The sequence below is a fragment of the Paraburkholderia diazotrophica genome, assembly GCF_900108945.1.
GTDB classification, from domain to species: domain Bacteria; phylum Pseudomonadota; class Gammaproteobacteria; order Burkholderiales; family Burkholderiaceae; genus Paraburkholderia; species Paraburkholderia diazotrophica.
Genome location: NZ_FNYE01000041.1, coordinates 1 through 57,671, shown reverse-complemented (window position 1 = coordinate 57,671; position 57,671 = coordinate 1). Strand labels below are relative to the sequence as shown.

Here is a 57,671-nt window from a genome sequence, read left to right as displayed (position 1 = left end):
ATACCCGTAAGCGAGCTTCAGCGGATGAATGCCGATGCCTTCGGGCTCATGCAGTGCGCCCGCCGCTTCGGCATCGTTCACGTACTCGCGGCGAAAAGCTTCTGCGCTCATCAGCTCGGACGGATAGCCGAACACGTCCTTCCAGACCTTCGCTTCTGCCGCGAGCTTTTCCATGATCCGCGGCCGATGCGCGATCAGAAAATGCCCGCCCGGCTGTGGATCGCAATCGATCATCGCGACCAGCGACTTGAACGTCTCGAAGCCCTGCGCAATTTCATCGTGCATCTTGAGCGCGACGTCCTTGCCCCAGCGCTCAATCCATTGCGAGCGCGACAGACGCCCTGACGCGTTCTGCCCCTGCCCTCCATTGCGGCTACTGCATCCCCAGCTGACGCGGTTCGCTTCGAGCACGACGGCCTTGATGCCGTGCTCGCGCGCCAGAAATAACGCCGTGCACAGGCCCGTGTAACCGCCGCCGATAATCGCCACGTCGACGTCCATGTCCTGCGCGACGGGACCGTCGTCGGGCGGCGCCGTCCCCGCCGTCGCGGCCCAGTACGTCGGCGCGTACTGCTTGCCCTGGCCGGGACCCGGTGAAACGAGCGGATCGTAAGTCGGGTCGTAACGGGTGTCGTTGCCGTTCGTGCGCTCGAACGCGGAATCCGCGCCCTCAAGATGAATCACACCGTGTTTCATGCGACTCTCCTCATCGGCATCACGCGACCTGCTTCGGACGTTCCTTGCGGAACGCGCGCTTGACTGCGATCAGTCCGTCACGGAACTCGAAAAGATCGCAGCCTTCGGCCTCGATGCGCCAGCCCTCAAGATGCGTGCCGCTGAACACCCATTCGGATACCCCGCGCTCGCCCGAGACGTAGTGTCTGCCATGGCCCCAATGCGCATCGGGGAAGGTCCTGAAGACGGCTTCGAAGGCCGCGCGCACGGCGTCTTTTCCGACGAAGCGCGTGCCGTAGACTTCGTTCCCGCCGGCGGCATCGAAGACGCAATCGCCCGTCATGAACTCCATCAGCGCGTCGGCGTCGTGGCGGTTGAATGCGTCGGAAAAGGCAGCGAGCGTGTCCGCGCTGACGGACGCTGTCTTGAGCGTGTCTGACATACCGTGTCTCCTGTTAGATGACTTCTTGGGCCACGCGACGCCTTATCGCGCATGTGGCATCCTTAGTCGACACGGTAGATAACGTCCGCCTCGCGCGGTAGTTCCAGTTGGTGGCTTTCGCCTGGGCCAGCAAAGTGGAAGCGGCCACGTCGATGCCGGCGCAATGCCGGCATTAGCTGATGCGTGCGTTCAGGCACGCGCCCGCGGCTTTTGCTCGCGAATGACGCGCGCCAGCGCCTGCACGCCGGCGTCGATCTTCTCCGTCTTGATCGCTGAAAAGCCCATGCGAAAGCACTGCTGCCGCTCGAGCCCTGTCATGAAGAACACATTGCCGGGCTCGATCAGAACGCCATGTGTCTGCGCGTCGTCGGCAAGCCGCGTCGCGTCGAGCCAGGGTTCGCCTTCGACCCAACACGATGCGCCGCCCGTGACGGGCACGTAGTGCGCTTCAGGAATGTGCGCATCGATTGAGGCCATCAGCAATTGCGCACGCTCGCGATACGCGTGCGCGAGCTTGCGCAGCAGCGTGTCGTGATGCCCGAGCGCGAGGAAATTTGCAAACGCCCGCTGGATATACGCGGCGGGATGGCGAACCATCAGACGCCGCAACGCGCGCAGTTCGCGAACCAGATCGCGCGGCCCGACCACATAGCCCAGGCGCAAGCCGGGTGCAAAGGTCTTCGTCAGGCTACCGATGTAGATCACGCGGTCCATCGTATCGAGGCTCTTCAATGCCGGATGCGGCGCGCCCGCGAAATTGTTTTCGCTCTCGTAGTCGTCTTCGATCACGACGAAATCGTGCTGCTGCGCGAGATGGAGCAGCGCCTGGCGCCGTTCAAGCGGCATCGTCGCAGTCGTCGGACATTGGTGGCTTGGCGTCACGTACACGTAGTCGCACTGCGCGAGCACGTCGCGGTCCTGGTCTGTGCGAACGCCGCCAGCATCGATAGGCAGCGGCAACAGCCGTGCATTGCGGTTCAGCAGGATATTGCGCGCATCCGGATAGCCGGGGTTCTCGAACCCGACCGTGGTCCGCTCATTCGCGAGCAGATCCGCAACGAGATACAGCGCCTGTTGGGCGCCAATCGTCACGACGATCTCATCGGGCTTCGCGAACACGCCGCGCCTGGGAAGCACGCGCGTGCAGATCTGCTGGATCAGCGTCTCGTCGTCGCGTTCGATCAGATCAGGCGCCCAGTTGCGAATCTCCATCACGGACAGCGCCTTGATGCAGCACTCGCGCCAATCGTTGGTCGGAAAAAGTGTCTGGTCGAACTGTCCGTAGATGAACGGGAACTGATAGCTCTGCCAGTTGCCGGGCTTCACGATGTTGCGCTGCATCGACGGCGGACGCGACACGCGCTGACGCCAGTCGGGATGCGCGATATCGGCGACGCTCGGCGCGTTCGCGGCCTGTATCGACACGAAGTCGTGTTGCCCTTCAAGCATCGCCGGATTCACGAAATGGCCGCTGCGCTCACGCGAAATCAGATAGCCCTCTTCGACAAGTTGCTGATACGCGAGCACGACCGTATTGCGCGCAACACCGAGCTGATCGGCCAGTTCACGGCTCGACGGCAACGCACTGTCGGGCATCAACTGGCCGTCGAGAATCGCGGCGACGAGCATCTGGCGAATCTGCCCTTGCAGGCTCATGGTTGACTCGGTCGACCGCTGGAAACGTTGGGTCCAGAGCGCCGGCGAGGTCCGGCTGGGCATGTCTTCTCCTAACTAATGAGCGGCGCGTGGTGCACGCGGTGCGAGGGACGCCCCGACTGCACGCTTCCACCAGATTGGCACCGGACGACAGCGGCTCCTGAACTGAGAACCAGTCGCCGGACTGCGGGAAAACCCGCTAGGCCATCTCATGTCAACGTGGACTCAACGATCGGCATCGCCAGGGCTCCAGCTGCTACCTGTTTAATGACGATACTCGAATCAACCCATTTCAGGCGATTGGGACAAGCCCCGTTGATAAGAACAGGATTTGCGTGCCACGCGCGTAACCGCCTGAAGACATGCATGGAACGCCTTTGTATCCTGCGTTCCAGACGTACTGCATTTCCGCAGCAATGCCTGTGACCCTCGCATTACAGCCTGCTCGCGCGTACACCAAGCCGGCCGGTCCGTTAGCGTTTCGCGATTCGCCAGAAATCCGCAGGCATCCAAAGTCAAGACAATACGACACCCCTACAATGCGCGTTGCAACGTATATGAGATGACTTGTTCGTCCGCCGTTTTTGCGCGACGATAGTGAACGGCACCTACCGTAAATTTCGATCGGCCCCGACTAATTGCGTATGCGCACGTTTATCTTCAAAGATCGCGCGGCTCATGTGATCATCATCGAGATTGACGACGACGGGAATCGCGCGGTGGCATCGCACCGCGCTGAGCCGGTCGGCTGGATCGAGTTCGAACATTGCTCGAGCTCCGCCGAGGCGCCGGTCGCGTTGCTTGATGCCTATGTCGTGCCTGAGTATAGAAGAAACGGAATCGCGCATACGTTGATCGCCTATGTGAGCCGTGAAATGGGCGGGCCGATCCAGGTCCGCATTCCCTCACACTCCCGCAGCGCTGGGTTCGACACGTTGTGCAGCAATCTGATGCACGAGGGATTGCTCGTTCGTTAAAGCGTGTGAACACAATGCGATGTCGTTCTCTTCCAGGTGGCAACGCTACCGACACTCCACCGCTCCAGCACCTCATCACGCAACGTAGTGTCCCGGCTGTCATCGAGAAGGCCTTCTGAGACGAGTTGCCACGAGTAGTAGTTCAGTACACCGCGCTCAACCTCATATGTCACAATATGACGTATGTTGAACAACAGGCGCTTCGCCGGGTTGGTGTGGAGGAAATCGCGGACCAGGCCGATTTTCGACCGATAGGTATGGCGTATGCTGCCTCCAACAGCGTCGAGTCGAACTGCCCGGGCAAGATCGAAAAACGCCGTTCATTCTTTCTTCTATACATGTAGGAATCCATATCATGCCAATCTCACGCCGACGTTTCATGATATTTGCCGCATCCGTCGCATCGACGACGGCCCTCTCCACTGAGTCACGAGCCGACGCCCCCGTGCTTGCCGAGAACGATCCGACTGCACAGGCACTCGGCTACAAGACGGACGCTGCGAAAGTAGACAAGACCAGGTTCCCCCATTATCAGACAGGGCAAACTTGCGCCAATTGCCAGCTTTATCAGGGCAAGCCCGGCTCGGCGATGGGCCCCTGTCCGACGTATGGCGGCAAGCTGGTCGATGCAAAGGGATGGTGTAACGCTTACGTGAAAAAGACGTGAATCCGGCGCGGCGATGCCTGACCTAATGCGGTCGTATGAATCCGCGTCAATCCTTGCGACGGGAGTTTCCGCCCACCGCCTTCGCAATGATCATGGCGACGGGCATCGTCTCGATCGTCGATCACGGAGCGGCCCGGGTTGACCCGGTCAACGGCAACGGCTCGTAGCGAGACCACCACGCCCGATCGAGCGGCCCTGAACCCACGGTCGTTGTTTCCGATTACTAAAGTCGAGTCCTTCGCGGCGGGCGGCAAGCACTTATGCTGCCGACGTAGCCGGCTACGTGCCATGATCACGACACGGCGTCTGCCTCGATGTCCTTCTGCGCGTGCACCACGAGTACTGCGCACGACAGACGGTCAAGCAACCGTGTGTCATCGCGCCCGTCCCACCAACGCGCAAACATCCCCCTGCGATGATGCCCAAGCACGACCAGATCGGGTTTCAGTTCGTCGCAGCAACGGGCGATTTCATCGATCGGATTTCCGACGACGAAGTGTCCAGTCACCTTGACACCGAGCTCTGCCAGGCGGCCCACGCTTTCATCCAGTATTTCCTTCGCTGCCTGCTCTGTCGATCCGAGCGGCACGGCCGGGATAACGTCTGCGCCGTACGCCAGATCCAACCGGTCCAGCACGGCGAGCAAATGCGTTTCCGCCCCGGATTGCCGCGCCAGTTCCGCTCCTTCGCACAGCGCCCGGCGCCCCTCACGGGTAGCGTCGTAGCACAGCAGCACTCTCTTGAACGAGGCCATTGCCACTCCCCTTTCTCACACGCCGGCCAACCGCGTCTTTGCTACGCGATGCGATGGACCTGAACCTGGCTCGTATGCAGGGACGTATCGAAACGCAGAATGATCCACTTATATCCATTATAGACAATATGTCACGCTATGATGTATCTATGTCATCAAAGATATGCAGAATAATCAGTCATGCAAATCGATGTAATGGCGATGACTTGCAATTCGCTTTATTGCCGACGCGTGGTTCTCCATGCGCGACCGACAAATCGAACGTTTCGCCCGTAACTAAAAACACGTCAGCATATGGCAATCGGCGTCGATCGCTGCACGGGGCTAGACTATCCGCGTTGGAATCTCGCGAGAGGTGCCCATCATGGCAATCGATGTCAAGAATCCGAACTATGGGCTCGGCCGGAACTCAGCATATGTCACCGTCAACGGCGCCTGGTTTGCGATCGTGTGCGCGGACGCCTGGTCCGGCCAGAGCGGGTCGCGGAACGCCCCTGCCTCACATGACAATTCGCTGTCGGTCCTGCTTGGGAATCTGATCAAGGGTAGCGGGAAATATTACGGCGTGGAGACGGTCAAGCTCACCCTCAAACGGCATCATCCTCCTGTCTGTCACTCAATGGTGCACAGGGCTATTTACTATCCTGACAATCAGGTGACGCTCGCCGCCGCCTCCAGGAAGAAACCACGCTCTTGCAATCCTGCGCCTCGCAAAACCGGGCGTGGCAAAGTTGGCGTGGGCGGCATGCGAGCGAGGTCGCATAACTGACGGCGCACGTATCGAGACGCAGCTTGTCTGTTCGAGGAACTAGCGCGACGCGTCCCGCTTTGATTTGCTTGCCCTCGCCCTGTCCTTCCGCCAAGTCAGGAAGCTGATGACGGCAGCCGCGATGAACGTGACGATAGTGGAGGTCGACGACGCGATGAGTGTCTTTTCCTCAGCATCTCGCGAAGGCGTTGTCGACGACGGGTGTTGCGCAGCAGATGAAAGTGGGACGGCGGAAGCGCCTCCCGACAAGGCTTGCGATGCGCTTTTCGACTGCACGACGGTGACTTGCGGCGACTGGTCCGCCGATATGATGTAACGCGAGAAAAGGGCAGCAGTTACGCAGAAAAAACCCACAAATAAACCGAGGAATAACCGACACAACAGATCGAGCCGAGGGAAGTTTGCCACGCCTGCCTCCACCTTCGACGACGGTTGCAGCACACTCATATTGCGCCAGAATCTCGCTGAATTGATATCTCCGTCGATATCTCCGGCGTCGAAAATGGAGTCCCCTTTGGCAGGGTTTCCGTCATCGGGAGCCATTGACGCGCGTGGCGAAACGGCGTGACAAGGCGATCACCGCGCTGACCGCGCAGATGCAGGAGACGCTGCGCGAGCCAGGCATTTGCAGCCGCCCGACCCCTGGCTGGCACGAATCATTGCGATGTCGGTGCCAAGGCCAAGCGGCGAGCCGCAAGCGCGATGAAAGGAGGCGCGCGCGCAGATCACAGTGGGATATTTTATTGAAGGCATTCCCGAAAATGGCCGACAGTGAGCGACGCTTTCTCATAGACGCGCAGCCGCGTACTGCGAGCGCTGTGCGATTTTCCCCTTCCCCGATCGTCTTTTCTCTGCGGACAAGTCGTCTGGCGCCGCCTGTCCTTCGCGACGATGCTCGTGTGATACCCGAACATCGCGATCTTTTGCAGACCGCGTCATTCGTATCGAAGTTGAAGGTTTGCCTGCCTAGACTTCGATGGCCAGTTACACGGTCTTGCATCCGTAACGAGGCGCACCCTGACATCTACGAGGAGGGGTCATCATGAGATCATTCGCGATTGCAGTTGCCGCTGCGTCGGCGCTTTCATTGCCGCTCGCCGCGTTCTCGCAAAACGATGCGACACCGACGCGCGCCCAGGTTCGCGCCGAGTTGCAGCAGCTCGAACAGGCAGGCTATGACCCCGCCAAAGGCGAAGACCCGAATTATCCAGCAGACATCCAGGCGGCCGAGGCGCGCGCGTGGATGCAGGGCGGAGCAACCGCCTACGGTGGCGTGATGCCCGGTTCATCGGGATCGGGTTCACGCGCAACCGCGCAACCCGCTTCTTTGGACGAGATGAAGCAGCTCTACTTCGGCGGTCAATAGCCGCCTGTGTATCCGCGCGTGGCCCGGATTTACCGACGACGCGCGGATTCCATTTCCGGGAACGCAGTTGCGCCGGACCATGTGGTCCAATGCGCGTATGTCACTGACGCGCTTACATGACATTGCAAGAACGGGCGGTATCAATGGATCGCCGCCCAATCGAATCTCAGTCCGTTGCCTGCGAGAAGATCTCCGAAATCGCCTGCGCAGCCGTGCCAACGTTTTTCTCGTTCAGCGCCGCCACGCACATGCGGCCAGACCGGATCAGGTAGACGCCGTGCCGCTCACGCAGCAGGTCGACCTGCTCCGCCGACAATCCCGTGTAAGTGAACATCCCACGCTGCTCCAGGTATCGCGCGAGGAGCGCGTCCGGCACGTTGCCGCGCAAACGATCATGGATTGCGCCGCGCATGCGGACGATGCGCCTGCACATCGTCGCGAGCTCGTCTTCCCACGATTGCCGCAGCGCGGGTGTCGTGAGCACCCGGGCAACGATCTTCGCGCCGTGCGTCGGCGGGTTGCTGTAGTTCGCGCGCACAGCGCTCGTCAACTGCCCCAACACGCGCCCTGCGACGTCCCGCGACTCGCAGATGACCGACAGACCGCCACAGCGCTCGCCGTACAGCGAGAAGTTCTTCGAGAACGAGTTGGCGACGAACGCGGGCACGTTCTGGCGTGCGAGCTCGCGAATCGCGAATGCATCGGCATCGATGCCCGCGCCGAAACCCTGATAGGCCATGTCGATAAAAGGCAGCAAGTTGCGCTTCTTGAGAACCTCGATCAAGGTCGTCCATTGCAACTCGCTCAGGTCCACGCCGGTCGGATTGTGGCAGCATGCGTGCAACAGCACGACACTGCGCGCGGGCAGTGCGTCGATGGCCGAGAGCATCGCTTCGAATTTCAACCCGCCGCTGTTTTCGTCGTAGTACGGATACGTGCCGACGCTGAATCCGGCGCGCTCGAAAATGAAGCGGTGATTTTCCCACGTCGGATCGCTCACCCAGACCTGTGAGCCTGGGAAGTAGCGCTTGATGAAATCCGCGCCGACCTTGAGCGCCCCCGAGCCCCCCAACGTCTGCACAGTCGCGATGCGTCCGTCGGCACGCGCCGGCGAGTCGTCGCCGAATACCAGCGACTGCACTGCGTCGCGATACTGCGCAAAACCTGCCATCGGCAAGTACGGCTTTGGACCGGGTTCCGCGAGCAGTTGCGTTTCGGCCTCGTGCACGGCTCGCATGACGGGCAAACGGCCTTCCTCGTCGTAATAGATGCCGATGCTCAGGTTGACCTTGTTGTCCCGGGGGTCCTTCGCGAAGTTCTCGTTCAGCGTGAGGATCGGGTCGCCGGGATAAGCATCGATGTGTTCGAACATGACAGTTCCTGGGAATGACAAAGAGATGGCAAGGAGATTGTGAGAGCGCGGGAGATTCAACGAGCGCGGTCGACTCGCCGCAATACAGTTCGACCGTGGAACAGCCGTTGTCGCCGTCCCACGGCCGGTCGCGTGCCTAGCGCAGCGGCACGCCCTCAGGCACCGGAGCGTCCGCGCGCCGGTTGCGCAGGCGGTAGCCGATACCCAGCACAGCGAGCCAGACGGGGATCAGATAAACCGAAATGCGCAGGTCCGGAATCAGGCACATCACAACGAGAATGCCGCCGAGAAATGCGAGGCACAGATAGTTGGTGAGCGGATAGCCGAGGCTGCGGAACACGGTCGTTTCGCTTGTGCGTGCTTTGGCACGGCGGAATTGCAGATGAATGATGCTGATCATCGCCCAGTTGATGATGAGCGCGGACACGACGAGGCCCATCAGCAACTCGAACGCCTTGCCCGGCATCACATAGTTGATCACCACACAGGCGGCCGTCGCGAGTGCGGAGACACCGAGCGCAACGAGCGGAATGCCGCGGGCGTTGACCTTGAGCAGCGCGCGCGGCGCATTGCCCTGACCCGCGAGGCCGTAGAGCATGCGGCTGTTGCAGTACACACCGCTGTTGTAGACCGACAGCGCGGCCGTGAGCACCACGGCATTGAGTACGTTGGCCACGAAGTTGCTGTTCATCGCGTGGAAGATCAGCACGAACGGGCTGCCTCCCGTAACCACTTTTTCCCACGGATACAGTGAGAGCAGCACACCGAGTGCGCCAACGTAGAAGATCAGGATGCGGTAGATCACCTGGTTGGTCGCGCGCGGGATGGTGTGCGACGGATCATCCGCCTCGGCGGCGGTGATGCCGACAAGCTCGAGTCCACCGAACGAGAACATGATGACGGCCATCGCCATCACGAGCCCCGAGACGCCGTTCGGGAAGAACCCGCCATGACGCCAGAGGTTGGACACGCCCGCGTCAGGCCCGGCGTTGCCCGAAACGAGCAGATAGCCGCCGAACCCGATCATGCCGACGATCGCCGCGACCTTGACGATCGAGAACCAGAATTCGAGTTCGCCATACGATTTCACGCTCGTGAGGTTGATCGCATTGATCACGCAGAAACACACGAGCGCCGAGATCCATGTCGGCAGACCCGGCCACCAGTATTGCATGTAGATGCCGACGGCCGACAACTCCGCCATCGACACGAGAATATAGAGCACCCAATAGTTCCAGCCCGACACGAAGCCCGCGTATTGTCCGCAGTACTTGCCCGCGAAATAGCTGAACGAACCGGCGACGGGTTCGTCGACCACCATCTCCCCAAGTTGCCGCATGATAAAAAAAGCGACGATGCCTGCAATCGCATAACCGAGCAGTACCGACGGTCCTGCCGATTTGATGGTCTGTGCGATGCCGAGAAACAGTCCCGTCCCTATCGCGCCCCCGAGCGCAATCAGTTGAATGTGACGATTCTTCAGGCCGCGTTTGAGCGTGCCCTGCCCTTTGTCTGCCACGATGTCTTCTCCTGTGTCCTGCGGTTGATTTCGGACGCCACGCCTCGCGGTTCGCCTGCCCTGGTGAGGCAAGCGACAGGTGCGAAGTCGTCACGGCCGGCGCTTGTGACGCCGGCGCCGTATCCTGCTGGGATCTGTGTTATTGAACCGGCCCATGAGCCGGGTTGCGAGCACGTCAGACCTTGAGCGTGCCCCGCTCGATCTGGTCGCGTTCGAGCGACTCGAAGAGCGCCTTGAAATTGCCTTCGCCGAAGCCTTCGTCGCCCTTGCGCTGGATGAATTCGAAGAACACCGGGCCAAGGAGAGGTTTTGAAAAGATCTGCAGCAACAGCCGAGGCGCGCCGTCCGCGGTGGTGCCGTCAAGGAGGATGCCTCGCGACTGCAGCTCGCCAACGGGCTGGCCGTGACCCGGCAGGCGCGTATCGAGTGCCTCGTAGTAGTAGTTGTTTGGTCCCGTCATCAGCGGCACGCCTGCCATTTGCAGGTTGTCGATGATCCGGATCAGATCGTCCGTGAGGAACGCGATGTGCTGAATGCCTTCCCCGTTGAATGCCATCAGGAATTCCTCGATCTGGCCGCTGCCCTTGCCCGACTCCTCGTTCAGCGGGATGCGGATCTTGCCGTCGGGCGCCGTCATCGCCTTCGACGTCAGGCCCGTGTATTCGCCCTCGATATCGAAGTAGCGCAATTCGCGAAAGTTGAACAGCTTCTCGTAGAAGTTCGCCCAGTACGTCATGCGGCCACGATAGACGTTGTGCGTGAGATGGTCGACGACGCGCAGGCCGTGACCGGCGGGCCGGCGTTCGACACCTTCGATGAACTCGAAATCGATGTCATAGATCGACTTGCCGTCTTCGAAGCGATCGATCAGGTAAAGCGGCGCACCGCCAATGCCCTTGATCGCGGGCAAGCGCAACTCCATCGGTCCGGTGGCGATCTCGATCGGCTGGGCACCCAGCGCCAATGCGCGAGCATAAGCCTTATGCGAATCCTTCACGCGAAACGCCATCCCGCATGCGCTCGGACCGTGCTCGGCAGCGAAGTACGCGGCTTCGCTGTTCGGTTCGCGGTTGACGATGAAGTTGATTTCGCCCTGGCGGTACAGCAGCACGTCCTTCGATCGGTGACGTGCCACCAGCGTGAAGCCCATCTGCTCGAACAGAGGTTCGAGTACGTTCGGCGTGGGCGAGGCGAATTCCACGAATTCGAAGCCCATCAGTTGCATCGGATTGTCAAACAGGTCGGCCATGTTCGTTTCGCGTTTGGCGGAGAGTGGATGATTCGCTGGAGGTGCAATGCACGGCATATCAGGTGCGGTGTCGTATGCCGGATGTCGCTGCACGAGTGGGCGTGCCGCAACTGCCCGACAGCACGCCCTGTGCGCATGCATCGCAGCAATTTCGGGAATCAGTGTAATTTCCCTTCGACGCAATAGGATTTCCTAACGGACGCAGACAAACCCTAGTTTGCCCATTAAAATTTCTTCCCAGTTGTTACGGGAGAAAGAAAAGTGCAGACCCTTGAGATTGACCGTATCGACATGCGCTTACTGGGGATCCTGCAGACCCGGGGACGCATCTCCAATCTCGAACTGGCGGAGGCAATCAGGTTATCGCCTGCGCAGACGCTGAGACGTCATCGTCGGCTCGAGGAGATGGGGGTGATCCGGGGCTACGAGACCCGCCTCGACGCGCAGGCGCTGGGCTTCGGCGTGGTGGCCTTCATCCAGGTGACGATGGAGCGTGGTCATGTCCGCGACCTGGCGAAGTTCAAGGGCATGATCGCGGAACTCACGGAGATCCAGGAGTGCTTCGCCGTCACGGGCGATATCGACTATATGCTGAAGGTGGTGGCACGCGACCTGAAAGCGCTGTCGGAATTCCTGCTCGATACGTTGATGCGCATCCCTGGCGTGAGCGGAGTCAAATCCAGCGTTTGTCTCGACGAACTCAAGTGCTCCGGCGCGGTGCCACTGACGACCTAGGCCCATTGGTATCAAAGCGCGCACTGTTTGCTGGCGAGCGAGCCATGCTGAGCGCCCAGTCTAGCCATGCCAGGAGCAGCGACGGCGCCGGGAGCCGGCCGACGGCGCGGCCGAAGAGCGCACGAGCGTAGCGATCAAACAGCACGGTAGCGGCATCAATGGATAGCCCAGCGCGACCTCGCTTGACACGACGATCGCGCACCTGGGACCGGGGATCACTCTGAGCCATAGTCATCCTTGACTGTACGGTCGTAACCAGCTTGACCAATCGCAGCATGCGCTGAGCCTGCCCGGCCCCCCGATCCCGTCTTCATCGCTCTATTGCGAGGGTGGAGATGGCCGTTTTCACGACTTCGTTAGCGTCACCGGGTCGCTAGTGCATATACAGGCCACCATTCAATGAGAAGTCTGCTCCCGTCGCGAACGCCGCTTCGTCACTGGCCAGCCAGGAAACAATCGAGGCAATCTCCGAAGCCTCTCGAGACGACGAACCGGAATGCTCTGAACATCGCGTCGCAGATGGAAGGCGGCAAGCAGATCAAGCAATGGTTTAAAGGCACAGGCGACTTTCTTGAGTCGCCCAAATATCGTTAACGCGCATGACCTATGTTGCTTAGGTCGTGTTAAATCCCTCCTCTCTCACGTTCGCCAAAGGGTGGCGGATCTCAATACATCAGGGCTTAAAAATGGCATCAGGTACTGTCAAGTGGTTCAACGATGCGAAGGGTTTTGGTTTCATCACACCGGATGACGGGGGTGAGGACCTGTTCGCACACTTACCGAGTACTGCCAGTTTTTCCCGCTATGTCGGCCCATACGGGTGCCAATGGAACTCGCGCAGCGTTGGGACGAGTACCGGAAGGCTAGGCACGGCCGCTCCGAGGCGCTCAAACTCTGGGTGAACAGAGCAGAAACAAGAGCGAGCGTAAGCGGCCAATGAAAGTGCCGATGCGGCGATGGATAAATGCGCCGAGGCGATCCATGGCTGTTTTTATGTGCACCTTGCGCTTTCCTGATTCGGCTTGACGACAAGGTCTGTCCGAAACGGATTTGCCGAGCGGATCGCACATAAAGTCAGCGTGCGACGATCGACTCCGCGATCCGGTCAGCGAGCTCGCCGAGAATGCGGCTCAGTGCCGCCGCCTGCGCCGGTGCGTCGCGGTCCGTCATCTCCGAAGTGAGCGTCGCCTGTCGCGCCAGGACGACGCGGGGAGGATGCCCCGACAGCAGCGTCCAGCCCGCTTGCATCGTCAGCGTCCCGCTGGCGTTGGCCTCGGAGTCCAGCACCGTGACGACCAGCGTTCGCGTATCGGGCGGTGCCGGCGCATCCGGCAGAACGAATGAGCCGGCCGGCAGGCGCGTCGTCAGGTCTTGCGCAAGCGTGCGCCGCATCATCTGGGCGAGCGGCGCGCCCCAGCGGTCGCCGTCATTCATCGACAGACGGTTCGGTGAAACCTGCGTGACGACTTCGGGCCGATCGAGCACGTCAGGGATATGGACGGCGGTCAGTTGCACGGGCGGTATCCCGTGCGTAGTGAACGGCGCGCTGGTTGGCGTCGCGCTCAGACTGACATAGCGCGTGGGCACGCTATGCCCGCACCCGGCGAGGCTGATGCCGACGAGCGATACGACAAGCGCTGCCAGCCGTACTGGACTGTCCATCACGGGCTCTCCTCGCGCCGTCCGCGCACGAGCGCCTCGGGATGGCGATCGAGATAATCGGCGAGCGCCCGTACGGAGCGGGCCGTATCGGTAAGCTGGTGCAAGGCCGCGGGCAGGTCGTTCTGGCTCGATGCGTCAGCCCCAAGTGTACGGTTCGCAGCCGCGACGGTACGATCGGCGGCATTCGCGGTCTCGCGCAGTTGCGCGACGAGCGGGCCAATTTGCGGTGAGACTTGCTGCAACGTGCGGTCGATCTGCGCGACGGACCGGTCGATGTGCATGAGGCTGTCGCGGATCTGAGGCGATGAACTCAGTGCGTTGATGCGCGCCGCAATGCTGCGTACTTCGTCTCCCGTTTCCTTGATGGGCAGATCGTCTATCTTCTTGATGATCTCGTTGGCTCTTGCCGTGATTGCGTCGATGTCTGCGGACGCGACGCTCGGAATTTCCGGTACGCCGTTTTGAGCGGCGGCAAGCGTCGCACGCGATGCGCCTGTCACGAAATCGAGGTTGACCTTGCGAGGCCCGACCAAAGGCGGATCTTGCGAGAGACGTGCGCGCAACCCTTCAGCGACGAGGCGCTTGAGCATGCTGTCGACGAGCGGCCGCCAATCGCCATTGGCGGGCGGCGCCGCGCCGACGATGCCGAGCTGCGACGGGTCGAGCGAGATCTGCACGGGAGTGCTCAGCGCGCCCGTGGCCGAATCGTAATTGAGGCGCACGCTGGTGACGGTGCCGACATGAAAGCCGCGCAGTTCAACATCGGCGCCGTCCTTGAGTTCGCCTGCCGCGCCTTCGAAACGCACGATATAGTTCACGACGGGACCATGCGCGGGCGCGAGAGCGGGTCGCCGGTCGGCTCCGTCGAAGTGGACGGCAGGCTGACCGGGGCCTGGCTCCATGACGATTTCGGGTCCGGAGAGCATGGCCTTCATCGAGGACGGATCGCTGAAGTCGACTTGTGCGCCGCGCAGGAAGAACCGTGTGCCGCTGCGCAGATACTGTTTTTCGGCCCGATCTATCTTCAGCTTCGCTTCGACGTGCCGCCCATCGGGCGCGAGCGCCACGTCGGAGACGGCGCCTACCTTGACGCCGCGCAGCGTAACGCTAGTATCGTCGGGTTTCATTCCGTAAGCGTCGTTGAATACGACCGTGACCGTCTCGCCGCCGTGCACGAGCGCGCGGACGCCAAGCCATCCTCCCACGCCGAATGCCGCAAGCGGGACGGCCCAGATCCAGCCCGGCCACGCGGTGCGCCGCACCTCGGCCTGCGTGCGGCGCGGACGTGCTCCGTTCATGAGCGTCTCCTGATATGGACGTCCCACATCATTCGTGGATCGAATGCACGCGAGGCCGCCATCGTCAGGAAAACGACGAGCGCGAACGCCGTAGCGCCGATCGCGGGCCTTGACGAAGCCAGTCCGTCGAAGCGGATCAACGGCACGAACGCAGCGATCGTGAACACGTCGACGTTTGACCAGCGCCCAAGCTCGTCGATCCATCGATAGAGATGCGCCTTGACGCGCAGATGCTTGCGGGACCGCCGAGCAACGGAGACGATGAACCAACCCATGCCGACGATCTTGGCGACGGGTATGACGATGCTCGTACAGATGATGAGAATGCCGAGTGGCCACAGGCCCGCGTGAAAGAGCTGGTATACGCCATCGACGATCCTGTGCGGGACGTCGCGACCCAGTTCCATCGAAAGCGTCATGGGATAGAGATTGGCGGGCACGGTCAGCACAAGCGCGGCGAGCGACAACGCGGCAGACCGCGCGACGGCATCAGATTTGCGCGTGCGCAACTTCAGCCCACAGCGCGGACACGCGTGACCCTCGTACGAGACGGGCACGACGAGATCGCACACGAGACACGAAAGGGCGGCTTCGCCTTTTTGAAGCTTCCGTTCGGGAGCGATTGCACGCCAGACAGTCCGGCGATCGAGCGACGCGCGCGTGAGCATGGACATCAGCGCAGCGACGATGAAGCAGTAGCCACCTGGACCGATCGTGCCCGTCAGGTCCTGCGTCACGCGCGCATAGCCAACGAAGCAGCCGACCAGATACACATCGGGCATCGCCCAGATATCGAGCGACAGCGTCCAGCGGTAGACGGCCCCGATGCCCTTGAAGCGCCGTCCTATGAGAATTGCGCCGAGGACAAGCGCGAGACCGCCGAACCGCACGAACGGCAAAACGATGCCGAACGTGCCCAGCAGCACAGCGAGGATGATCCAGCCGTCACGCCATATCGCGACGATGCCTGAAGAAAGTACCGACGAACGCTCGGCGCCAAGCATATGCACCGTCATCAGCGGTGCGAGATTGGCGGGAAGCAGCAGTACGAAGGTGGCCGTCGCGCAGGCCAGCGCCGCGCTCATGCTGCGGCCGCTGCGCCGCTCCAGCGGGTAGTGGCACATACGGCAGCGTGCGAGCATGCGTGCTGTCAAAGGCGGAATGTCCTCGAGCGCACCGCATTCGGGGCAGCCGATTGTCATGTAGCCTCGTTGATTGACTGTCATCTGGTAGCACTATCCGCGCAGCATGTGGCGTTCCAGATGCGTCGAATCGTGCAGCGTGCGAACGCGCTCACGAGTCTGCGCCACCTCATAAAGCCGCTCGACAGCACGTTTACTCACGACACCTGAGGTCGCGACGGCGGCCGATCGACGTCTACTGAAGAACAAAGCTGCCCGATCGGATCGCATTGAAGCCACGCACACTACCCCACTCCATCCGCTCTTTCACTTCGAGAGCGGGCATCGATCAACATCCGGAAAGATGTTAGCGGTGACAACCGGTGCGATTTCACGGCCAAACGGCTGATCGAAATCTCGACAGACGATGAGCGCCGTTCTGGGAACGCTGCGTGAGTGAGGCGACGTCGGACAAAAGAGGCCGGGCGTCCAGGCGCCTGGCCTGTCAAATCGGTTCTGACGGGGAAATGTCCGATACCGCCAGAACCGGCTGCCATCCCGGCCAAATCGCAATGCGGATATCTGCATTCGTCAGTATGCGCCGCGATCCAGCATCGGTGCCGAAGGCCGACACCGCGGGAACCTCCCAAACACCGTCAATACCAGTATCGTGTTGGAACCCGTGACCCCATAGTGTGTTCTGTCTCAGTGCGATCCTTCGCCATGCTCGTACAGCGCTGAACGTTCGCCGGTTTACCTCGTGAGAGAGCCTTGCAGCGGGGACATGCAGCAAGGCGCACCCGTTGAACCGGCGCATATCACGATGGATGCTTGATCAGTGTGTTCCTATCAGACGGTCTGCATGAATGTCGAAGCAAGCATGTTCCGGAAACGAACGTTTCATCGCCCTGAGGGTTGATATCGTAAAGCCGCGCCCGCTGGCGGCGGAAACAGGCACGGGCAGCCGAGATCACCGACTTATGAACCGTGCGAGACAAGCAGAACCCCGTCGCCCCGGAACTTCACTGCGGCGAGGCTTTAGAGCGCGAACCAGCTTCCCGCGGGACGCATGGACCTCGACGCTTTTCCTTAGCGTATGAAATCGCTTGTCCCGTCAAGAACCCGTAATGTGAATCTGGTGACTTTGCTGAGACGGTACTATGGCCTCTTTTGCGCCCTTTCGCGTAAAGCCTGAACATCCACACGAACCGGTGCATCTCGTGTTTGACGAAAAGCCATCGCCATAGCCGTGCGCCGCTGAACGTCCGGGAAGATGCGTCCCGGCCAAGCAGCGACTTGCAGTCAGGCAGGTGCAAAAAGGCGCAGTGTCTAAACCATCGAAGATCGCGATGCGTGTTTCCTGACCAGTGTCGCCCGACTGCGCGATAGGCACCGACGTCTATAACCGTTTGCCCCCGGTCTGACAGCATATTCAATGCTGCCGAGATGAACGCCTCGTCGCCGTGGTGATTCAGTTCACCAGTTACCGCGCGATAGTGTTCGAAACACTCGCGCGCGACAGGGATCAGCTGATTGATAAAGGCCCTGGAGGCAATCAGGAACTCCCCGCCATACCACCGCGGGTTGCGTAGCGTTCTCCCGGCAACCAGTTCGAGGTCTGCAATAACCCGTGCAGCCCCATACGCAAAAAACTCCTGATCGGAAATATCAAAAGCCCCGGCGCCAGCCACTTGGCACCGCCGAAGCAGATTCAAGTCGAGGCCATGCTGGGCGATGACGTCTGTATCGAGCAAAAACAAAAGTTCGTTGTCGGCCAATGTCAACGAGATCTGTTCGAGCAGGTCAAGTTTGAAGTGCGCACTATGGAACGCGACTCCTTCGGGCACCTCCAGTGACGGCGTGATGGGGAAAACGGCGGGTCGCAGCTCAGCGTCAAGACTTGACAGAAAGCCCAGCACTTCCTCTACGTCGTTGGTCGCGATGGTCAGTCGCGGCAGGCCCGCTGCCAACAGGCTTCGATTGAGCGTCACAGCCTGTGAAAGATAACTGAACCGGCCGCAGTTGCGCAGGTTCGGGCTTCCCATGCCGCATCCGGTCAGGAAGACCAGCGCACACGGCACAATGTCGATCTCCGATTTCGGAGATTGCGACACGCTCGATTGTGAGGGCCGCGATGAGGGGTACGGCATAGGCTTGTTCACGCAATACCTCCGCCAGCTCTGAAGAACTGCGACGCTGTCGCACAATACGAAGACGCTCCGTCGACGTACCGCGCACGGACGATAGCGCGCTCGCCGACGAGACAGCCAGCCGTCTGTAAAAGCATGTAGGTGCGCCTTCGGCCGGCGGCAATCACGCAGTGGAGGGAGGCAGGCGCGGCGCCGGCGAACCATCCCATCACTTCGAGGCGCCCATATGCGATCAACGCCTGCGAGGACACGTTCGGTTTCGTCCGGAGGGGCATACCCGTGCAGGGGCTCCAGCGCAAACACGTTGCCGCCCCTCTAAGGCCCAACCGTAATCAGGAGCGTGATGTCGACGACGTAATCCGGCGGCACCGCGCCAGGCCCGAAGTCTCCCGGCAGATAGTGGAACCTGCCGCCATAGTGAATCGTGTGTGAGCCTGTTGGCAGCGGCTTTAGAAGCAGGTAGTACCCGTCAGCTGCCGCCGTGCCGGTTCCGTAAATATGTTCCGGCAATCCAAAGACCCAGCGCAACGCTGCCGTAAATGCGAACCGGTCTGTAGCGACGCGATACGCCGTAATGTTGGTGACCGGGACGTTATCGATAGTGACGAACAGATCCTGAACCCGGTCAGCGAAGCGGTCGGCAATGACCCGTTCGCCCGCCACCGTGGTTGGCGTGTAGGTACCGGGGGGCAGCAGTGTCGAAGAAAAGGTATCCAGCGTCGCCAGCAAGAGGGACGTGCCTGCCGGAATGACGTTCGCAGACTGGTCGCAAACCTGCGGCGTATTGGGCGCGCTGAGCGCGTGAAAGTAAGAACTGGGCGTGGCCCAGTACCAGACGTTACCGCTTTGGCCGGCCGAGATAGGACGTGTACAGCTGATTAGCGGATTTGGAAAAAAGGGGCCGTTGTCGATCAGGTTCACCCACTGCCAGAACGAGACCACCCACTGACGGTAGGTTTTTCCCTCGAAGCGTGCATGGCGCGGGACGACTACATGACTCGCAGACTCCGCCTGTATGGCGGACCTGTTGACGGTGGTATCGGCGGAATCGATGACGGCTCTGTCGACGACTGTCGTGCCGGCTGCGCCATCGGTGCCGCCGCCTCCACACCCGGTGAGGGCGACTGCAATCGTTGTGACGATGGCCGCTGATCGCCATGCCCTGGTGAGTGCCGGGACGAATGCCGCGAGGTCTTGACCTATGTCCGTCATCACGCTCTCCTACCGGTTATAGTTGCTTTGCTCCAGCCGATCGCGTTGTGTGAATGTTTATAGACTTCTGTCACGAACATCGTCGGACAAAAGATGGCGGCTTTTGACAGGTCTTCAGGGCTGAGGCGAACCACGAAGCGGTAGCGTTTGACGACTGGATTGGACCGGGTTCCGGATGGCTTTTTGCGCCGCCGCGCGTGCATGGATGACTTGGCGACATACGATGAACCTTGAAAAGCCGGCCCTCGCGAGCGCCGGCGCGATGGCTGTTTCTCTGTCGCGAACTGACGATGAATCCAGGCGGCGTGCCCTGTTCGCAAAAGCCCAGAGTTACTTATCCCGATTGTCGCAACGACTCCGGGCCGCATCGTCCGAAGCATTGAGAGCGCCATGACACCGGCAACCGCCGGGCGCCCACATAACACGGTAGCGGACCAATCGAAAAACCAGAAAAAGCATCAGCCTGTTCAACGAAGATCGGATCTGGTGAACGACTGAAGTGTGAACCTGACTTAGGACCGGACAATCTGTTTTCTGCATGAAAGTCTCCCCAGTCAGGCGAGACCTTGTATGCCGTACTTTGCCAGCCCTTTCGGCGTCCCGGGACTACGGCGAGTTCCGGGCTTCAGCGCGCGAAACGCGTGCACACAGCCGGAAACGACCGCAAACGATCAGTCGCAACGTGAGAAAGACTCCCTTTTAACGGTTTGCAAGCGGGACTGAAATTCGCCACAGCGTGAAGCAGGCGTCGCCTTCTTGAGTTCAATTCTCACGAAACCGGGAGCACGCAGCAACGTCGCATATGTCCGATCACTGTATGGCCAAACCGTATATCCCGTTTCTGACACCGTAGTAAACGAGACCTCGGCAAACAGGCTGTCCGAAAACGTACGCATCTTTTCCACGCCGCATGTATTGATGTAACCATCGTCCTGTGGTGCCACTGCCAATGCCCGCGATAGCAATGCACGCGGTCCGACATCAGGGTCCGTGAAGACGAAGTCGAATATCGACGATCTTCGACCTAAACCTGGTTGGTACCCAACCAGCAGAGCGGTCGCGATGGAACAGTCAGCTAACACTCACCGCCCTCGTGCGAGGGTGGCGAGTTCGATCCGTGGGCGCGTCCGCATCAAGGTCGATCGCCCGTTCCGGAATACAACACTACTCGATCAGTCAAACAGCGGCTTGAGGAACATGCAGGTGTGGGCGCCGTCACTGTGAATCGCGCCACGGGCAGCGTGACAATTCCTTACGACCATGCCCAGCTAAACAGGGAAAAGATACTCGGTCTGCTGAGCGACCTCGATGTCATCGTGTCCGAGACGGTGCATCCAACGTCGGCGGCGACTGCGGGACCGGGCCAGCCTGGTGGTACTCGCAGCCTGGTGTCGGCCGTCGACGATCTTAACGATGAGCACCGCGAGCATCGCGATCGTCGTTCACTATGAGTGCATGTGCCATGATGAAAACCAGGAAAAAGTCGCGCGGAAGGGGCGCGCAATCGCGGCAGCCGCGAACGCGCTGGCCGATACATCCGATTCGATCAAGTGCAGTGCCGACCGCTTCGGACCACGCCTGTCAAACGCGGCTCATGCCTTGTCGTCATGCAATGACGCACTTACTGCGCTGTGAGCAGCCCCTCGTCGTTTCCCTCAAAGAAGTCTTCTGGATGCCATTGTGAAATCAGCGGGTAATCATCTCGGTGTCTCCACGCTACCTTCGCAAACCTCTCTTCCCCGCATTCGTTACCGGGATTTCCCGAAGTCTCTATCGAAAACGTTCCTGGGATCTGCGTCAAGGACGGAAGGGTCCGTCGTCCCATAAAGCGCAAGCAGTCTTTGCGTCCGATACGTCGGATTTCTGATGAAGTCTGGAGGCTGTCCGGCGTCGTCATTTTCAAGAGGTCGGACGTGCACTGCTGCAAGCGTCGCAGCCGCGTCCGCCTGGAGCTCGATTATTTGCGGGCGGCGACGCCCAGGAGCGCCAAAGAAGCGCCGGTCAACCGCGCGATGACCAGGCCGCGACGATCAGCAGGATGAAACCGACAACGGCGGCCAGCGCATGCAGGACAACGATGCTCTTCGGGAGTGCGCGCTTGTTCCAGTGGTAGGCGAGATTCATCACGACGCCGCCACCACCGGCCACTATGAACAGGACAATGGCCGCCATCGCGAGACCGGGCAACCCGATTGTTAACGCCGCATAAATCAGCAAAGTGACGGCTGCTGCCGCCAAGGCCCCGTGCAGCATTGCCAACCACGCCGGCGGATAGTCCTTGCCCGCGAAACGCATGCCGGCCATGACGAGGCCGCCCAGTGCCGTAACGGCGAGCAGCACGATTACAGTTATGAGCGTTCGGAGCGGCTCCATAAATACCTCCTACGCGGTGAGGCTGGTCGAGAAACGCGGCGATCAATCGTGATGTCTATCGCAGATGACGGTAACGCTCAGCCTGATCGCGCTATGCTCGACATCGCAGCTCGCCAATTACACTCACGATACGCAATTGATGGGCCAGAGCGCAGCGACGGTTACTCGCCTGACGTGACTGATTCCTCGGGCGAGACCTGGAGCCGCCTGTTCCTCGCGCGGAAAGACTGAGGGTCGACTGGCGTCCTCGCGTCGATTCCGGCTTCGAGGTCTGGCAGGGAAAGGCGGTGGGCATCAGGCAGATGGTGTCGCCGCCTTCGACGCCGTGCAGCTTCGCGCTAGATTAGCGCCCGAAAACGGTATTCTTCAGACCGCACATATCCTCTAAACTGCGGCACCCATAACTCGGGTTCACGAGGGAAGCAGCCAACGCCGTGTTCGTCGGCCCAAATGGCGTGGGCAAATCGACGCTAGCGAAGAACGTCGCACACCAGGCGCTGATCCATGGACACACACGGCTGTTCACGATCGACGCCGGCAGTATGCTCGGCGAACTCGCCGCGCTCGATAGCGATTCGACGCTGCGCCGGCGCCTGCGTAGCTATGCTGCGCCCGACGTCCTTGTAATCGACGAGATTGGCTACCGCTCGTACTTGAATCGCCATGCCGATCTCCTGTTCGAGCTTCGTTGATGTGCTCTGCCTCCCGTTTCGTCGGACAGTTCACCAATGTCGCGAACACGGCCTTCGGGACTTTAGTCAGCTTTAGCCAGTCTTCCCTTCGCGAGATGCGGGCCCATGCGTTCCCGAGTACCGGTCGCCCGAGCAGGCGCTCGCTGTTTTAGAACTGCTCGACGACCAGCGCGAAGTCATCGGCGCCCATTATCTGGCCGACATACAGCGCGTCTTACGCGAAGATTTCCGGCGACGCCGGGCGGCAGGTTTCGCGGTTCCGTCCGTCAGCGACTCCGGCTGCTACACCGTCTGGGAGCGCTGCCCGATTTGAATAGATACATGGCTGCCTCAGGTGATTATTTGATCGAGTGAATCACGGATCACGTACCAGACGACGGATGGACAGCATGGGCCCGCATCTCGCGAAGGGAAGACTGGCTAAAGCTGACTAAAGTCCCGAAGACCGTGTTCGCGACATTGGTGAACTGTGCGACGAAACGGGAGGCAGAGCAGGCCGCGATCCAATGGGCGCGAGCGCGAGTATTGACGCGCAGCGACACAGTTGAGAAAGCGCTTGATGACAGTAGCGTTGCATAACCGTTAACCTGTGCGTGAAGTGTGCCATTCGCGATTTTCTGCCTACAGTTCCCCCAAGGACATACGGCGGCGCCATCCGTCCAGGCTCAACAGTTCACCTGCTAGCCTTCCCCGAGCCCGCGGCGGGCAAACGGCCGCAGAAGTCGCCGGTGCATGAGCAACAGCAAGGGCGTTGCGACCATCGACAGTGCAACTACCAGCGTGACGAGTGACGACTGACGCTGATCGATGACACGTGCAGCCAGTGAAGCGGCCATTACCACAAAGGCGAACTCGCCGCCTTGAGACAGGAGAATGGCAAAGTAGGTGCGTTGCGAAGCCGGTACACCAAATCTGTTAGCAAGAAACCACTGCGCGACCGTCTTGATACCGACCAGTGCCACGACCAGTACTGCGACACGTACGGGCTCGCGTATCAACACGCCGAAATCGATCGACATTCCCACGGCAATGAAGAACAGACCGAGCAACAGGCCCTTGAAGGGCGCCATGTCGATTTCCACCTGATGACGATAATCCGAATCTGCCAGAAGGACACCTGCGACAAAGGCGCCCAACGACATTGACAAATGCACGCTCTCCATGAGTAATGCGATGCCGACAATCCACAGCAGCGCAAAGGCAGTGAAAATCTCCAATACGCCAATGCTGGTAATCACGCGCAACACAACGTTTAACAGGTAGCGGCCGACCAGCGTCACCGCGCCAAGCATGACGAGCGCTTTCAGGGCGATCAGCCAACCTGGTTCAGCAGCGGGCGTGGGCACCGCCGGTCCAAGCAACGGCAGAAGCGCAATCAGCGGAATGGCTGCCATGTCCTGGAACAGGAGAATTCCGAACCCTGCACGGCCAGTCGGCATGTCCATCAATTTGTGCTCCTGAAGTTCGGACATCACAATTGCCGTCGATGACAGCGAGAGCGCGAGCCCGCCCGTCAATGCAATACGCCAAGGCAATCCTAACAGGATGAAAACCCCTAACAGCGCCGAGGCACAGACTGTCATCTGCATCGTGCCATAGCCAAAGATCGTGCGGCGCATCGCCCATAGCGCATCAACCCTCATTTCGAGTCCGATCACGAACATCATCAACACGATGCCCAACTCGGAGAAATGGAGAATCGCGTCGATGTCGGTCACCAGCTTCAGTGCCCACGGGCCGATCATCACGCCTGCTACCAGATAACCCAGTACTGCCCCAAAGCCGAGGCGCACTGCTATTGGCACGGCGATCAGCGCCGCTGCAAGAAAGATGACCACGTCGATCAGCAACTTTGCCATGTACTAATTCCGTGACTTTTCGGAGACTTCTGACGGTGCCTCGCAGGCGGGAAAGAAACCGCTCGCCCGAAAGACGACCCACACCGGTCGAAACATGGGATCTTGAGATCTGGCTGTTCCCTCTTTGGGGACGACAGTTGCGTCTAGAATTTCTCGTCAACGATATCGGACCGGCCAGCCGCTCCATAAGAGGAACGGCTTTCAAAAGCGTATGCACCTACGCCTCAGTACAAAAGCCTATGAGCCGCTCGGCCCCTGCGCCGGTGTACCAGTTCCTATCGAGGGGGACGATCTCCGTGCCGCCGGAATAGCGCTGCATGTGCATCTGGAGTTTTACGCGATCGGTCGCTGCCAATAGCGCAACGACGCGAGATACCCCGGGCCTGACACGTTCCGTAATCGCCTTGATCGTTCCGCCTTATCTGTTCCATCGCACCCTTCGAAGACCACGTAGACCTTCGCACCGGTTTGCACGGTCCATTCCGGAGGCTTCACAAGTTCGATCGAAAAGTTGGCGCTGCCATTGCGACCGTATCCAGTCTAGTGACCGCGTGTCCGGGACGGTATTGGACTTTGGTCCTATACAACGCGCAATGGCACAGAACGCTGCCTCGCAGGTGATCGTGCCCGATTGTTTACTCGCGTGTGCGTGCCTGACTACCCTTTCTTTTCGATTGACACTGGCTCATGAATCGCACGGCACGCACAGTCTCCTGACGGAAGCAGGCAAGCACTATATCGACGGCTGTCGGGCAATACTCGAGGAACTCTACCGTCTCGATGCCTCAGTGTCGACCGAGGAAAGGGAGGCAACCGGCGTACTGCGTATTCTGGCGACGGATTCCCTGTCGCCCCAGGTGATGACGGCACTCATTGACGGCTTCCGGCGTCGCACCCGCAGGTGCATGTCTGGCTTACCCTCACAGACCGGGGAGCGGACGGGTTTGAAGAAGAGTATGACGCAGGCCTGCTCGTTGCCAGTCCATCGTTGATTGTATCCAGCTGCCATTAGTGACGCAGAACTTTGTGCCCTGTGCGGCAGCGTCATACCACAGGAGCCGGCCCACGTTGAAGCACATTCCTGCCCGGCTACCGTCTTGATGGATCGATGGCACAGGTAGTGCTCTTCTATCTCGTCGCCGCTTTTTGACGCCAGTCACATGCGCGTTCATCACCTACATGCTCCAGCATGCAAATGCTTCCGGCGATCCCACGCGCTCTTCCGCGCCCGAACCATTCAACGTCTGCTTCTGAATGCGGTGGCGACCTGGCAATGTCCGGGTAAGTGCGCGTCCGTACGTCACCTTACTGGTCGAGAGCACCGGTTCCGTTAACGTTCGACAGAGCGGACGTCGGAGTCTTCAACGGCAGCTTTCCGGCGCGGTGCGTGAACGCGTACTGCCGGGCCAGCGACGGACGGTCGACTTCGCTTCCTCTTCAGTCGTAAAGAAGACGAGGTCCGTAATCCCTGTCCTCTTGCGTTCGCAGTAGAGCGCGCGTTATCACGGTTACCCGACCACCGATTCATGGACGCCATTTACGAGCCATTCTGACGAATCAGCACGGAATCGGATCTACAAAATTCTTGTACGACCCATGCGAACTCGACATCTATCTTACGTTCGGAATCGGCGCGGGCGTGTACGTACCTATCTATCGCAGGGACAACCCAGAGCAAAGCCGAGCCCGGCGATGACATGCTTTCCGGGCTTTTATCGATGTCTGCGTTGTACTGACTTAAGCAACGCTGGTCGGCTCGCCTGACTGGATGCAACCTTGTCGCCGGGTCAAGGGGCAACTCGGTCGTCTATCACGCGCTGTGCGGCGTTAAATCCTGCCGTCAAGGCCTCGTCCACCGTGCCGAAGACGCGGTTTCCTTCTGTGACGAGCCCAATCGGTACGCCTACTGGTCTCCTCGGGTCCGCTGTATAGATACTCACTACTGCAATGTACCCCACTGGTGGCCCATAGGTGAATTCGCTTGACAGAGCCCGCACAGACTCAAGCCGCACGGTGATCTCAAAGCCTTTGTACGAGTACATTTTTTCCATTGATTCACTCCCAGCTTGACAGACCGCGAGGCGCTCACATTGATGCCGGCCTGCTGCCAGCGTCGCCTTGTCGCCCGTCATCGCCTGATTCCATGACGTACAGACAATCGCCGCCGCTGTTGACCAGCCCCTAGCTCTCGACGACATAGCAATCGAGCAGCCTTATATGGGACCAAGCGAACTGATACCACTGCCGTCAACCTCGGTGACGGCTTGCGTAGGGATCGATCGGATATGCGTTCATCGCGCGCCCTCAGTTCGTCAGCTTATCGGCACCTAAAACGAAACGCCAGAACAAAGTTAAACATCTGTTCCAACGTTGATGGGCAGCAGGCCAGATGAAGGATACAGCGTTTCTACTGCTGCTTTCCATGCCTTGGGCCGTGGGCTGCCTGAATCGATATCCGGCGCCAGCTTCGATAGCCGCAGATTTCCGCGTCGTGCCAGGTATCCGCACGACGACGACCAGCGGTGCTGCGACATGCCCTCGCCGCCGACGGATTAGACCAAGGTCCAATACAATTTTCCTGCACGGCATCCTACTCTAGCTACATTCCGAGTGACATACCACACTCGTCAACGGCGCAATGCCGCCGTTGAAGCCGGGCATCATGGCGCAGGCTAGCGAGCCAGCGTGTGTTGCACAACCCCAGACATCGCTACGCGTACAAACTGCCGCGTGCATTGTCGCTATCGCCTCCCAGCAAAATTCGATTGCGCCGGGCAATCGGTATTGCATGGAGGCTTGAAAATGCACGCTATTTGCCGGCACAAACGGTGAACCCGCATGAATGCAGTAAAGCTGTTTCTCGAAGCTCAGCCATTGTTCACACTCTTCCTAACCGTGGCACTCGGCTACATCGTCGGGGAAGTGAACATCAAGGGCGTCTGCCTCGGATCCGGAGCGGTCCTGTTCGTCGGTCTCGCCATTGGCGCCTTTGCGCCCAAATCGTCCCCACCGGCCCTGCTAGGTACGCTCGGACTTTTGCTTTTCCTCTACGGAATTGGTATCCAGTATGGCGCACAGTTTTTTAAGGGCCTGTCGAGCCCGGACGGCATCAAGGCGAATCTGGCGGCCTGTCTGGGCGTACTCGCAGCCGGTATCGGCGGGTGGTGTCTCGTCCCGCTCGCAAGCTTCCGGCTCGCAGATGCGCTCGGCATGTTTGCCGGGACCGGTACAAGTACAGCCAGCCTTCAGGCGGCAATTGCGACGCTTAAGAACAACGATGCAGCCGTGGCGTACAGCGTCACTTATCCTATCGGCGTGGCCGGACCGATTCTGTTTCTTCTCCTACTGAAGGTAGCTTTAAAGCCAAAAATCGACACACCAAACGCAAAGATCATCGATATGGCCGAGATCGCGCTGGCGAATGCCGATTTCATTGGGCTTAAACTGTCCGAACTGACCGCTCGCCTTCCGCAAGGTGTCGCCATTGCCGCTGTGCGCCGCAAGCATCACAACCAGTTACCAGCCGCGGACCTGGTGTTGTTGCAGGACGACGTTTTGCTTGCCACAGCGACCGATCCGGAACTGTTGCGCAAGACCGCGGAACTTTGCGGTCAGTTGCAACCCGGCAGAATAGCGAGCCATCGAGAAGATCTCGATTACATGCGTGTGTTCGCGTCGAGTCCGCGTGTGGTTGGCAGGCCCCTGCGTGAATTGCGCTTTCCCGAAGGAGTCACATGCTCAGTCGCTCACGTGCGACGTGGCGACGTAGACCTTCTGCCCAGCCCCGAAATTGTGCTGGAGACGGGCGACCGCGTTGGCGTGCTCGTAAATCGCGCGCATATGCCCATCATTCGCGCGTTCTTTGGTGACTCGATCAAAGGCACGGCGGATCTGAGCTTTGTCAGCCTCGGGATCGGCGCTGCAGCCGGCCTGCTGGCAGGCGCCGTCGCCCTGCCGCTGCCCGGCACGGGCGGCTTTACTTTGGGTCTCGCCGCGCTGCTGATACTCGCGCTCTGCCTCGGTAAGGCGCGGCGCAGCGGCCCATTCGTGTGGGTCATGCCGTTGTCGGCGAACCTGGTTCTGCGCAATCTCGGACTGACCATATTTCTTGCACAGGTCGGCATTTCATGCGGACCGAAATTCGTCGACACGGTTGGTACAACTGGGCCCCTGTTGCTGCTGTTCGGGGTTCTCGTCTTGCTGATGCTTGTGCTCGTCACCGCCGTATTCTCGATATGGGTCTTCAAACTCCCGTTCGATGCAGCGGTCGGCGTCATCTGTGGCGCGACAGGCAACCCGGCCATCCTGGCGTTCGCTAACCGCATCGCACCTACGGATCGCCCGGACGTAATGTACGCGATGATCTTCCCGTCCATGACCATCGTGAAAGTGCTCTTCGTGCAGTTCGCGATTTCCCTCTCGTAACGATCGCCCGTACCAGAGGAGATACTCGATTCGAACTCGCATTCGGATCGTCTGCTGCGACGACGCGGTGCAGTGGTGCAGTCCGTCTACCTTGACCCTGAGGTCGGGACGCTGCAAACGTACGTGCGCATACGCTGCGTCACCTGCCGCGGAAAGAGACCGAACCCTAACGGCTCATCAAAAAAGAGCCGCGTCATGTGTATCGTGTAGCCTGCGTGGAAGAGAACGCAGCGCGTTACTGAACATCGGCATCAGGCACCTTTCTCCAGCCCGGACCCGGGTCAAACGACTTCGTGGTCTCCGCTTTGGCGGCACTGTCCGGTCCGAGGTCTCGTTGATAGACCTGCCCCGCGTGACTCACCATGAAACTCTTGATCCCCGTGTCTCCGTATTTGACGGGCCAGGCGATGACGGCAAATCCGCCGAACAGCTTGCCTCGCACGACGTAGTCATAGGCACCACCAGGCGCGTGCGGTCCTTGTGACTCGAGCAGCTTGTAGTGGTACCCGTAGTAGCCGGCATTCTTCGCATTGCGCGAACTTGCATCAACGAACGCGTCGCCGAGCGGACTCGGGGTCCCGTCCGGTTCGGTGGGCCAGTACAGACCGTCGTGTTTGCCGGGCGAACTCACCATCCTTGACGCATAGGCAAGGACGCCCTCGCCATCGTGATTGGTTTGTGCATACTCGCGCTGCGCGTCGTAGATCGCGAGCATTGTCTGAATGACAGCCAGTTCATTGCGTCCGATGCGCCGCAATCGCATTTCTTCCGCGCCGGCGTGCGTGTCAAAGTGCCATCCCTGCTTGGTCTTGACGAGTGGAACCGGAAACGTCCAGCCGTTGTCGCCCACGATGATGTGCGCGCGTCCTTTAACCGTCGGCCCGATCGTGTGAGACCTTGCCCATTCCGCGACAAACGTATCCCGCAGCTCGCCACCAACAGGTGGTATCAGATCACGGAAGTCGTTGCCAAAGATCTTGCGCAACGTATCCTCGCGATCTTTCACGACGGCGTCTCCAAAGGCGTTCATCGCTGCCTCTGGCGAGCCGAAGTTATTTTGCGCATGCACTGCTGTTGTCGTTGCGACCGACAGGACGGCGACGGCCGCAAGGTTCGCGAGTGTGGGCGTCAGCCATTGCTGGACGACGCTTGAATGGAATTCCATGTTTCGCTCCTTAACGCCTGCCACCGCGGAATCCACCGCCGCCGCGCATGCCTGCGCCACCAGAGGGCCGGTTAACCCCTGAACCCCGCATGCTCGAGCTACCCCTGTCGAAGTTGCGTTGTGCGGTGCGGCCGCTCGTGCCCACGCCGTTGAAAGCGTTGTCGCGTCCGCCGCTGTAACCGCCCCTGCGATCGCCGCTGCTCACACGATTCACGTCAGCTCCCGCGCGATTCGACGCGCCCCGGTTCGCGCCAGCAGAACGGTCTGCCGTCGCTGCGCGATTGCCTGCCCCTGCCCGGTCATTGGTGCCGGGACGGTTACCCGCGTCGCTTCGGCCGCGATACTGGTCACGCGTGCCGGCACGCGGCGACTGCCCGGCGAATTTGTCGCGGGTTGCATTGTCGCGGTAGGCGACGCCCTGGCGATGGCTCGCATCATGCTGCCATCGACCGCCTTGCCCCTGGACCTTGCTGCGATCGAAGTTGCGGTTGATGTTGGCGGCCTTGTCGACGTTGATGTTGACGTCGCCTCCGCCCCAACACGAGTTGCAGTCGCTGAAGATTGCGCCGGCGGCAGCTATGCCAATGCCAAAGGCAAAGCCTGTCGCGAGGGCCGCACCGGGATAGTAGCCAGGATAATAGGCGGGATACGGCGGCCAGTAGTAAGGCGGATAGGCAGGATAGCTCCACGCGCCATACACGACGGTTGGATCATAGGCGGGCACATAGATCACCTGCGGGTTCGCGGGCTCGATCTTCACGATGGTCTGCCCGCCGCCAGCAGGTGCCCGTTCGACGATCACGTTCTGCTGTTCGTTCGACTTGAGGTTGCCCGACTCCTTCGCGTGTGCCCGCAAGCGCTGCACGGCGGCGAAGACGTCCTTTTGCTGCGCAAGAAAGGCGTCGCCGAGCTTCTGGGTCCAGTCGATCTTGTCATTCATCGGCTCAAGTATCTGCGGAAACGCCACCAGCGATTTCACACTCGTGTCCCACGGCTGGTTCTCTACCGCCTTCACGGCGGCATCGCCCTTCACCTTCGGATTCGCTTTCACCCAACGCGCCGCGTGCACGATCTCCAGCGGATAGGTCGACGCCATCAATACCTGCGCCAGCACGGAGTCAGGGTAAAGCGCGATCGGCGCGACCAGGGCTTCGATCTCCTCTGGCTTGAATGGCGCTGGGCCCGGCGCCACCGGGCCTGATGGTGCGGGGCCTGATTGCGCCGGGCCTGATGACGCGGTGTTCAATGATGCCGGGCCCGATTGCGCCGGGCTGGTTGGCGCGGTGCTCAATGACGCGGGGCCTGATGGCGGGGGGCTCGCCGGAACGTGATCTGCACACGAGGGGATGGCGGTCGGCAGAACCAGCCATAACAAGTGGGCTCTAGCCCATCGGGCCTTCCAGTTGATCATGGCCCCTCCGCCCGGCAGGTTCCTGTCGAGGACAACGAGGCGTTCCTGCCTGTCATAGAAGTCGCTAGTGCCTGCGTGCCTGGCTGCCCGGATGGTCCGGGCGACGACTCGGGAAGCAAAGAGTCCGGGGTAAACTCAATCGCGAGTGTCTCCCATCCGACTCTGAACCTATCTCCAGTCGTGCGCTCCTTATCGCCAATAACGACCATCAGCAAAACGAAAGCAACAATGACATGGAGCCAGAACGCAGCCTGCTCGAATCCCTCGAAATCATGTTTCACGTCGAGTCTCGAAACGCAGGAAGACCTACGGGACCACCCACACAATTGCGGAATATGTCTTACTGGCCCGCACCGTGGTGAGCGACTGACACCGCAGCATCGCGCTTCTTCTTCGCTTCCGCTTTCTTGTGGTCATACACCTTTTTTGCCGCCGCGACTTCACGGTCGTATTCTCGATTCGCCGCAGCAACCTGCTGGTGCATCCTCACTATCTCGTCCGGATGTTCAGCGCCCGCCGATGTGCCGGCTCCTGAATTGTTCTGCGCTCCAACGCCAAGGGACGCCAGTCCTAGCGTAGCGGCCATCAAGACTGCGGTCGTGTGTTTCATGGCGAACTCCCGATGTTGTGCCTGCATTGTCTGTCTATCGGTAAGAAACCGACCGCTTCCAGCCTATACGCGTTGAAATGGATGTGGTATTGGACTTTGGTCCAATGACTGGTTGGCGGCCACGGGATGCTTATTAGAGCGCGCGGAAAGCCCTTCGTGAACGTCGGGGATATAGAGCGCGTCGACCGTTCGCAGTTCAGCGATCGCGAGTGACCGATCTCACCCGGAACTAAACGCGGACCTACGAAACGAGCCGCGCGAAAACGAAATTCGCGCTGCACGACTGAAGCGCGCCTTTTCGCTTACGTGGAATTGGAATTCAGTCCGCTTCCAGCACGACGACCGTGCGCGGCTGTATCAAACAGTGATCCAGTTCAGTCGCTGCCGCGCGTGGCGCCGCAACAATGTCATGCGGGCTACCCTGCGCGGTATCGACGATCCGGTGCCAGCGTCTCCCGTCGAGGACAGTGGGAAGCGCGACATGACATGCCGAATCGTCCATGTTCAGGACCACATGAAGGAGCGCCTCTCCAGGATCTTCACCGCCCAGAGTAAATGCGAGAAGCCGCGCTCGTGAATTCTGCCACTCGGGCTCATGCAGCCGTTCGCCGTGCCATGCGATGTCCGGGTGCGCGTGGCCTTGCACGGGTCGCCCCGTCAGAAAGCGCCGCCGGCGCAGACTCGCGTGACGCTTGCGCAGCGCGATCAGTTCGCGCATGAACCGCAGCATCCCCGATGCGGATTCGACCCGACGCCAGTCGAACCACGAAAGCGCGTTGTCCTGGCAATAGCCATTGTTGTTGCCGTGCTGGCTACGGAGTACTTCGTCGCCCGCGAGCATCATCGGCACGCCCTGGCTCAAGAAAAGTATGGCCATCAGATTGCGGGCCTGACGGCCGCGCAGTTGAACGATTCCCGCGTCATCCGTTTCGCCTTCCGTGCCGCAGTTCCATGACAGATTGTCGTTTGAGCCGTCACGGTTTTCTTCACCATTGGCCTCGTTGTGCTTGCCGTTGTAGCTGACAAGGTCGTGTAGCGTAAAGCCGTCGTGACAGGTGACGAAGTTCACGCTATTGCCCGGCAATCTGCCGTCGTCCGCGTAAAGGTCCGCACTTCCTGCGATACAGGTTGCCACCGCGCCGATGATCCCGGCGTCGCCGCGCACGAAGCGGCGAATCACATCGCGGTAACGTCCATTCCATTCCGCCCACGCCATGCCCGGAAACGCCCCGACGTGATAGAGGCCAGCGGCATCCCACGCTTCCGCGATCAGCGGCACGCGCGACAGGATGCGCGACGATTCGATCGCCCATGGAAGTGGCGGATCGGTCATCAGTTCGCCATGCCGGTCTCGCGCGAAGACGCTCGCTAGATCGAACCTGAAGCCATCGACGCCCATTTCTTCGACCCAGTATTCGAGGCAATGCACGATGAACGCCGTCACGAGCGGATGATTGCAGTTCACCGTGTTCCCACAGCCCGTGTAGTCGAGATAGCGGCGTGCGTCGCGGGGATCGTGCTGATAGAAGATGTCGTTGGCGAACCCCTTGAAGTTGATGACGGGTCCCAACTCGCCCGCTTCCGCCGTGTGATTGAAGACCACGTCGAGCAGCACCTGAATTCCCGCGGCGTGCATGGCGTCCGTCATCGCGCGAAATTCGTTCACGGCGTTTGCCGGATCGACACAATAGCGCGGATGCGGGCTGTAAAAACTATGCGTGCTGTAGCCCCAGTAGTTGACGAGACCGCGCGCGGCGACTGCGGCGGGCACATCCTGTTCGTCGAACGCCATCACGGGCAGCAGTTCGACGTGCGTCACGCCGAGTTGCTGAAAATACGGAATCTTTTCGATCAGTCCGTCGAATGTGCCGGGATGCCGAACGCCGCTCGATGGATCGCGTGTAAAGCCGCCGACATGAAGTTCGTAAATGATCGCGTGATCGAGGCCACACGCAACCGGCAAGCGTGGCGCAGCCGTGGATTCGACGACGATCGCGCGGTAAGCCGTGTTCGCGGCGTCCGCCAATTCGATGGTCTTGCGCCGGTCCCAGAGCATGTCGCTTACCGCATGCGCGAACGGATCAAGCAGTTCGCGGCGCGCGTCGAACACACGCCCAGTGTTTTGAGTATCACGCGGCCCGTTCACTCGCCACGTGTAGAAGACGTGCGGAGCCAGATTCTCGACGAGTACGTGCCAATAGAAGAACGAGCGATTGTGCTCGGACGTCAGCACGACGACCTGGAACGGCGCCACGCTATCCGGCGCTTCATACAGCAACAGTTCGACGTGCGTCGCATGCCGGCAGAAGATGCAAAAGTTGACACCTTCCGGCACCACGGTCGCGCCTGGCGGAAAACGTGATCCGGCGCGTACGACATAACGCTGGACCGGTTCGGCATCAGCTTCTGTCAAGGTCGATTCTCACGGGAGAGATCTTCCAGATGCGCTCGCAGTACTCGCTTATCGCGCGATCCGAAGAGAATTTCCCGGAGCGCGCCGTATTCAGAACCGACATGCGAGTCCAGCGCGCCGGGTCTTGCCACGCTGCGCTCACGCGCTCCTGACACGTCACGTAGTCGGTATAGTCGGCAAGTACGAGGAACGGATCGGATTGCAGCAGATTCTCGACGAGCGGCCGGAACACCTGCTTGTCGCCGCGCGAAAAATATCCGTCCGCGATCAGGTTGAGTGTCTCGCGCAATTCCGCGTTGTTGTCGGCGTATTGCGCAGGACGGTAGCCATCATGCGTCACATGCTCCACCTGCTCGGCAGTCAGGCCAAACAGGAAGAAGTTTTCATCGCCCGCTTCTTCACGGATCTCGACATTCGCGCCGTCCAGCGTTCCAATCGTGATGGCGCCGTTCATCATGAACTTCATGTTGCCGGTGCCGGACGCTTCCTTGCCGGCCGTTGAAATCTGCTCCGACAGATCGGCGGCCGGATAGATGAACTGCGCATTCTTCACATTGAAGTCAGGGAAGAACACGACCTTCAACCTGCCTTCCATTGCCGGATCGTTGTTCACGACTTCAGCGATGCCCGTAATCAGCCGGATCATCAGCTTCGCCATCGCATAGCCCGGCGCCGCCTTTCCGCCGAAAATAAAGCAGCGCGGCGCAGCGCCCTGATCCGCATTGCGGCGCAGGCGCTGGTAAAGCGTGATGATGTAAAGCGCGTTCAGATGCTGCCGCTTGTACTCGTGGATACGCTTGACCTGGATATCGAACAGCGCATCGGGATTCACGACGATATTCGTCACATCGCGAATGCGCTCGCTCAGAAGCTGCTTGTTCGCACGCTTGACGGCACGCCATTTTTCGAGGAACGCCGGGTCGTCGGCATAGGCATCGAGTTTCCGAAGACGCGTGAGATCCGTGACCCATCCATCGCCCACGGTCTCATCGAGCAGTCGCGCAAGCCCTGGATTACTCAGCAGCATGAAACGGCGCGGCGTCACGCCGTTGGTCACGTTATGAAAGCGCTCGGGCCACAGTTGCGCGAAGTCGCGCAGCACGGTCTCCTTGAGCAGCGCGGAATGCAGTTCCGCCACGCCGTTCACCGCACGACAGCCAACCGTCGACAAATGCGCCATGCGCAATTTCTTGTCGCCCGTCTCGTCGATCATCGACATTCTCGCCACGGACGCGTCATCGCCGGGATAGCGTTGCCGGATTTCCTCGAGAAATCGCCGGTTGATCTCGTAGATGATTTCGAGCGGGCGCGGCAGCAGGCTGCGAAAGAGCGGCAGCCCCCAGGTCTCGAGCGCTTCGGGCAGCAGCGTATGGTTCGTGTAGGAGAGCGCATTGCGGGTGATCTCCCATGCCTCATCCCAGGGCAGCAGCCGCACGTCGACGAGCAGGCGCATCAGCTCCGCGACGGCGATGGACGGATGCGTGTCATTCAACTGCACCGTGAACATGTCCGCGAAGCGTGCGATCGGTTCGCCCTTCAGATCGAGCAGGCGCAGCATGTCCTGTAGCGAGCAGGAGACGAAGAAGTACTGCTGCGCGAGACGCAGCCGCTTCCCCGCCTCGGGCTCGTCGTTCGGATAGAGCACCTTCGACAGCGTTTCCGAAATCACCTTTTCCTGCACGGCTTCGTAGTAGTCGCCTGCGTTGAAATCCTGAAGGTCAAACGACTCGACGGCTTCGCTCTTCCACAGACGCAGCGTGTTGCAGGTGTTGACCCGATAGCCGAGCATCGGCGTATCGCAGGCAACGCCCTTGACCATACGCGCGGGCGTCCACTGCACGCGAAGACGGCCTTCCGCATCGGTCGCGCATTGCGTCTGTCCGCCGAAGGCGACGTAGTAGGCGACGTTCGGGCGTACGATTTCCCAGGGGTTGCCCTTTTGCAGCCACTTGTCGGTGACTTCCACCTGGCAGCCGTCGCGGATCTGCTGGTCGAAGATGCCGAACTCGTAGCGGATGCCGTAGCCGACGGACGGTATTTCGAGCGTCGCCAGCGAATCCAGATAGCAGGCGGCGAGCCGCCCGAGCCCGCCGTTGCCGAGCCCCGGCTCTTCTTCGATCGCGAGCAGCGCGTCCAGGTCCTGGCCGAGCGCCTGCATCGCGGCTCGTGCGTTGGCTTCGATGCCCAGGTTGACGAGATTGTTGCCGAGCTGCGGCCCGATCAGGAACTCGGCGGAGAGGTAGCACGCGACCCGCAGCTCGCTCGCGACATAGGTCTGGATCGTCGCCTCCCAGCGCGCCAGCATGCGATCGCGGACACTGTAGGCGAGCGCCATGTACCAGTCGTGCGGCGTGGCGATGGCTGGCGAGCGGGCCTGCAAACAGGTGAGATTGTCGAGCACGCCGCGCCGCAGCGCATCGGCATTCAGCCCGCTACGCGCGAGATCGCCGTTGCGCGTTGCGCTGTCGATTGTGTCGGCGGCCATGGTGTACCCCTCCAGTTATCGGGCCGGCGTTCAATCCGGCCATACCCAGTCGGTGATCTCCGCGCGGTCGATGCCATGCGTGTGCGCGTAGTTCAGGTTGCTGATGATTGCGTTCTTCATGTCTTCCCTGAGATGCGCGGTCCGCCCTTGCAAACGCGGCACGCGGTCGAGCACATCGATCACCAGATTGAAGCGGTCGACCTGATTCAGTATCGCCAGTTCGAGCGGCGTGTTGATGTTGCCCTTCTCCTTGTAGCCGCGTACGTGCAGATGCTCGTGATTGCGGAACCGATAGGCGAGCTTGTGAATCAGCCACGGGTAGCCGTGGAAGTTGAAGATCACCGGCTTGTCCACCGTGAAGAGGCTGTCGAATTCGCGCTCGGTTGAGCCATGCGGATGTTCGCTGGCGGGCTGCATTCTGAAGAGATCGACGACGTTCACGAAGCGCAGCCTGAGTTCGGGCAGCCGCTCACGCAGGATGGCCGTAGCCGCGAGCGCCTCCTGGGTCGCGACGTCGCCGCATGAGGCCATCACGACATCCGGCTCCTCGCCTTCGTCGTTGCTCGCGCGCCGCCACACACCAAGCCCCTTCGCGCAGTGCACGATGGCCTCGTCGATGGTGGTGAATTGCAGGTGCTTCTGCTTGTCTGCGACGATCACGTTGATGCAGTCGGTCGAGCGCAGACATTCGTCGGCTACTGCAAGCAGCGTGTTCGCGTCGGGCGGAAGATAGACGCGCGTCACCGACGGGCTCTTGTTGGTGACGAGATCGATGAAGCCCGGGTCCTGATGCGAGAAGCCGTTGTGATCCTGCCGCCACACCGTCGACGACAGCAGGATGTTTTGCGACGACACCGACGCGCGCCACGGCACGTGGTTCTTGCAGATGTCGAGCCACTTCGCGTGCTGGTTGAACATCGAATCGATCACATGCGCGAACGCTTCATAAGTGTGGAAGAAACCATGCCGCCCCGAAAGCAGATAGCCTTCGAGCCAGCCCATCAGCGTGTGTTCGGACAGTATCTCCATCACCCGGCCGTCGCGCGCCAGTTCTCCGCCGTCTTCGTCCTCCGGCAGCATGTCGGCCATCCAGACCTTCTTGCTGACCTCGTAGATCGACTGAAGCCGGTTGGACGCCGTTTCGTCCGGGCCGAACACGCGGAAGGTGCGCATGTTCTCGCGCATCGTGTCGCGCAAAAATTCCCCGAGCGGCCTGGTGTTCTCCTGCAGCACCTTACCCGCCTGTGTCACGTCCACCGCATAGTCGCGGAAATCGGGCAGCTTCAACTCCCTGCGCAGCATGCCGCCGTTGGCATGCGGATTGGCGCTGAGGCGGCGCGGCCCTTCGGGGGCGAGCGCTTTCAGTTCGGGAATCAGCCGCCCGTCGGCGTCGAACAGTTCTTCGGCCTTGTAGCTGCGCAACCAGCTTTCCAGCAATTCCAGGTTAGCAGGGTTGCCGCGTACGTCTGCGAACGGCACCTGATGCGAGCGCCACGAGCCTTCGACCTTGTGGCCACGGATCGTCTTGGGGCCTGTCCAGCCCTTGGGCGTGCGCAGCACGATCATCGGCCAGCGCGGCCGCTCGACATCGCCGCCCGCGCGCGCCTTCTCGTGAATTGCGCGGATCTCGGCGAAGATCGCATCGAGCGTGCTCGCCATCTTCTGATGCATCTCGATATGGTCCGACCCTTCGACGAAATATGGCGTGTATCCATAGCCGACGAACAGCGCCTCGAGTTCATCGTGACTGATACGCGAGAGCACCGTCGGGTTGGCGATCTTGTAGCCGTTCAGGTTGAGAATCGGCAGCACGGTGCCGTCGCGCGCCGGATTGACGAACTTGTTCGAATGCCACGCGGTGGCGAGCGGTCCCGTCTCCGCTTCGCCGTCACCGACGACGCAGGTCACGATCAGGTCGGGATTATCGAGCGCGGCACCGTACGCATGCGACAGGCTGTAGCCCAGTTCGCCGCCTTCGTGAATCGAGCCGGGCGTCTCCGGCGTCACATGCGAGCCGATATGCCCGGGAAATGAAAACTGCTTGAAGAACTTCTGCATGCCTTCTACATCTTCGCTCTTGTCGGGATACACCTCCGAGTAAGTGCCTTCCAGATACGCAGGGCCGAGCACGCCGGGCGCACCATGCCCTGGGCCCGCCATGAAGATGACATTGAGATCGTCGCGCTTGATGACGCGGTTCAAATGCGCCCACACGAACGACAGCGCCGGGCTCGCGCCCCAGTGCCCGAGAAGGCGCTGCTTCACGTGCTCGGCCTTCAGCGGTTCGCGCAGCAGCGGATTGTCGATCAGATAGATCATGCCGACGGACAGGTAGTTGCATGCCCGCCACCAGGCATCGATCAGCCGAAGTTCGTCGGAACTCAGGGGAGTTTGCTGCGAAGCGTCTGACGAGGAGTGCTTGTCCATGTCGACCTCTCCTTCGGGTGGCTGTGCTGGCGCTTCAGTGAATCTGCCGGGCCGCGTCGCGCCAGTGGACGGTCTCGCTACATCCGTAGTGCTGCCAGGCGAAATATGCGTACAACAAGCCAGAATACGTTACCGCGCGTGCATTTCAAGTCGACGTACAAACGGTCATATTTTCGTCATGTATGGCGCGTTCATCCGTCGATTCGTTGTGCGCGGCACCAACTGTCCAGACGCCCCGCATTCAGAACCTGAAGATTACATTCAGGCTAGGACCGCTGAAGCGCAGCGTCTGCACGAGCTGATCACCCGAGCCGTAGAAGGCGAGATACCGATACGTCAGACTGATGTCACCCCACTTCAGCGCGTAGCCGAGCCCTGTCATCGCCTGCCATGTGAACTTCGACGTTCCGGCGCCGAGGTCGAGATAGAACGGCACGTACCAGCCGTCGTCGCCCGTGATCGACACACGTCCCCGCACGCCCGCGAAGCCGTCGAAAATGTTCTGCACCTGCGATACGTCTACTTGCGGGTTCGCGCCCACGCCCGCGCTAGTGGTTGAGAAGGCTGTCGCGTCGAGCGTGCCCTTCGCGCCAAGATAGCGCATCCCCACGATCGCATCGACGTAACCCCACGACTGCCGCATCATCGTGCGCCCGCCACCGATCTCGACCAGCGTGCCTCGAAAGCTCGTTTCGACGCTCTGCTGCGTTTCGCGCGGTCCGAACAGGCCGTTCGTCGCATTGACCGCACTCTCGTGGCGCCCGAAGTTCAGATAGATCCCGTCCGCGAAGAAACTCCAGTCGCCCTTGCGCGCTTCGCCCTGAATCATGAAAGCGAATTTGAGGTTCTGCAGATAATCGTATGGACCCGTGGAAGCATCGGCGCCGCCGCCCGGCAGCGAGAAGCGCATCGTGCCGTCCACGGATGGCAGCCACAGGTATGGCGCCACGGCGAACTGCCAGTGATCGCCCGCATCGCTTCGCGTCGGCGCAGCGTCCGACGCCTGCGCGAACGTTGCGACGAACGTCAGGGCGGCGATGCATCCGCAGTATCCACGCATGAAAGGAGTCTCCTCTGCTTCCATTCGAATGAACGCGCCACCTGGCCGAATCGGCTTCCAATCTGATGAATGCGCCGCCGCATATCGGCAGGCGTGAGTCACGGGGCCTTGATTTCGTTTTCGAGCGTCTGTCCTTGCTCGAATGCCGTTGCGCTTTGCAGCGTCGTTTCGCAGATCGTGGTCAGCGCTTCCCGCGTCAGGAACGCCTGGTGCCCCGTCACGATTACATTCGGGAAGGAGACCAGCCGCTGGATGAGGTCGTCCGCAATCACGACGCTCGATAGATCCCTGAAGAACAGGTTTGCCTCCTGCTCGTAGACGTCGATCGCGAGGCCGCCCAGCTGACCTGATTTGAGGGCTTCGATGACGGCCTCCGTATCGATCAGCGCGCCGCGGCTCGTGTTGATCAGCAGCGCGCCCGGCTTGGCGCGCGACAGCGTTTCAGCGTTGATGATGTGGTGCGTCGCTGGCGTCAGCGGACAGTGCAGCGAAATGACGTCCGCTCTCTCCCCAATCTCACCGGGGGCCGCGTAACGCGCGCCCAGCGCCTCGAACTCTCGCGACGGCATCGGATCGTAGCCGATCACTTCACAGCCGAAGCCGAGCATGATCTTCCCGAACACACGGCCGATCTTGCCGGTGCCGACCACAGCGACCGTCTTGCCCGTCAGGTCGAAACCGATCAGGCCGTCGAGCGAAAAATTCGAATCCCGCGTCCGGTTGTACGCGCGATGGATTTTCCGGTTGATCGCGAGCAGGAGCGCCACCGCATGTTCCGCGACGGAGTTCGGCGAGTAGTCGACCACGCGAACGACTTTCATCCCGAGTCGGGCCGCCGCCTCCAGATCGACGTTGTTGAAGCCGGTGCAGCGCAGCGCCACCAGCCGCGTGCCGCCTTGCTGGAGGGCCTCCAGCACCTGGGCGTCCGCGCGATCGTTGACGAAAATGCAGACAGCGGGATGGCCGGTTGCAAGACCTGCTGACTCGGCCGTCAGCGGCATTTCGAAGAAATTCAGCCTGTGATGTCGATTCGCGTTGGCCTCGTCGAGGTAGCGGCGCTCATAGGGCGTCGAGCTGAAAATGGCGATCTCCATGGCGTGCCTCCCATCTCCGGATAATCGCGATAAAAGCCAGAACCACGGCGCGCGTCACGCCCGTGCACAGGCAGCGTGAGACTGTCGTCGGAATTTAAGGGCAGAGGGTGGTCACTGGAAAGACTACATCATGCGCGCGCGGGATGAAATGCGACCTTGGTCCAATGCCCGCGCCATTAGTGCACGGTTACGTGTAATGTCAGGCGTCCAACAAACCTCAACGAAACCTGCCAGACATCCCGTCCAGGCATCTCAGCCGCTGCGGTCATTCGAGCCCCCCACATAGGGTCGGTTTCTCGAGGACCGGTATGCGAGAAATAATCAGGCGCCCACCTTTCAATCGTCGTTGGAGCCGCCACCAGACCCGCGACGGCTTCAGAGGTCGAGAATCCGCAGCCCGGTCGCGCTGCCAGTTTTTCACGCGAACGATGGTAAAATGTATCGCAAAAGCGATACATGGAGGTCTATCATGAAGACGGCTACGATCCCGGCATTGCGCGTCGAGCCGGAGCTGCGGCGGGCGGCGGAAGAAGTCCTGCATGAAAACGAAAGCCTGTCGTCGTTCATGGAGGCTTCGCTCCGCGCAAGCATCGCGCAGCGAAAACTTCAGCGGGAATTCATTGCGCGCGGGCTCGCCGCTCGCAACGAGGCCCGTGAGACCGGAGAATATTACGAGGCTGGCGACGTGCATGCCGAGCTTGAGGGCATGCTCCGGACAGCGAAACGGGCGAGAAATAAACCGTGACATTCCGGGTCCGTTATACGGGCGGCGCACGACGCGATCTGCTGCGACTCTATGAGTTTCTGCTCGACCGTGACGTGGCGGCAGCCGAGCGCGCATTGGAGGCATTGCGCAAGTCGACCGAAATTCTCGAGGAGTTTCCCTTCACCTGCAGGAAGGCCGACGCCAACAATCCCTTCCTTCGCGAACTGATCGTCCCATTCGGTTCTTCCGGCTATGTTGTCCTGTTCGAGATCGACGACGCGACGACCGTTACTATCCTGGCCGTCCGGCATCAGCGGGACGATGACTATTATTAGGCGGCCAGTCGGCCATGGTCCGTCGGACTCACGCCTCGTCACCCGGATCCACGAGGTCAATCCGGAACTGCCAACCTTCGAACGCAATTAACATTGCCCCAAAGTCGGACCAGTCGACACGCCTGCCATCAAATGACTACACATGGCAGCCGGTCTCTCTCGTTGCCGTCCCACTCGATTCGTCCACGAACGGTCGTTTCGGCTACCACGAGATGGCCCGCATCCTCGACCAGATGTTTGACTGCCAGGGCACGCTTCATCTTCTGGACCAGATTGCCCAACAGCTCAAACGGGTCCGACCGCGGATCGCCGAGAACCTGGAAACGGAAGCCTGCATAGTCGTCGTCACCGGGAACCGGCTCGAACGCTTCCAGTGAAAGCTGATCGCCGAACAGCAGACTGCGGAAATGGAACTCGTGTACGACGCCATCCGCATCGGACAGCCGCACGGGCGTGAACTCCGGATGTTCGAAGGCGTGAACCTCGGCAAGATCCGCCATCTCGGTGTTAAAACAGCGGCTGCAGAGCAACCGGAAGCTGCCGTCCGCCGAAGCAACGCTGACAACGTCGTGCGATGGCGGGATTGCTCCGCATCGAACGCAGGTGTTCTCGGCCATCAGCGCTCCTTGCAAACACAGTTGACGGTAGTCATTGTCACATGTCTGTTGGCGTGATCTCCGACCGCGCTCAGACATACGGTGGCCAAATACGAAATGGATGTTTCAAAAGAAGCACAGTGGCGTGAGCGCTAGCGTCGTTGGAATCAGCTTGTATGAGTCGAGTGTCCGGCCTGTCATCCGTATGAACCTGACATGCAATGCCATGGCCAGCCGGTAGAAATCAGAGCGGCGAGAATCGATGTTGGCTAGTTCGCGTCTGGAGAACGTGAAAAACGGTCGAGTTCGAATTCGCTGAGTTCGCGCGGCACCTGCCGGATTCCGAAATAAGCCGTTCGCCAGTGGTCCATCTCGCGTGCCCCAAGCACCCATCGTAGATTCGATTACCGCCCTGAGTAGGTATCTGCGCGTCCGGCAACGGTTGATCGGCATCCATTTCTTCAACCCGGTGCCCGTCATCAAGCGATGTATCGCCTCGTGACCGAGAGATCAGCCTGACCGTTTGACATGAGGGGCTCCTCGATGGAAGGCTAAGCATAGGGTTCGTGGCAAACCACTTCGATGTTGTGCCCGTCTGGATCAGTGACGAAAGCCGCATAGTCGTGCGCATGGTGGTGCCTGCACGAACCGGGCGCACCATTGTCCGAGGTGGTTCTGTCGTTTCCGTCGCCCAATGCGGGCGAGCGCGTACTGATGGAACGTATGAGAACACGCCGCTGCGCAGAGCAGCATGAACCACTATTAGCGCATCCGCATGAGCGATATTCCACTACGGCGGCTTGCTGGCGACTTCCGTCCGCCCTACTCTCGACCATAGCCGCCCTTCCAATAGTTGCCGGGTCGGCCATTTTCTGCGATCCATACACTGGCATGCCTTCCGATTGCGGAAGATGCCAGCCCTATCGGAGAAGACATGCACGACAACCTGATTCCGGTCATCGTAAGCCGGAAATGGCAGATTGCTGAGGGATACCATGCCGTTGAACTTCGACCAACGCATAAATCGGTGCTTCCGCCATTCGACGATGGGTCCCGCGTCACCCTCTGTCTGAATAGCGCAGGCGGCAAGGAAAGGATTTATCCTCTGCTCCGGTTCTCGTTCCTGTCCGATGGTTACGTGGTCGGCACGAGACAAGGAGGCGATGGCAGACCGAATAATTTGCGGTCCGATTTTCCGTTGAATGAACGAGACGAAGTATTTGTCGGCATCCCCGAAAGCCCGCCAACGATTGTGGACGAACGTGTGCGATCCATCCTCTTTGCTGGTGGGCTAGGCGCAGCACCGATCGCGGGAATCGCAAAGCGGCTTGCATCGACGGGGCAAAGGTTCGAGGTGCACAACTTCGCGCGATCGGCCGACCGCGCAGTTCTACGGGAAGAGCTTCACGCGCTGCGACGTCATGGTGAGGTCAATCATTATTTCGGCTTGTCCGACGATCTATTCGCGCAGAAGAGTTCTCACGCAATGAGTCCAACTCATGCCAACACCCAGATTTACTGCAGTGGTCCCCCGGCTTTCATGGATTGCATTGAGCGCCAGGCCCGCGAATGGGTGTACGCCGGGAACATTCATAAAATCGTGCTCGGTGACCATACCGCATAGCCTGCGGCGGAGCGACGGCACGCGTTGCCAATATGAACGGATCGCGCGAGACAACACGATGAGAAAAAGCGCGCAGGAGGCGCTCAAACAGAAGGAACGGCGACTGCGTCTCATCCTGCGGAGGTGAACAGCATCGAAACGCGTCGCACGGCCATGGCACGACGCGACTCGCGTGCCGTCGCTCCTTGCCGTCACTTCAGGCGTGAGCGTCCCCGCGAGAAGCGGCTACGTCAACTGGATGCGCCGGTTGCGCCCGGTTCACGGCGATCCACTCGCTCAGGATCTTCATCTTTGGCTGACCGGCAACACAGTCAGGATACGCAAGATAGTAGCGCGACCCTGTCTCGACAAAGGTATCGAACGGCATGACGAGGCGCCTGGCCGCCACGTCTTCGCTGACCAGCGTCCGGTCACTGATGGCCACTCCGAAGCCCTGCATGGCCGCGTTCGTCGCCAGGTCGAGTGTGTCGAAACTCGGCCCAAGGTTCGCATCGACCCCTGATGCGCCGGCATGACCGAGCCATAACTTCCAGTCCCGATGGTCGCGCGTCGGATGCAGTAGAGTGAATTGAGCAAGATCGTCAACGCATTCGAGCGGCGTTTTGCCCAGCAGTTCAGGAGCGCAGACGGGTGTGATCTGCTCGTCGAAGAGCGGTACGGCATGAACATCCGCACCGGGCGATGAACCATAGATGATGGCAGCATCGAACGGCTCGGCCTGGAAGTCGACGTCATGTTGCCAGGTCGTCGTGATCTGAAGCTGAAGGTCGGGATGTTCGAGCTGAAAACGCATGATCCTGGGCAGCATCCATCGCATGACACACGTCGGCACCTTTAATGCGACATCCGTGCGCTGGCGTGTGAGTCGCAGCGACACTTCCTCGATGCGCCCAAAGCTCTCCCTGACCGTCGGCAACAGCATCTCACCTTCAGCCGTCAGCGTGAGTCCTTTCGGGCCACGGATGAACAGCGGAAACTGGTAATAGTCCTCCAGCGCGAGAATCTGGCGGCTGACGGCCCCTTGCGTCAGGTATAGATACTCGGCCGCACGCGTGAAACTGCCGTGTCGAGCCACCATTTCGAAAACCTGGAGTGCGTGTAATGGAGGAAGTCGTCTCATGGATGCAGCCGTCCCGTACGAAGGGGCCTCTAATGCAGGATCTTGCCCAGAAAATCTCTAGCCCGCTCGGACCTGGGATTCGCGAAAAACGCTTCCTTCAGGTCATCTTCGACAATGCGTCCGTGATCCATGAATATCACACGGTGCGCGACCTTCCGGGCAAAGCCCATTTCGTGCGTCACACACATCATCGTCATGCCTTCCTGTGCGAGTTCGACCATCACGTCGAGCACCTCGTTGATCATCTCCGGATCGAGCGCCGAGGTTGGCTCGTCGAACAGCATCGCGATCGGGTCCATCGACAGCGCGCGGGCGATCGCGACGCGCTGCTGCTGGCCGCCGGAAAGCTGACCGGGATACTTGTCGGCGTGGGCACGCAGGCCGACCCGGTGTAGCAGCCGCAGCGCCTTGTCCGCAGCCTCGTCCCTCCGCCGCCCGAGCACCTTCACCTGCGCGAGCGTCAGGTTGTCTGTGATCGACATATGCGGGAACAGTTCGAAATGCTGAAATACCATGCCGACCTTAGAGCGTAGTTTCGACAGATTCGTTTTTGCGTCACCGACCGACTCACCGTTGATCGTGATCTCGCCGCCCTCGAACGGCTCGAGTCCATTGACGGTCTTGATCAGCGTCGACTTGCCCGAGCCCGACGGACCGCATACCACCACCACTTCGCCTTTCTTCACTTCGGCGCTGCAATCGGCAAGCACCTGGAACTGACCGTACCATTTCGATACGTTGCTGATGGAAATCATATTGAAACCTGTCTCTCGTGATGTCGTGCTGCCGCCATATCCGTTCACTCCGGCGATGCCGGCTTGCATCTTCGTGGCGCCCAGGAAGTGAAAAAGATTCAGTGCGCGGTGCGTGCCGCGATCAGCCGGCAGGCATGGGCCGGCATTTCCGCCAGCACCCGCGCGCCGACCGCAAGGGAAGGCGTCTCGCGCGGCGTCGTAGCCGCTGTCAGCATGAAGCCGTCGCAGTCGATGGTGGCTTCGATCGAAGCTCCGACGTCGCGCACGAATGTGACCTTGCCGGCAAGAACGTTCGGTCCCGGCGTCGCGTCGATGGGCCGCACGCACACGTCCTCCGGCCGGATCAGCAGACGGATATCGCCCGCTGTGCGCGCCACGCGGGAAGCGGCATGCACGACGATCGTCCGGCCGCCCGGCAAGCCGATTCTGTCCTCGCCATCGAAAGTCACAGGCAGGATGTTGCCGAGCCCGATGAAGTCCGCCACGAACTCGCTCACGGGATCGCGGTAGATATCGAGCGGCCGGCCGACCTGGGCGATGCGACCTTTCTCCATCACTACGATCTCGTCTGCCATCGTCATAGCTTCGCGCTGATCGTGCGTGACCATGATCGTCGTAATGCCCAGGCGCTGCTGCAGCATCCGGATCTCCACCTGCATGGCTTCGCGGAGCTTCGCGTCGAGCGCCGAGAGCGGCTCGTCGAGCAGCAGCAATTTCGGCGATGACGCAATGGCGCGTGCAATCGCGACGCGCTGACGCTGTCCACCCGAGAGCTGGGTAACGGGCCGGTTGGCCATATGCGGCAACTGGATCAGTTCGAGCAGTTCGCCAACGCGTCTTGCCTGAGCGCCACGCTCGACACGGCGCAACCGCAACGGATACGCGACGTTTTCCGCGACGCTCATGTGCGGGAACAACGCAAGCGACTGGAACACCATACCGAAATCGCGCCGGTTCGCCGGCACATGGGTGAGGTCGCGGCCCGCAAACATCACCGAGCCTGAAGTCGGCGTTTCGAGCCCGGCAATCATTCGCAGCAACGTCGTCTTGCCGCAACCGGATGGCCCGAGAAAGCAGACAAGTTTTCCGTCCGGCACGCTCAGATCGACATGATCGACGGCGAACGTGTTGTGAAAGCGCTTGGTGACGGCCTGAAGTGTCAGATGAGTCATGAGCATTCCTTATCCCTGTGATCCTGTGCCGGCGAAGATCAGAGCGCCACGCCTTCGTCGCCGACGAGCTTTTCGAGCAGCCAGATCAGGCCAAAGTCGATCATCACAATGACCACCGCGAACGAAAACACCGTGGGGTCCAGCGACGAGACCGTGCGGCTGTAGAGCCAGACGGGCAGCGTCATCGTGTTGATGCTGTAGAGAAAAAACGTCACCGTGAACTCGTTGAACGAGATGATGAACGCGAACAGCATCCCGGCGAGGATGCCCGGGCGCATGAGGGGCAGCACGACATCGAAGAGCGCGCGATGCGGGCTTGCGCCCATCACGCAAGCGGCTTCTTCGAACTCCGGGCCGACGGACGCGACGGACGCCGCGCAGTTCTTTACCGTGAACGGCAGCGCGAGAATCACGTGCGCGATGACGAGCCGCAACACGCCGAGTTCCACCGGCAACGCATTGAAGACGAGCAGCAGCGAAAGCCCGAGCATGACGAGCGGATAGACGAGCGGCAGCGCAACCAGTTGCTCGATGATCGCCTTGCCCCGGAAACGGTACCGCGAGAGGGCGTACGCGGCCGGCACGGATATCGCGGTGGCGATCAGCATCGTCGCGATGGCGACCACAAGGCTCGTCGTCAGCGCGGCGCCCATCGACAGTACGTCGCCCGCATCGGGCGACACGAACGCATGCCATGCTGCGCGGTACCAGTGCAGACCGAAGCTCTGAGGTGGAAATTCGAGCGTGTCCGAATTACCGAACGACATCGTAATCATCGTCAGGATCGGCAGCGCGGCGAGAAAGAGCACGACTGTGGCGAGCAGTCCTGTCAGCCGGCCGAGCCGGCCGGGCATGGCCGCGGGAATACGCAAGGTGCTCATGAGCGGGACTCCCGGTGACGTTGCAGCGTGCGCACGAGCCGTTGCGAGATGGCCATCACGGCGAGTGTCGCCACCATCAGCACGACACCCGATGCGGATGCGGCGGGCCAGTTCAGCAACGGCGCCACCTGGTCGTGCACCAGTACGGCGAGCATCGGCACGCGCCGCCCGCCGAGCAGAAGCGGCACCGCAAATGCACTCGCGTTGTAGGCGAACACGAGCAGCGCGCCAGACACGAGCCCCGGCATGGCCAGCGGCAGCACCACGTGACGCATCGTCTGCCAGCGAGTCGCGCCAAGTGTGGCGGCCGCCTCTTCATACGAGTGCGATATCGCGCGCATCGCGCTCGAAATCGGCAGCACGGCGAGCGGAAACGCCGTCTGGATCAGGCCGAGCAGCACGCCGTTCTCGCGATACAGCCACTGCAACGGCCGCCGGATGACGCCTGCCGCGAGTAGCGCATGATTGACGAGCCCTGCGGGTCCGAGCATCACGAGCCATCCATAGCCTTGCAGCAGCAGGTTGACCAGCAGCGGCAACAGCACGCCGGCAAGCAAAAGCCGCCGCGCGACGCGCGATTGCGTGCGCGCCAGCGCGAGCGCCACGGGAATCGCGAGCGCGACCGCACAGACCATGCTCTGCAATGCGAGCCGCAGCGTCAGCCACAGGGAATGCAGGAAGTACTCATCGCCAAGGTCCACATAGTTTTGCAGCGTGAACGCATGCCACTCATTGCCAGGCACGCCGAAGCTCATGCGCAGCACCGCGATGGCGGCCGCGACCAGCACCATGAGAAACGCGAAGATCGGTGCGAGCAGCAAACACGGCGACACGCGGGGCAGCGCCGGAGGAACACGGCGCTGCCCCGCGGCCTCGTCGGCGGATGCCGCCTGCCCGGTGCGGCGTGATGAGAGCGCAGGCATCTCCATCACGCCGCAAAGAGCGCGGTATAGCGCTTGATCCATGCAGGCTGGACGGCGGCCAGCGTCTTGTCGTCATGCAATATTGCCTTCTCGGCGATCTGCTGCGGCGACGGCACGAACGCGCGACTCTGAGCCGGGATGACGGCCTTCCCGTTGACGGGACCGTTGAGCACGTCTGCGGCCATGCGCCCCTGGACGGTCGCGTCGAGCGAATGGTTGATGAACGCATGAATCAGATCGAGATCGCCGGGATGCGCTTTCGGAATCACGGTGAACATCAACTGCGTCGCGAAGCCCTCTTTCATTCCGTAGGTCACGCCCATCCGATATTCCGGTTTGCGAATCTGGTCGGGGAAGAATGCCGGGGCATAGATGCCGCCGATGTCGAGCGAACCCGTACGGAACAGATCGGCGACCTGGTTCGGGTTTTCTCCAAGCGTCAGCACGCGCTCCTTCAACTGCGCGAGCCGCGCGAATCCTGGCTCGATGTTCTGCTGCGAGCCACCTGCCATCTTCGCCGCGATGATCGCGAGATCGACAGCCTCGGCCCATTCCGGCGGCGGCAGGAACAGCCGGCCCGCGTACTTCGGGTCCCACAGCGCCTCATAGCTTGCGGGCGGCGTCTTCACCGTCGATGTGTTGTAGATCAGGCCGTCCGACCAGAGCAGATAGCCGACGCCAAAGCCATTGGCGCCCGTCCGGTACTGAGGGGCGACGTCCTTCAGGTTGGGAAGCTTGTCCAGGTCCGGTTTCATCAGCAGGCCCGCGTCCGCGAGACCCGACGCACCGACACCCGCTAGCGTGATCACATCGTACGTGGGCCGCTCGCCGGCAGCCTTCACCTTCGCAACCATGCCGGAGGTGCCGTCCGCGCGGTCAGCGACGACCTGGGCACCCGTCTTCTGGCTAAACGTGTTGGCGATGTTGCGCAGCGCCGCCGCGCCCGTATCGTCGGACCACGTCAGGAGCCGCAGCGTCTTGCCCGCGAAGCTCTTCTCCTGTGCCCTGGCAGTACTGATGAATGGCATGGGCAGTGCCGATGCCGCCAGCGCCGCGCCAATGGTCTTGATGGCCTGCCTTCTGCCCCGTTTGATGTCTTGCATGGTCGTCTCCAGTTTCAGTCGCGTGGCCGCGTGTCGGCGTGGTGGGTGAATCAACTGTAGGTTCGTCAAAAACGCGCAACAAACGAAATCTCTGCATGCGCGTCATGACGTGAACTCATGGGCCGCCGATGCGCTGCGCGGCAGGCGTATTTTCATTTGGCATCAGGATCTGCTTGATTTCCTGGAAGGCAGCGAGGCCGAACGGACCGAGTTCACGGCCGATGCTGCTGCGCTTGTAGCCACCCCACGAGGTCTGCGGAAAGATCAGCTGCGGTGCATTGATCCACACGACGCCCGCTTCCAGTTCGCGGGCGACTCTGCTGCCGCGCGCGGCGTCCTCCGTGACGACTGTAGCAACGAGGCCGAAGTCGGTGTCGTTGGCGACCCGGACTGCCTCTTCCTCTGTATCGAAACTGCGCACGCAAAGTACGGGACCGAAGATCTCTTCGCGCCACAACACGCTGTCGGACGGGATATCGACAAACAATGTCGGTTTCACGAAGTATCCTGGCCCGGCCGGCGCAGAGCCCTCGATCACCAGACGTGCGCCGGCGGCCTTGCCCTGTGCGATGAACCGCTGCACGCGTTCATACTGGACGCGGTTGGTGAGCGGCCCCATCTGTACTCCGGCCGCGAAAGGATCGCCCACCACGGTATGCGTGACGCGATGCGCCAGACGTGCGACAAGCTCGTCGGCGACGTGCCGCTCGACCAGTACCCGCGAGGTGGCGGAGCACATCTGGCCTGCGTTGAAGAATCCGCCCGCCGCGACCAGATCGGCGGCCAGTTCGAGGTCCGCGTCCGCGAATACGATAATGGCCGACTTGCCGCCCAGCTCGAGCCCCACACCCTTGATGGTGTCCGCCGCCGTCTTCATAACGTGCGCGCCCGCCGCGGTGCTGCCCGTGAACGACACCTTCGCGACGAGTGGATGCGCAACAAGCGGAGCGCCAACGTCAGCGCCTGTGCCTGTGAGAACGTTCACCACGCCGCGCGGCACACCGGCTTGCGCCACGATGGCAGCGAGCTCGAGTTCGGGCAGCGGCGTTATTTCCGAAGGCTTGAGCACGACGGTGCACCCGGCCGCAAGCGCAGGCGCAAGCTTCCAGGCCGTGGTGACCATCGGGAAATTCCATGGCACGATCAGCGCAACGACGCCGGCCGGCTCGCGGCTGATCTGCGCCTGATAGTCGCTGCTCGGGATCGCCACGCTGGATGCGCCCGTCCGATCGATGCTGTCGGCCAGGTCCGCGTAGTAGTCGAAGGTGGCAATGACATCGTCGACATCGGTCTGCGCTTCGGCCAGCGGCTTGCCGTTATTGAGCGACTGGAGCGCAGCCAGATGTGCGCGGCGCGCCTCGACACCGCGCGCGATAGCACGGAGAAAAGCGGCGCGCGCGGCACCCGTCGTATTCTTCCAGCTGCGCAGCGCTTGGGCCGCGGCCTGCACCGCACAGTCGACGTCAGCGGCATCGGCCGCCGCGACCTCCGCAATCTTCTGCTCCGTCGACGGGTTGACGACGCCCAGACGGCGTCCCGCTTCTGCTGCACGCCAGCAGCCATCGATGTACAGTTCGGTGCGCAACGGGATGCCTGACGGGAGGAGGTTTTCCGGTTTCATGCGGGCACCCGTGCGAACCATTCGGCTTCGTCGATCTCGATCACCGTCGGGATGTCCCGCCGCATCGCATGACGCAGTTGCGCCGCAAGGGCATGCGGAGTGCCGGCCCGGCAGGCTGCGCATCCGAAACCGCGCGCCAGTGCCATAAAGTCCGGAGTGTGAATGTCGACGCCGACAGGAGCAATCCCGCGTGCCGTCATGTATTTGCGGATCTCACCGTAACCGAAGTTGTTCCACAGCAGCACAATCGCGGGAACCCGGGCTTCGACGGCGCTCGCAAGCTCAGACAAGGTGAACTGCAAACCGCCGTCGCCAATCAGACAGACGACCGGCCGCTCGGGCGCTGCGAGCTTCGCGCCGATTGCAGCGGGCAGTCCGTAGCCGAGCGTGCCATAACCCGTTGACGAATTGAACCAGGAACGCGGGGCCTGAGCGTCGTACGCGAAGTTGCCCGCATAGACGGGACTCGTCGAGTCACCTGCAATGATCGCATCCGGCAGCGTGGCGACAATCGTGTCGACCAGATGCATCTGTGAGCGCGTCGGCCCGTCGTAGCCGGCCATCAGCGCCTCGCGTACGGCCGCAACACGCGGAGCGCCCCAGTCGGACTGCGGCGCGTGCGCGGCGCATTCGTGCAGTCGCGTCGAGAGGCTGCCGAGCGCGTGCCGTGCATCGCCGGCGATGGCCACATCCGGGCGCAGGTTGCGCATCAGCTGCTGACCATCGATATCGATGCGGATCAGCAGGCCCTCGATTACAAAGCCGCCGTCGAACATCACGTCATAATCGGTTTCCCCCAGCTCGGTCCCGACCGCGAGCACGACATCCGCTTCGCGAACCATTGCCCGCGTTGGCGCCAACGACTGTGTCGAGCCGATGAGGAGCGGATGACCAGCAGGCAGAAGACCCTTCGCATTGATGGTCAGTGCGACGGGCGCCTGCAGGCGTTCGGCGAGTTCGCGCAGCTCCACGGGGGCATCCGACGCTCCGCCGCCGGCGAGGATCAATGGCCGTCGCGCCCCGGCGAGCAGGTCTGCAGCCGCAGCCAGGGCATTCGGGCAGGCAGCAGGCTTTGCGGGCAGCGCTGTCGGCGTGAGATTCATGCCACCCGCTGGCGCCACGATCACGTCGAGCGGAATCTCGATGTGCACCGGTCGCGGTCGCGCACTGCCAAAAACCGCGAATGCGCGGGCCAGCACCTGCGGCAGTTCCGCGGCATCAAGCAGCGTGTGCGAGAACGCGGTGAACCCGCTGAACACACCCTGCTGCGATGGCAATTCGTGCAGACGTCCGTCCCCTGTGCCCAGTCGGCGTCGCGCGTTCACACTTGAGATAACGAGCATTGGAATGGAGTCCGCAAAAGCCTGCGCCATCGCGGTCGCCACGTTGGTCATGCCAGGCCCGGTGATGACGAAACAGACCCCCGGCTTGCCGGTCACACGTGCATATCCGTCCGCCATGAAGCCCGCGCCCTGTTCGTGGCGCGGCGTAATGTGCCGGATCGTCGATGCGCAGAGTCCCCGATAGAGTTCGACCGTATGTACGCCCGGGATACCGAACACGTACTGGACACCGAATCCCTCCAGCAAAGCGACGAGCGCTTCGCCACATGTGACATTCGTCGCAGGCCGCACGGGCGGCCTTGTTGCAGCTTCATCGAAGTGGGCAATAATTTCGGGAAAGTTCATCGCCTGTCACGTTCCTCGTTGGTACCGCTCGAAACGGATACGGTAGGTGTCACCTGTGAAGACACTGCGTGGTCCAAATCATTGTTGAGGTTCGTGCGACTTCGAACAATCGATAAGTTTTCATGGCGCGCATGACCGTCGCGCATGACCACAGGAAAACCCTCATGCTGTCCACGTGACCTGAAGACAGCGCAAAACTTCATCCGAATACTGACGGCGGGATTCCGAACACGCGCACGCCGCTGGCGCAGTGCGATTCGACGAAGTTGGATCAACGGGTGTGCGGGGCAGCGGCGCGGATATGTGGGGCGTAAGCGGCAGCGCCGGGGGTTTCTCCGCGCCCCTGTCGACGCACCTTCTACGATTAGCCGATAGCCGATCATGCAGAATGAGCGGCAGGCTCGCGCCGCGATCGAAGGCGCGATCATCGTGTCGTCGCGAGCTGACGCAACGCGGCGCCTGCTTGTGCCGCTTGTTTTGCGCCAGATTGCGGGCCATCGACTCTCTATTCAGTCGCCCTTCGTAGTGTGAATTCGATGCGACGACAACTTACCTATTTCTATATGAAATCCTAACGAATATTGATACTTTGATTTATGTAAAGTCATGGCGCAAAGAGAAATGCCAAATGCCAGACGCCAAGAGGAAGCGTACCGGATCTATATAGGCCCGCTGTTACGCGAAATGCTGGCCGCAGGTCGAGTGCCAACACGCTAGCGCTTTCCGCGCCGCTACTACATCGGAGTGTTGACAGGCTTATACGGTCTACGGTATCGCGGCGCCACGGACGGGAGAAACCGGCGGCGTTGCCCGTCGGTCAGCAGTTGTCGACCCAGTAACAGCCGTTCGGCTTGACGGGAAGTCAACGGTTGCTTGCGCCGGTGTACAGGACGCTGGAATGCAAGTCGCAAATGCGGCTATCCAGTACGTCGCCAGCCACGATCGACAGCTGCAGGCGCTCACGGCTCAATATTCGATGTCACGAGCCGTCCGCCGCCCCTGCTGCCTAATCTACGCACTTGTGCTGCCAGCACGGCGCGTTGCTTGCATTGTCGGCGGTGCAAAATTTCTGCTCGATGTGTCACGCTCTTTGACGCGTGGCGACAGACGTCGAGCCGCACGCATATTCGCGATCCCGAGCGCACCGATGGGGATGATGTACCGGCACCGATCGCCCTCATCGCTTCGATTTACACGTCGATGCGCGGCCAGCGCCGCGCATCATGCCTTTAGCGAAGGTTCTCGAAGATGGCGGCAATGCCCTGGCCGCCGCCGATGCACATCGTGACAAGCGCATACCGTCCATTGATGCGCTGCAGTTCGTGCAGCGCCTTGACGGTAATGAGCGCGCCTGTCGCACCGATCGGATGGCCGAGCGAGATGCCCGAACCGTTCGGGTTCACCTTCGAGGGATCGAGTCCTAACTCTTGCGTGACGGCGCACGCCTGGGCCGCGAACGCCTCGTTCGCTTCGATCACGTCGAGATCGCCGATGGAGAGACCTGCGCGTTGCAGCGCGAGACGCGTCGCCGGCACGGGGCCGATACCCATGTACTGCGGATCGACGCCAGCGTGCGCATAGGCGACAAGCCGAGCCATCGGTGCGATACCGCGCTGCGTGGCCGCATCGCGCGACATCAGCAGGACAGCGGCGGCCGCATCGTTGATACCCGATGCGTTGCCGGCCGTCACCGTCCCGTTCTCCTTCGCGAAGACGGGCTTCAGCTTCGTGAAGTCGTCGGACGTTGCGTCGTTGCGCACGTGCTCGTCGGTATCGAACGCGACCTCGCGGCCCTTGACCGTGCGCGTCATCGGCATGATTTGGCTCTTGAAGCGCCCTTCGACAATCGCGCGTTCGGCGCGGCGATGCGATTCGAGCGCCAGTGCGTCCTGCTGTTCGCGCGAAATGCCGAACTTGCGCGCGACGTTTTCCGCCGTCACGCCCATCGGCACCCCCTGGAATGGATCGTTCAGCGCACCGAGCATCATGTCGATCAGACGCGAGTCGCCCATGCGTGAGCCGAAACGCGCGTCGGTCGAGATGTACGGCGCGCGGCTCATGTTCTCCGCGCCGCCGCCGATTGCGACGTCCGCATCGCCGAGCATGATGGTCTGCGCCGCGGACACGATCGCCTGCAGGCCCGAACCGCACAGACGATTGACGTTGAACGTTGGCGTCGAGTCGGGGATGCCGGCATCGATGGCCGCGACGCGCGACAGGTACAGGTCCTTCGGCTCGGTGGCGATCACGTTGCCGAACACGACATGGCCGACATCCTTTGCATCGACGTGGTTCCGTGCGAGCACTTCGCGCACGACGGCCGTGCCCAGTTCGGTCGGCGCGAAATCCTTCAGGCTGCCACCGAACTTGCCGATCGCTGTACGCACGCCGCCTACGACCACCACTTCCCTGCTCATAGTTTTTTCTCCAAAGTTGACGCGTCTTGTCGAACGGGCGCGGTTGCGCCCGTCGGAGACTCACATGTTCGGATAGTTCGGCCCGCCGCCGCCTTCCGGCGTGACCCACACGATGTTCTGCGTCGGGTCCTTGATGTCGCACGTCTTGCAGTGCACGCAGTTCTGCGCGTTGATTTGCAGGCGGTCTTCGTTTTCGTCCGTTTTCACGAACTCGTAGACACCTGCCGGGCAAAAGCGTGCTTCCGGGCCTGCGTATGTTTGCAAATTGACCTTGATGGGAACGCCAGCATCCTTGAGCGTCAGGTGCGCGGGCTGGTTCTCTTCGTGATTCGTGTTCGAGATGAACACCGACGAGAGCCGGTCGAATGTGAGCTTGCCATCAGGTTTCGGATAGTCGATCGGCTTGCACTGCGAAGCCGGCTTCAGCATCTCGTGATCCCAGTGCTGGTGATGCAGCGTCCACGGCACGTTGCCGCCCAGCAGCTTCTGCTCGATGCCGACCATCAGCGTGCCCAGGTACAGGCCCTTGCTCATCCACTGCTTGAAGTTGCGTGCACGGTACAGCTCGGTGTGCAGCCATGAGGTCTTGAACGACTCGGGATACGCGGCGAGTTCATCCGACTGACGGCCGGCCTGGACCGCATCGAACGCGGCGTCGGCGGCCAGCATCCCCGTTTTGATCGCCGCGTGCGAGCCCTTGATCCGCGACGCGTTCAGAAAGCCCGCGTCATCGCCGACGAGCGCGCCGCCCGGAAACACGAGCCTCGGCAGCGACATCAGCCCGCCCGCCGTGATCGCGCGTGCGCCGTACGACACACGCTTGCCGCCTTCGAGGAACTTGCGGATTTCCGGGTGCGTCTTGTAGCGCTGGAATTCCTCGAACGGCGACAGGTACGGGTTCGAATAGCCGAGGCCGACCACGAAGCCCACCATCACCTGGTTGTTGTCGGTGTGATAGAGGAACGAGCCGCCGTAGGTGTGCTTGTCGAGCGGCCAGCCGGCCGTGTGAATCACCAGCCCCGGCTTGTGCTTCGCCGGATCGATTTCCCACAGTTCCTTGATGCCGATGCCGTAGACCTGCGGATCGGCGCC

The 57,671-nt window shown here is 60.9% G+C and carries 48 protein-coding genes and 4 pseudogenes (1 of these 52 running past the window's edge); 13 read left to right on the top strand and 39 right to left on the bottom strand.

The genetic code is table 11. The annotated features are described in order from the left end of the window. From BMW76_RS33280 to pdxR, 3 genes are all read right to left on the bottom strand, one after another. Positions 1-696 carry the beginning of an NAD(P)/FAD-dependent oxidoreductase gene (locus BMW76_RS33280; RefSeq protein WP_090872996.1) on the bottom strand. The gene continues 726 nt to the left of window position 1, outside the view, so the window shows 696 of its 1,422 coding nt (coding positions 1-696); it begins with the start codon at positions 694-696; the stop codon falls past the left edge of the window. A 19-nt stretch (positions 697-715) separates the two neighbouring features. Then, positions 716-1,117 (bottom strand): nuclear transport factor 2 family protein, encoded by a 402-nt coding sequence (locus BMW76_RS33275; protein WP_090872994.1) that lies wholly within the window; start codon positions 1,115-1,117, stop codon positions 716-718. Positions 1,118-1,306: 189 nt separating this feature from the next. Beyond that, positions 1,307-2,836 carry a MocR-like pyridoxine biosynthesis transcription factor PdxR gene (gene pdxR / locus BMW76_RS33270; RefSeq protein WP_090872992.1) on the bottom strand — a complete coding sequence of 510 codons (1,530 nt, stop codon included), beginning with the start codon at positions 2,834-2,836 and terminating at the stop codon, positions 1,307-1,309. 581 nt (positions 2,837-3,417) lie between these two features. Between pdxR and BMW76_RS33265 the strand changes: the two genes are divergently transcribed. From BMW76_RS33265 to BMW76_RS42540, 3 genes are all read left to right on the top strand, one after another. Beyond that, the gene (locus BMW76_RS33265; protein WP_090872990.1) at positions 3,418-3,750 is read left to right on the top strand and encodes a GNAT family N-acetyltransferase; all 333 of its coding nucleotides are present in this window, start codon (positions 3,418-3,420) and stop codon (positions 3,748-3,750) included. A gap of 355 nt (positions 3,751-4,105) precedes the next feature. Beyond that, positions 4,106-4,417 carry a high-potential iron-sulfur protein gene (locus tag BMW76_RS33260; RefSeq protein WP_090872988.1) on the top strand — a complete coding sequence of 104 codons (312 nt, stop codon included), beginning with the start codon at positions 4,106-4,108 and terminating at the stop codon, positions 4,415-4,417. Positions 4,418-4,452: 35 nt separating this feature from the next. Then, positions 4,453-4,584, top strand: coding sequence for a hypothetical protein (locus BMW76_RS42540; RefSeq protein ID WP_281248578.1), 132 nt, complete (start codon positions 4,453-4,455; stop codon positions 4,582-4,584). Positions 4,585-4,709: 125 nt separating this feature from the next. On the opposite strand, the gene BMW76_RS33255 is transcribed toward BMW76_RS42540, so the two are convergent. Further along, positions 4,710-5,171, bottom strand: coding sequence for a universal stress protein (locus BMW76_RS33255; protein WP_090872986.1), 462 nt, complete (start codon positions 5,169-5,171; stop codon positions 4,710-4,712). A gap of 364 nt (positions 5,172-5,535) precedes the next feature. Between BMW76_RS33255 and BMW76_RS33250 the strand changes: the two genes are divergently transcribed. Then, positions 5,536-5,940, top strand: a complete 405-nt coding sequence (locus BMW76_RS33250) for a hypothetical protein (RefSeq protein ID WP_090872983.1) — start codon at positions 5,536-5,538, stop codon at positions 5,938-5,940. Between the two features lie 39 nt (positions 5,941-5,979). On the opposite strand, the gene BMW76_RS40665 is transcribed toward BMW76_RS33250, so the two are convergent. Next, positions 5,980-6,483: a hypothetical protein gene (locus BMW76_RS40665; protein ID WP_143062387.1), complete on the bottom strand. Its 504-nt coding sequence runs from the start codon at positions 6,481-6,483 to the stop codon at positions 5,980-5,982. Positions 6,484-6,982: 499 nt separating this feature from the next. On the opposite strand from BMW76_RS40665, the gene BMW76_RS33240 reads away from it, so the two are divergent. Further along, positions 6,983-7,306: a DUF4148 domain-containing protein gene (locus BMW76_RS33240; RefSeq protein ID WP_090872979.1), complete on the top strand. Its 324-nt coding sequence runs from the start codon at positions 6,983-6,985 to the stop codon at positions 7,304-7,306. Between the two features lie 166 nt (positions 7,307-7,472). Here BMW76_RS33240 and BMW76_RS33235 read toward each other — a convergent pair whose 3' ends face one another. The 3 genes from BMW76_RS33235 to hppD all read right to left on the bottom strand — a co-directional run bounded on the left by BMW76_RS33235 (position 7,473) and on the right by hppD (position 11,446). Next, complete coding sequence (locus BMW76_RS33235) at positions 7,473-8,678, bottom strand: amino acid aminotransferase (RefSeq protein ID WP_090872977.1); 1,206 nt, start codon at positions 8,676-8,678, stop codon at positions 7,473-7,475. 136 nt (positions 8,679-8,814) lie between these two features. Continuing rightward, a complete protein-coding gene (locus BMW76_RS33230) occupies positions 8,815-10,197 on the bottom strand; it encodes an amino acid permease (RefSeq protein ID WP_090872975.1) in 1,383 nt (460 codons plus the stop codon). 175 nt (positions 10,198-10,372) lie between these two features. Next, positions 10,373-11,446: a 4-hydroxyphenylpyruvate dioxygenase gene (hppD, locus tag BMW76_RS33225; RefSeq protein ID WP_090872973.1), complete on the bottom strand. Its 1,074-nt coding sequence runs from the start codon at positions 11,444-11,446 to the stop codon at positions 10,373-10,375. A gap of 261 nt (positions 11,447-11,707) precedes the next feature. Between hppD and BMW76_RS33220 the strand changes: the two genes are divergently transcribed. Further along, a complete protein-coding gene (locus BMW76_RS33220; protein WP_090872971.1) occupies positions 11,708-12,181 on the top strand; it encodes an Lrp/AsnC family transcriptional regulator in 474 nt (157 codons plus the stop codon). On the opposite strand, the gene BMW76_RS42895 is transcribed toward BMW76_RS33220, so the two are convergent. Together BMW76_RS42895 and BMW76_RS42135 are read right to left on the bottom strand one after the other, a co-directional pair. After that, entirely contained in the window at positions 12,147-12,410 is a 264-nt protein-coding gene (locus BMW76_RS42895) for a poly-beta-hydroxybutyrate polymerase N-terminal domain-containing protein (protein WP_177200563.1), read from the bottom strand. The genes BMW76_RS33220 and BMW76_RS42895 overlap by 35 nt on opposite strands. 144 nt (positions 12,411-12,554) lie before the next feature. Continuing rightward, positions 12,555-12,688, bottom strand: a pseudogene (locus BMW76_RS42135) (SDR family oxidoreductase); the annotation flags it as partial. Between the two features lie 179 nt (positions 12,689-12,867). Here BMW76_RS42135 and BMW76_RS42890 point away from each other — a divergent pair. Next, positions 12,868-12,957, top strand: a pseudogene (locus BMW76_RS42890) (cold-shock protein); the annotation flags it as partial. A 298-nt stretch (positions 12,958-13,255) separates the two neighbouring features. On the opposite strand, the gene BMW76_RS33205 reads toward BMW76_RS42890, so the two are convergent. From BMW76_RS33205 to BMW76_RS33180, 5 genes are all read right to left on the bottom strand, one after another. Next, positions 13,256-13,843: a PqiC family protein gene (locus tag BMW76_RS33205; protein ID WP_090872969.1), complete on the bottom strand. Its 588-nt coding sequence runs from the start codon at positions 13,841-13,843 to the stop codon at positions 13,256-13,258. Next, positions 13,843-15,141, bottom strand: coding sequence for an MlaD family protein (locus tag BMW76_RS33200; protein ID WP_090872968.1), 1,299 nt, complete (start codon positions 15,139-15,141; stop codon positions 13,843-13,845). The genes BMW76_RS33205 and BMW76_RS33200 overlap by 1 nt, the downstream gene beginning before the upstream one ends. Continuing rightward, complete coding sequence (locus tag BMW76_RS33195) at positions 15,138-16,343, bottom strand: paraquat-inducible protein A (RefSeq protein ID WP_090873018.1); 1,206 nt, start codon at positions 16,341-16,343, stop codon at positions 15,138-15,140. Before BMW76_RS33195 ends, BMW76_RS33200 begins: the two co-directional genes overlap by 4 nt. A 941-nt stretch (positions 16,344-17,284) precedes the next feature. After that, the gene (locus BMW76_RS33190) at positions 17,285-18,424 is read right to left on the bottom strand and encodes a response regulator receiver protein (protein WP_143062385.1); all 1,140 of its coding nucleotides are present in this window, start codon (positions 18,422-18,424) and stop codon (positions 17,285-17,287) included. A 303-nt stretch (positions 18,425-18,727) separates the two neighbouring features. Then, positions 18,728-19,624: a hypothetical protein gene (locus BMW76_RS33180; RefSeq protein ID WP_090872962.1), complete on the bottom strand. Its 897-nt coding sequence runs from the start codon at positions 19,622-19,624 to the stop codon at positions 18,728-18,730. Between the two features lie 1,205 nt (positions 19,625-20,829). Between BMW76_RS33180 and BMW76_RS40655 the strand changes: the two genes are divergently transcribed. Beyond that, positions 20,830-21,075: a hypothetical protein gene (locus BMW76_RS40655; protein ID WP_143062384.1), complete on the top strand. Its 246-nt coding sequence runs from the start codon at positions 20,830-20,832 to the stop codon at positions 21,073-21,075. A 550-nt stretch (positions 21,076-21,625) separates the two neighbouring features. Here BMW76_RS40655 and BMW76_RS33170 read toward each other — a convergent pair. Further along, positions 21,626-21,997 (bottom strand): hypothetical protein, encoded by a 372-nt coding sequence (locus BMW76_RS33170; RefSeq protein ID WP_090872959.1) that lies wholly within the window; start codon positions 21,995-21,997, stop codon positions 21,626-21,628. 404 nt (positions 21,998-22,401) lie between these two features. Here BMW76_RS33170 and BMW76_RS33165 point away from each other — a divergent pair. Then, positions 22,402-22,683: pseudogene (locus BMW76_RS33165) on the top strand (ATP-binding protein); the annotation flags it as partial. Between the two features lie 686 nt (positions 22,684-23,369). Here the strand turns inward: BMW76_RS33165 and BMW76_RS33160 are convergent. Next, positions 23,370-24,548 (bottom strand): monovalent cation:proton antiporter-2 (CPA2) family protein, encoded by a 1,179-nt coding sequence (locus BMW76_RS33160; RefSeq protein ID WP_090872956.1) that lies wholly within the window; start codon positions 24,546-24,548, stop codon positions 23,370-23,372. 217 nt (positions 24,549-24,765) lie between these two features. Next, positions 24,766-24,948: a polyphosphate kinase 2 family protein gene (locus tag BMW76_RS42885; RefSeq protein ID WP_407669054.1), complete on the bottom strand. Its 183-nt coding sequence runs from the start codon at positions 24,946-24,948 to the stop codon at positions 24,766-24,768. A gap of 2,438 nt (positions 24,949-27,386) precedes the next feature. Between BMW76_RS42885 and BMW76_RS33140 the strand changes: the two genes are divergently transcribed. Continuing rightward, entirely contained in the window at positions 27,387-28,973 is a 1,587-nt protein-coding gene (locus tag BMW76_RS33140) for an aspartate-alanine antiporter-like transporter (RefSeq protein WP_090872954.1), read from the top strand. Positions 28,974-29,208: 235 nt separating this feature from the next. Here BMW76_RS33140 and BMW76_RS33135 read toward each other — a convergent pair whose 3' ends face one another. The 8 genes from BMW76_RS33135 to BMW76_RS33095 all read right to left on the bottom strand — a co-directional run bounded on the left by BMW76_RS33135 (position 29,209) and on the right by BMW76_RS33095 (position 41,638). Then, entirely contained in the window at positions 29,209-30,138 is a 930-nt protein-coding gene (locus BMW76_RS33135; RefSeq protein WP_090872952.1) for a DUF2950 domain-containing protein, read from the bottom strand. Positions 30,139-30,148: 10 nt separating this feature from the next. Then, positions 30,149-31,549, bottom strand: a complete 1,401-nt coding sequence (locus BMW76_RS33130) for a DUF3300 domain-containing protein (RefSeq protein WP_090872950.1) — start codon at positions 31,547-31,549, stop codon at positions 30,149-30,151. 340 nt (positions 31,550-31,889) lie between these two features. Then, the gene (locus BMW76_RS33120) at positions 31,890-32,159 is read right to left on the bottom strand and encodes a hypothetical protein (RefSeq protein ID WP_090873016.1); all 270 of its coding nucleotides are present in this window, start codon (positions 32,157-32,159) and stop codon (positions 31,890-31,892) included. Between the two features lie 319 nt (positions 32,160-32,478). After that, on the bottom strand, positions 32,479-34,572 hold the full coding sequence (gene glgX / locus BMW76_RS33115; protein WP_090872946.1) for a glycogen debranching protein GlgX: 2,094 nt from the start codon (positions 34,570-34,572) through the stop codon (positions 32,479-32,481). Beyond that, the gene (locus BMW76_RS33110) at positions 34,559-37,057 is read right to left on the bottom strand and encodes a glycogen/starch/alpha-glucan phosphorylase (protein ID WP_090872944.1); all 2,499 of its coding nucleotides are present in this window, start codon (positions 37,055-37,057) and stop codon (positions 34,559-34,561) included. The genes glgX and BMW76_RS33110 overlap by 14 nt, the downstream gene beginning before the upstream one ends. A 30-nt stretch (positions 37,058-37,087) precedes the next feature. Continuing rightward, positions 37,088-39,484, bottom strand: a complete 2,397-nt coding sequence (locus BMW76_RS33105) for a phosphoketolase family protein (protein WP_090872942.1) — start codon at positions 39,482-39,484, stop codon at positions 37,088-37,090. Between the two features lie 241 nt (positions 39,485-39,725). Then, a complete protein-coding gene (locus tag BMW76_RS33100; RefSeq protein ID WP_090872940.1) occupies positions 39,726-40,544 on the bottom strand; it encodes a hypothetical protein in 819 nt (272 codons plus the stop codon). Between the two features lie 98 nt (positions 40,545-40,642). Beyond that, positions 40,643-41,638 carry a 2-hydroxyacid dehydrogenase gene (locus tag BMW76_RS33095; RefSeq protein ID WP_090872938.1) on the bottom strand — a complete coding sequence of 332 codons (996 nt, stop codon included), beginning with the start codon at positions 41,636-41,638 and terminating at the stop codon, positions 40,643-40,645. A gap of 469 nt (positions 41,639-42,107) precedes the next feature. Between BMW76_RS33095 and BMW76_RS33090 the strand changes: the two genes are divergently transcribed. Both BMW76_RS33090 and BMW76_RS33085 read left to right on the top strand, forming a co-directional pair. After that, positions 42,108-42,383 (top strand): YlcI/YnfO family protein, encoded by a 276-nt coding sequence (locus BMW76_RS33090; RefSeq protein ID WP_090872936.1) that lies wholly within the window; start codon positions 42,108-42,110, stop codon positions 42,381-42,383. Beyond that, complete coding sequence (locus tag BMW76_RS33085) at positions 42,380-42,679, top strand: type II toxin-antitoxin system RelE/ParE family toxin (protein ID WP_090872934.1); 300 nt, start codon at positions 42,380-42,382, stop codon at positions 42,677-42,679. Before BMW76_RS33090 ends, BMW76_RS33085 begins: the two co-directional genes overlap by 4 nt. A gap of 28 nt (positions 42,680-42,707) precedes the next feature. On the opposite strand, the gene BMW76_RS42985 is transcribed toward BMW76_RS33085, so the two are convergent. From BMW76_RS42985 to BMW76_RS33075, 3 genes and pseudogenes are all read right to left on the bottom strand, one after another. Continuing rightward, positions 42,708-42,773: a DUF7713 domain-containing protein gene (locus BMW76_RS42985; protein ID WP_456090368.1), complete on the bottom strand. Its 66-nt coding sequence runs from the start codon at positions 42,771-42,773 to the stop codon at positions 42,708-42,710. Positions 42,774-42,807: 34 nt separating this feature from the next. Then, entirely contained in the window at positions 42,808-43,296 is a 489-nt protein-coding gene (locus tag BMW76_RS33080; protein WP_245763478.1) for a DUF7686 domain-containing protein, read from the bottom strand. A 132-nt stretch (positions 43,297-43,428) separates the two neighbouring features. Beyond that, a pseudogene (locus BMW76_RS33075) lies at positions 43,429-43,646 on the bottom strand (DUF4158 domain-containing protein); the annotation flags it as partial. A gap of 563 nt (positions 43,647-44,209) precedes the next feature. On the opposite strand from BMW76_RS33075, the gene BMW76_RS33070 reads away from it, so the two are divergent. Then, complete coding sequence (locus BMW76_RS33070) at positions 44,210-44,899, top strand: ferredoxin reductase domain-containing protein (RefSeq protein ID WP_090872932.1); 690 nt, start codon at positions 44,210-44,212, stop codon at positions 44,897-44,899. A 196-nt stretch (positions 44,900-45,095) separates the two neighbouring features. On the opposite strand, the gene BMW76_RS33065 is transcribed toward BMW76_RS33070, so the two are convergent. From BMW76_RS33065 to BMW76_RS33020, 10 genes are all read right to left on the bottom strand, one after another. After that, positions 45,096-46,019, bottom strand: coding sequence for a LysR substrate-binding domain-containing protein (locus BMW76_RS33065; protein WP_090872930.1), 924 nt, complete (start codon positions 46,017-46,019; stop codon positions 45,096-45,098). 29 nt (positions 46,020-46,048) lie between these two features. After that, entirely contained in the window at positions 46,049-46,774 is a 726-nt protein-coding gene (locus BMW76_RS33060; protein ID WP_090872928.1) for an amino acid ABC transporter ATP-binding protein, read from the bottom strand. A 98-nt stretch (positions 46,775-46,872) separates the two neighbouring features. Next, entirely contained in the window at positions 46,873-47,946 is a 1,074-nt protein-coding gene (locus tag BMW76_RS33055) for an ABC transporter ATP-binding protein (protein ID WP_090872927.1), read from the bottom strand. A 38-nt stretch (positions 47,947-47,984) separates the two neighbouring features. Further along, a complete protein-coding gene (locus BMW76_RS33050; RefSeq protein WP_090872925.1) occupies positions 47,985-48,827 on the bottom strand; it encodes an ABC transporter permease in 843 nt (280 codons plus the stop codon). Beyond that, entirely contained in the window at positions 48,824-49,750 is a 927-nt protein-coding gene (locus tag BMW76_RS33045) for an ABC transporter permease (protein WP_090873014.1), read from the bottom strand. The genes BMW76_RS33050 and BMW76_RS33045 overlap by 4 nt, the downstream gene beginning before the upstream one ends. Positions 49,751-49,755: 5 nt before the next feature. Next, positions 49,756-50,853, bottom strand: coding sequence for an ABC transporter substrate-binding protein (locus tag BMW76_RS33040; RefSeq protein ID WP_090872923.1), 1,098 nt, complete (start codon positions 50,851-50,853; stop codon positions 49,756-49,758). Positions 50,854-50,968: 115 nt separating this feature from the next. Next, entirely contained in the window at positions 50,969-52,474 is a 1,506-nt protein-coding gene (locus BMW76_RS33035) for an aldehyde dehydrogenase family protein (RefSeq protein WP_090873012.1), read from the bottom strand. Next, the gene (locus BMW76_RS33030) at positions 52,471-54,162 is read right to left on the bottom strand and encodes a 5-guanidino-2-oxopentanoate decarboxylase (RefSeq protein ID WP_090872921.1); all 1,692 of its coding nucleotides are present in this window, start codon (positions 54,160-54,162) and stop codon (positions 52,471-52,473) included. The genes BMW76_RS33035 and BMW76_RS33030 overlap by 4 nt, the downstream gene beginning before the upstream one ends. A gap of 1,229 nt (positions 54,163-55,391) precedes the next feature. Continuing rightward, on the bottom strand, positions 55,392-56,579 hold the full coding sequence (gene bktB / locus BMW76_RS33025) for a beta-ketothiolase BktB (RefSeq protein ID WP_090872919.1): 1,188 nt from the start codon (positions 56,577-56,579) through the stop codon (positions 55,392-55,394). A 60-nt stretch (positions 56,580-56,639) separates the two neighbouring features. Next, the coding region (locus tag BMW76_RS33020) for an electron transfer flavoprotein-ubiquinone oxidoreductase (RefSeq protein WP_143062382.1) at positions 56,640-57,671 on the bottom strand (1,032 nt) is incomplete at its 5' end.

Excerpts from the sequence above, each read along its gene's own strand:
- BMW76_RS33275 (WP_090872994.1), bottom strand. The coding sequence starts at position 1,117 with ATGTCAGACACGCTCAAGACAGCGTCCGTCAGCGCGGACACGCTCGCT.
- pdxR (WP_090872992.1), bottom strand. The coding sequence starts at position 2,836 with ATGCCCAGCCGGACCTCGCCGGCGCTCTGGACCCAACGTTTCCAGCGG.
- BMW76_RS33265 (WP_090872990.1), top strand. The coding sequence starts at position 3,418 with ATGCGCACGTTTATCTTCAAAGATCGCGCGGCTCATGTGATCATCATC.
- BMW76_RS33260 (WP_090872988.1), top strand. The coding sequence starts at position 4,106 with ATGCCAATCTCACGCCGACGTTTCATGATATTTGCCGCATCCGTCGCA.
- BMW76_RS42540 (WP_281248578.1), top strand. The coding sequence starts at position 4,453 with ATGAATCCGCGTCAATCCTTGCGACGGGAGTTTCCGCCCACCGCCTTC.
- BMW76_RS33255 (WP_090872986.1), bottom strand. The coding sequence starts at position 5,171 with ATGGCCTCGTTCAAGAGAGTGCTGCTGTGCTACGACGCTACCCGTGAG.
- BMW76_RS33250 (WP_090872983.1), top strand. The coding sequence starts at position 5,536 with ATGGCAATCGATGTCAAGAATCCGAACTATGGGCTCGGCCGGAACTCA.
- BMW76_RS40665 (WP_143062387.1), bottom strand. The coding sequence starts at position 6,483 with ATGGCTCCCGATGACGGAAACCCTGCCAAAGGGGACTCCATTTTCGAC.
- BMW76_RS33240 (WP_090872979.1), top strand. The coding sequence starts at position 6,983 with ATGAGATCATTCGCGATTGCAGTTGCCGCTGCGTCGGCGCTTTCATTG.
- BMW76_RS33235 (WP_090872977.1), bottom strand. The coding sequence starts at position 8,678 with ATGTTCGAACACATCGATGCTTATCCCGGCGACCCGATCCTCACGCTG.
- hppD (WP_090872973.1), bottom strand. The coding sequence starts at position 11,446 with ATGGCCGACCTGTTTGACAATCCGATGCAACTGATGGGCTTCGAATTC.
- BMW76_RS42895 (WP_177200563.1), bottom strand. The coding sequence starts at position 12,410 with ATGGCTCAGAGTGATCCCCGGTCCCAGGTGCGCGATCGTCGTGTCAAG.
- BMW76_RS33205 (WP_090872969.1), bottom strand. The coding sequence starts at position 13,843 with ATGGACAGTCCAGTACGGCTGGCAGCGCTTGTCGTATCGCTCGTCGGC.
- BMW76_RS33200 (WP_090872968.1), bottom strand. The coding sequence starts at position 15,141 with ATGAACGGAGCACGTCCGCGCCGCACGCAGGCCGAGGTGCGGCGCACC.
- BMW76_RS33195 (WP_090873018.1), bottom strand. The coding sequence starts at position 16,343 with ATGACAATCGGCTGCCCCGAATGCGGTGCGCTCGAGGACATTCCGCCT.
- BMW76_RS33180 (WP_090872962.1), bottom strand. The coding sequence starts at position 19,624 with ATGACGGACATAGGTCAAGACCTCGCGGCATTCGTCCCGGCACTCACC.
- BMW76_RS33170 (WP_090872959.1), bottom strand. The coding sequence starts at position 21,997 with ATGGAGCCGCTCCGAACGCTCATAACTGTAATCGTGCTGCTCGCCGTT.
- BMW76_RS33160 (WP_090872956.1), bottom strand. The coding sequence starts at position 24,548 with ATGGCAAAGTTGCTGATCGACGTGGTCATCTTTCTTGCAGCGGCGCTG.
- BMW76_RS33140 (WP_090872954.1), top strand. The coding sequence starts at position 27,387 with ATGAATGCAGTAAAGCTGTTTCTCGAAGCTCAGCCATTGTTCACACTC.
- BMW76_RS33135 (WP_090872952.1), bottom strand. The coding sequence starts at position 30,138 with ATGGAATTCCATTCAAGCGTCGTCCAGCAATGGCTGACGCCCACACTC.
- BMW76_RS33130 (WP_090872950.1), bottom strand. The coding sequence starts at position 31,549 with ATGATCAACTGGAAGGCCCGATGGGCTAGAGCCCACTTGTTATGGCTG.
- BMW76_RS33120 (WP_090873016.1), bottom strand. The coding sequence starts at position 32,159 with ATGAAACACACGACCGCAGTCTTGATGGCCGCTACGCTAGGACTGGCG.
- BMW76_RS33110 (WP_090872944.1), bottom strand. The coding sequence starts at position 37,057 with ATGGCCGCCGACACAATCGACAGCGCAACGCGCAACGGCGATCTCGCG.
- BMW76_RS33105 (WP_090872942.1), bottom strand. The coding sequence starts at position 39,484 with ATGGACAAGCACTCCTCGTCAGACGCTTCGCAGCAAACTCCCCTGAGT.
- BMW76_RS33100 (WP_090872940.1), bottom strand. The coding sequence starts at position 40,544 with ATGCGTGGATACTGCGGATGCATCGCCGCCCTGACGTTCGTCGCAACG.
- BMW76_RS33095 (WP_090872938.1), bottom strand. The coding sequence starts at position 41,638 with ATGGAGATCGCCATTTTCAGCTCGACGCCCTATGAGCGCCGCTACCTC.
- BMW76_RS33090 (WP_090872936.1), top strand. The coding sequence starts at position 42,108 with ATGAAGACGGCTACGATCCCGGCATTGCGCGTCGAGCCGGAGCTGCGG.
- BMW76_RS33080 (WP_245763478.1), bottom strand. The coding sequence starts at position 43,296 with ATGGCCGAGAACACCTGCGTTCGATGCGGAGCAATCCCGCCATCGCAC.
- BMW76_RS33070 (WP_090872932.1), top strand. The coding sequence starts at position 44,210 with ATGCACGACAACCTGATTCCGGTCATCGTAAGCCGGAAATGGCAGATT.
- BMW76_RS33065 (WP_090872930.1), bottom strand. The coding sequence starts at position 46,019 with ATGAGACGACTTCCTCCATTACACGCACTCCAGGTTTTCGAAATGGTG.
- BMW76_RS33060 (WP_090872928.1), bottom strand. The coding sequence starts at position 46,774 with ATGATTTCCATCAGCAACGTATCGAAATGGTACGGTCAGTTCCAGGTG.
- BMW76_RS33055 (WP_090872927.1), bottom strand. The coding sequence starts at position 47,946 with ATGACTCATCTGACACTTCAGGCCGTCACCAAGCGCTTTCACAACACG.
- BMW76_RS33050 (WP_090872925.1), bottom strand. The coding sequence starts at position 48,827 with ATGAGCACCTTGCGTATTCCCGCGGCCATGCCCGGCCGGCTCGGCCGG.
- BMW76_RS33045 (WP_090873014.1), bottom strand. The coding sequence starts at position 49,750 with ATGCCTGCGCTCTCATCACGCCGCACCGGGCAGGCGGCATCCGCCGAC.
- BMW76_RS33040 (WP_090872923.1), bottom strand. The coding sequence starts at position 50,853 with ATGCAAGACATCAAACGGGGCAGAAGGCAGGCCATCAAGACCATTGGC.
- BMW76_RS33035 (WP_090873012.1), bottom strand. The coding sequence starts at position 52,474 with ATGAAACCGGAAAACCTCCTCCCGTCAGGCATCCCGTTGCGCACCGAA.
- BMW76_RS33030 (WP_090872921.1), bottom strand. The coding sequence starts at position 54,162 with ATGAACTTTCCCGAAATTATTGCCCACTTCGATGAAGCTGCAACAAGG.
- bktB (WP_090872919.1), bottom strand. The coding sequence starts at position 56,579 with ATGAGCAGGGAAGTGGTGGTCGTAGGCGGCGTGCGTACAGCGATCGGC.